General features: G+C 71.7%; 50 protein-coding genes (2 of these 50 running past the window's edge). 18 read left to right on the top strand and 32 right to left on the bottom strand.

Going from position 1 to position 57,156, the window contains the following annotated elements; genetic code table 11:
• Both B072_RS0117900 and B072_RS47760 read right to left on the bottom strand, forming a co-directional pair.
• Positions 1–89, bottom strand: partial view of an asparagine synthase-related protein gene (locus B072_RS0117900; RefSeq protein WP_106432887.1) — the 5' portion only. It extends 1,789 nt beyond the left edge of the window; 89 of the gene's 1,878 nt are visible here — the first part of the coding sequence; its start codon is at positions 87–89; the stop codon falls past the left edge of the window.
• A 90-nt stretch (positions 90–179) separates the two neighbouring features.
• Positions 180–314 (bottom strand): keywimysin-related RiPP, encoded by a 135-nt coding sequence (locus tag B072_RS47760; RefSeq protein WP_018531333.1) that lies wholly within the window; start codon positions 312–314, stop codon positions 180–182.
• Positions 315–641: 327 nt separating this feature from the next.
• On the opposite strand from B072_RS47760, the gene B072_RS0117890 reads away from it, so the two are divergent.
• Together B072_RS0117890 and B072_RS0117885 are read left to right on the top strand one after the other, a co-directional pair.
• On the top strand, positions 642–2,258 hold the full coding sequence (locus B072_RS0117890; RefSeq protein ID WP_018531332.1) for a cytochrome b: 1,617 nt from the start codon (positions 642–644) through the stop codon (positions 2,256–2,258).
• Between the two features lie 103 nt (positions 2,259–2,361).
• Entirely contained in the window at positions 2,362–2,553 is a 192-nt protein-coding gene (locus tag B072_RS0117885; protein ID WP_018531331.1) for a DUF4177 domain-containing protein, read from the top strand.
• Here B072_RS0117885 and B072_RS0117880 read toward each other — a convergent pair.
• Together B072_RS0117880 and sigJ are read right to left on the bottom strand one after the other, a co-directional pair.
• On the bottom strand, positions 2,534–3,085 hold the full coding sequence (locus B072_RS0117880; protein ID WP_018531330.1) for a GNAT family N-acetyltransferase: 552 nt from the start codon (positions 3,083–3,085) through the stop codon (positions 2,534–2,536). The genes B072_RS0117885 and B072_RS0117880 overlap by 20 nt on opposite strands.
• A 40-nt stretch (positions 3,086–3,125) precedes the next feature.
• Entirely contained in the window at positions 3,126–4,013 is an 888-nt protein-coding gene (sigJ, locus tag B072_RS0117875) for an RNA polymerase sigma factor SigJ (protein WP_026245976.1), read from the bottom strand.
• 106 nt (positions 4,014–4,119) lie between these two features.
• On the opposite strand from sigJ, the gene B072_RS49210 reads away from it, so the two are divergent.
• The 3 genes from B072_RS49210 to B072_RS0117865 all read left to right on the top strand — a co-directional run bounded on the left by B072_RS49210 (position 4,120) and on the right by B072_RS0117865 (position 6,369).
• A complete protein-coding gene (locus tag B072_RS49210) occupies positions 4,120–4,497 on the top strand; it encodes a hypothetical protein (RefSeq protein ID WP_078506473.1) in 378 nt (125 codons plus the stop codon).
• Between the two features lie 67 nt (positions 4,498–4,564).
• Entirely contained in the window at positions 4,565–4,960 is a 396-nt protein-coding gene (locus B072_RS49205) for a hypothetical protein (RefSeq protein ID WP_158689204.1), read from the top strand.
• Positions 4,961–5,727: 767 nt separating this feature from the next.
• Entirely contained in the window at positions 5,728–6,369 is a 642-nt protein-coding gene (locus B072_RS0117865; protein ID WP_018531327.1) for a DUF11 domain-containing protein, read from the top strand.
• A gap of 44 nt (positions 6,370–6,413) precedes the next feature.
• On the opposite strand, the gene B072_RS0117860 is transcribed toward B072_RS0117865, so the two are convergent.
• The gene (locus B072_RS0117860) at positions 6,414–7,757 is read right to left on the bottom strand and encodes a hypothetical protein (protein ID WP_018531326.1); all 1,344 of its coding nucleotides are present in this window, start codon (positions 7,755–7,757) and stop codon (positions 6,414–6,416) included.
• Positions 7,758–7,898: 141 nt separating this feature from the next.
• Between B072_RS0117860 and B072_RS0117855 the strand changes: the two genes are divergently transcribed.
• On the top strand, positions 7,899–9,815 hold the full coding sequence (locus B072_RS0117855; RefSeq protein WP_018531325.1) for a ricin-type beta-trefoil lectin domain protein: 1,917 nt from the start codon (positions 7,899–7,901) through the stop codon (positions 9,813–9,815).
• 68 nt (positions 9,816–9,883) lie between these two features.
• Here the strand turns inward: B072_RS0117855 and cimA are convergent, their stop codons facing one another.
• From cimA to B072_RS0117830, 5 genes are all read right to left on the bottom strand, one after another.
• Positions 9,884–11,524, bottom strand: coding sequence for a citramalate synthase (gene cimA / locus B072_RS0117850; protein ID WP_026245974.1), 1,641 nt, complete (start codon positions 11,522–11,524; stop codon positions 9,884–9,886).
• Positions 11,525–11,821: 297 nt separating this feature from the next.
• Positions 11,822–13,141 carry an MFS transporter gene (locus B072_RS0117845; RefSeq protein WP_018531323.1) on the bottom strand — a complete coding sequence of 440 codons (1,320 nt, stop codon included), beginning with the start codon at positions 13,139–13,141 and terminating at the stop codon, positions 11,822–11,824.
• Positions 13,142–13,331: 190 nt separating this feature from the next.
• Positions 13,332–13,979 carry a pyroglutamyl-peptidase I gene (pcp, locus tag B072_RS0117840; RefSeq protein WP_018531322.1) on the bottom strand — a complete coding sequence of 216 codons (648 nt, stop codon included), beginning with the start codon at positions 13,977–13,979 and terminating at the stop codon, positions 13,332–13,334.
• Between the two features lie 10 nt (positions 13,980–13,989).
• Positions 13,990–14,952 (bottom strand): DUF979 domain-containing protein, encoded by a 963-nt coding sequence (locus tag B072_RS0117835; RefSeq protein WP_018531321.1) that lies wholly within the window; start codon positions 14,950–14,952, stop codon positions 13,990–13,992.
• Positions 14,949–15,677, bottom strand: a complete 729-nt coding sequence (locus B072_RS0117830) for a DUF969 domain-containing protein (protein WP_018531320.1) — start codon at positions 15,675–15,677, stop codon at positions 14,949–14,951. The genes B072_RS0117835 and B072_RS0117830 overlap by 4 nt, the downstream gene beginning before the upstream one ends.
• A gap of 169 nt (positions 15,678–15,846) precedes the next feature.
• Between B072_RS0117830 and B072_RS0117825 the strand changes: the two genes are divergently transcribed.
• From B072_RS0117825 to B072_RS0117815, 3 genes are read left to right on the top strand one after another with little or no spacing between them, the layout of a single operon-like run.
• Complete coding sequence (locus tag B072_RS0117825) at positions 15,847–16,599, top strand: LamB/YcsF family protein (protein ID WP_026245973.1); 753 nt, start codon at positions 15,847–15,849, stop codon at positions 16,597–16,599.
• A gap of 8 nt (positions 16,600–16,607) precedes the next feature.
• Positions 16,608–17,294 carry a 5-oxoprolinase subunit B family protein gene (locus B072_RS0117820; RefSeq protein WP_051127218.1) on the top strand — a complete coding sequence of 229 codons (687 nt, stop codon included), beginning with the start codon at positions 16,608–16,610 and terminating at the stop codon, positions 17,292–17,294.
• The gene (locus B072_RS0117815; protein ID WP_018531317.1) at positions 17,291–18,151 is read left to right on the top strand and encodes a biotin-dependent carboxyltransferase family protein; all 861 of its coding nucleotides are present in this window, start codon (positions 17,291–17,293) and stop codon (positions 18,149–18,151) included. The genes B072_RS0117820 and B072_RS0117815 overlap by 4 nt, the downstream gene beginning before the upstream one ends.
• Here the strand turns inward: B072_RS0117815 and B072_RS0117810 are convergent.
• From B072_RS0117810 to ureA, 4 genes are read right to left on the bottom strand one after another with little or no spacing between them, the layout of a single operon-like run.
• A complete protein-coding gene (locus B072_RS0117810) occupies positions 18,135–18,695 on the bottom strand; it encodes a TetR/AcrR family transcriptional regulator (RefSeq protein ID WP_051127217.1) in 561 nt (186 codons plus the stop codon). The genes B072_RS0117815 and B072_RS0117810 overlap by 17 nt on opposite strands.
• Positions 18,696–18,750: 55 nt before the next feature.
• Positions 18,751–19,776 (bottom strand): agmatine deiminase family protein, encoded by a 1,026-nt coding sequence (locus tag B072_RS0117805; RefSeq protein ID WP_018531315.1) that lies wholly within the window; start codon positions 19,774–19,776, stop codon positions 18,751–18,753.
• A gap of 10 nt (positions 19,777–19,786) precedes the next feature.
• Positions 19,787–21,499 carry an urease subunit alpha gene (locus tag B072_RS0117800; RefSeq protein ID WP_018531314.1) on the bottom strand — a complete coding sequence of 571 codons (1,713 nt, stop codon included), beginning with the start codon at positions 21,497–21,499 and terminating at the stop codon, positions 19,787–19,789.
• On the bottom strand, positions 21,496–22,221 hold the full coding sequence (gene ureA / locus B072_RS43375) for an urease subunit gamma (protein WP_018531313.1): 726 nt from the start codon (positions 22,219–22,221) through the stop codon (positions 21,496–21,498). The genes B072_RS0117800 and ureA overlap by 4 nt, the downstream gene beginning before the upstream one ends.
• Positions 22,222–22,377: 156 nt before the next feature.
• Between ureA and B072_RS0117790 the strand changes: the two genes are divergently transcribed.
• Positions 22,378–23,085 (top strand): TetR/AcrR family transcriptional regulator, encoded by a 708-nt coding sequence (locus tag B072_RS0117790; RefSeq protein ID WP_018531312.1) that lies wholly within the window; start codon positions 22,378–22,380, stop codon positions 23,083–23,085.
• Positions 23,086–23,240: 155 nt separating this feature from the next.
• Positions 23,241–24,425 (top strand): FAD-dependent oxidoreductase, encoded by a 1,185-nt coding sequence (locus B072_RS0117785; protein WP_018531311.1) that lies wholly within the window; start codon positions 23,241–23,243, stop codon positions 24,423–24,425.
• 79 nt (positions 24,426–24,504) lie between these two features.
• Here B072_RS0117785 and B072_RS0117780 read toward each other — a convergent pair whose 3' ends face one another.
• Together B072_RS0117780 and B072_RS0117775 are read right to left on the bottom strand one after the other, a co-directional pair.
• Positions 24,505–25,593: a branched-chain amino acid aminotransferase gene (locus B072_RS0117780; protein ID WP_018531310.1), complete on the bottom strand. Its 1,089-nt coding sequence runs from the start codon at positions 25,591–25,593 to the stop codon at positions 24,505–24,507.
• 257 nt (positions 25,594–25,850) lie between these two features.
• Positions 25,851–26,894: a 3-isopropylmalate dehydrogenase gene (locus B072_RS0117775; RefSeq protein ID WP_018531309.1), complete on the bottom strand. Its 1,044-nt coding sequence runs from the start codon at positions 26,892–26,894 to the stop codon at positions 25,851–25,853.
• A 129-nt stretch (positions 26,895–27,023) separates the two neighbouring features.
• Here B072_RS0117775 and B072_RS0117770 point away from each other — a divergent pair, with 129 nt between their 5' ends.
• A complete protein-coding gene (locus B072_RS0117770; protein ID WP_018531308.1) occupies positions 27,024–28,592 on the top strand; it encodes a purple acid phosphatase family protein in 1,569 nt (522 codons plus the stop codon).
• Positions 28,593–28,598: 6 nt separating this feature from the next.
• On the opposite strand, the gene B072_RS48695 is transcribed toward B072_RS0117770, so the two are convergent.
• Positions 28,599–28,742 (bottom strand): hypothetical protein, encoded by a 144-nt coding sequence (locus tag B072_RS48695; RefSeq protein WP_018531307.1) that lies wholly within the window; start codon positions 28,740–28,742, stop codon positions 28,599–28,601.
• A gap of 462 nt (positions 28,743–29,204) precedes the next feature.
• Between B072_RS48695 and B072_RS0117760 the strand changes: the two genes are divergently transcribed.
• On the top strand, positions 29,205–30,140 hold the full coding sequence (locus tag B072_RS0117760; protein WP_018531306.1) for an NADP-dependent oxidoreductase: 936 nt from the start codon (positions 29,205–29,207) through the stop codon (positions 30,138–30,140).
• 75 nt (positions 30,141–30,215) lie between these two features.
• Here the strand turns inward: B072_RS0117760 and pruA are convergent, their stop codons facing one another.
• Positions 30,216–31,847: an L-glutamate gamma-semialdehyde dehydrogenase gene (gene pruA, locus B072_RS0117755; RefSeq protein ID WP_026245971.1), complete on the bottom strand. Its 1,632-nt coding sequence runs from the start codon at positions 31,845–31,847 to the stop codon at positions 30,216–30,218.
• Between the two features lie 91 nt (positions 31,848–31,938).
• On the bottom strand, positions 31,939–32,865 hold the full coding sequence (locus B072_RS0117750) for a proline dehydrogenase family protein (RefSeq protein WP_018531304.1): 927 nt from the start codon (positions 32,863–32,865) through the stop codon (positions 31,939–31,941).
• 168 nt (positions 32,866–33,033) lie between these two features.
• Here B072_RS0117750 and B072_RS0117745 point away from each other — a divergent pair, with 168 nt between their 5' ends.
• Positions 33,034–34,257, top strand: a complete 1,224-nt coding sequence (locus B072_RS0117745) for a helix-turn-helix domain-containing protein (RefSeq protein WP_051127212.1) — start codon at positions 33,034–33,036, stop codon at positions 34,255–34,257.
• 22 nt (positions 34,258–34,279) lie between these two features.
• Here the strand turns inward: B072_RS0117745 and B072_RS0117740 are convergent, their stop codons facing one another.
• Positions 34,280–34,849 (bottom strand): TetR/AcrR family transcriptional regulator, encoded by a 570-nt coding sequence (locus tag B072_RS0117740; RefSeq protein ID WP_018531302.1) that lies wholly within the window; start codon positions 34,847–34,849, stop codon positions 34,280–34,282.
• Between the two features lie 96 nt (positions 34,850–34,945).
• Here B072_RS0117740 and B072_RS0117735 point away from each other — a divergent pair, with 96 nt between their 5' ends.
• Both B072_RS0117735 and B072_RS0117730 read left to right on the top strand, forming a co-directional pair.
• The gene (locus B072_RS0117735; protein WP_018531301.1) at positions 34,946–36,520 is read left to right on the top strand and encodes an MFS transporter; all 1,575 of its coding nucleotides are present in this window, start codon (positions 34,946–34,948) and stop codon (positions 36,518–36,520) included.
• Positions 36,521–36,641: 121 nt separating this feature from the next.
• Positions 36,642–39,632, top strand: coding sequence for a helix-turn-helix transcriptional regulator (locus B072_RS0117730; RefSeq protein WP_018531300.1), 2,991 nt, complete (start codon positions 36,642–36,644; stop codon positions 39,630–39,632).
• Between the two features lie 114 nt (positions 39,633–39,746).
• On the opposite strand, the gene serA is transcribed toward B072_RS0117730, so the two are convergent.
• The 6 genes from serA to B072_RS0117700 form a co-directional block, all read right to left on the bottom strand.
• On the bottom strand, positions 39,747–41,348 hold the full coding sequence (gene serA, locus B072_RS0117725) for a phosphoglycerate dehydrogenase (protein WP_018531299.1): 1,602 nt from the start codon (positions 41,346–41,348) through the stop codon (positions 39,747–39,749).
• Positions 41,349–41,612: 264 nt separating this feature from the next.
• Positions 41,613–42,614: a ketol-acid reductoisomerase gene (gene ilvC / locus B072_RS0117720; RefSeq protein WP_018531298.1), complete on the bottom strand. Its 1,002-nt coding sequence runs from the start codon at positions 42,612–42,614 to the stop codon at positions 41,613–41,615.
• A gap of 105 nt (positions 42,615–42,719) precedes the next feature.
• Complete coding sequence (ilvN, locus tag B072_RS0117715; protein ID WP_018531297.1) at positions 42,720–43,247, bottom strand: acetolactate synthase small subunit; 528 nt, start codon at positions 43,245–43,247, stop codon at positions 42,720–42,722.
• Between the two features lie 25 nt (positions 43,248–43,272).
• Positions 43,273–45,138 (bottom strand): acetolactate synthase large subunit, encoded by a 1,866-nt coding sequence (locus B072_RS0117710; RefSeq protein WP_026245969.1) that lies wholly within the window; start codon positions 45,136–45,138, stop codon positions 43,273–43,275.
• A gap of 243 nt (positions 45,139–45,381) precedes the next feature.
• On the bottom strand, positions 45,382–48,438 hold the full coding sequence (locus tag B072_RS0117705) for a putative bifunctional diguanylate cyclase/phosphodiesterase (protein WP_026245968.1): 3,057 nt from the start codon (positions 48,436–48,438) through the stop codon (positions 45,382–45,384).
• Positions 48,439–48,693: 255 nt separating this feature from the next.
• Positions 48,694–49,632 (bottom strand): 2-hydroxyacid dehydrogenase, encoded by a 939-nt coding sequence (locus B072_RS0117700; RefSeq protein WP_018531294.1) that lies wholly within the window; start codon positions 49,630–49,632, stop codon positions 48,694–48,696.
• Between the two features lie 95 nt (positions 49,633–49,727).
• On the opposite strand from B072_RS0117700, the gene B072_RS0117695 reads away from it, so the two are divergent.
• Positions 49,728–50,729 carry an aldo/keto reductase gene (locus tag B072_RS0117695; protein WP_018531293.1) on the top strand — a complete coding sequence of 334 codons (1,002 nt, stop codon included), beginning with the start codon at positions 49,728–49,730 and terminating at the stop codon, positions 50,727–50,729.
• Between the two features lie 111 nt (positions 50,730–50,840).
• Positions 50,841–52,022: a PQQ-dependent sugar dehydrogenase gene (locus tag B072_RS0117690; protein ID WP_202538518.1), complete on the top strand. Its 1,182-nt coding sequence runs from the start codon at positions 50,841–50,843 to the stop codon at positions 52,020–52,022.
• Here B072_RS0117690 and B072_RS0117685 read toward each other — a convergent pair.
• The 6 genes from B072_RS0117685 to B072_RS0117660 all read right to left on the bottom strand — a co-directional run.
• Positions 52,015–52,227, bottom strand: a complete 213-nt coding sequence (locus B072_RS0117685) for a DUF6191 domain-containing protein (protein ID WP_020573023.1) — start codon at positions 52,225–52,227, stop codon at positions 52,015–52,017. The two genes, B072_RS0117690 and B072_RS0117685, sit on opposite strands and share 8 nt — an antisense overlap.
• Before the next feature lie 65 nt (positions 52,228–52,292).
• Positions 52,293–55,472 carry a helix-turn-helix transcriptional regulator gene (locus B072_RS0117680; protein ID WP_086020363.1) on the bottom strand — a complete coding sequence of 1,060 codons (3,180 nt, stop codon included), beginning with the start codon at positions 55,470–55,472 and terminating at the stop codon, positions 52,293–52,295.
• Positions 55,469–55,660, bottom strand: coding sequence for a hypothetical protein (locus B072_RS0117675; protein ID WP_026245966.1), 192 nt, complete (start codon positions 55,658–55,660; stop codon positions 55,469–55,471). The genes B072_RS0117680 and B072_RS0117675 overlap by 4 nt, the downstream gene beginning before the upstream one ends.
• Before the next feature lie 185 nt (positions 55,661–55,845).
• Positions 55,846–56,508, bottom strand: coding sequence for a hypothetical protein (locus B072_RS0117670; RefSeq protein ID WP_043244187.1), 663 nt, complete (start codon positions 56,506–56,508; stop codon positions 55,846–55,848).
• 35 nt (positions 56,509–56,543) lie between these two features.
• Positions 56,544–57,113: a GNAT family N-acetyltransferase gene (locus B072_RS0117665; protein WP_018531288.1), complete on the bottom strand. Its 570-nt coding sequence runs from the start codon at positions 57,111–57,113 to the stop codon at positions 56,544–56,546.
• Positions 57,091–57,156: the final stretch of an MMPL family transporter gene (locus B072_RS0117660; protein ID WP_018531287.1), read on the bottom strand. Its footprint extends 2,157 nt past the window's final position; the window shows 66 of its 2,223 coding nt (coding positions 2,158–2,223); its start codon lies off the right edge, out of view; its stop codon occupies positions 57,091–57,093. Before B072_RS0117660 ends, B072_RS0117665 begins: the two co-directional genes overlap by 23 nt.

Raw genomic sequence — 57,156 nt, 5'->3', positions numbered from 1 at the left:
CCGGCCGCCGTCCGGCCCGCCGGGGTGTCCGGCAGGACGACGAAGCAGTCGCGTGCGTGGGGCGGCTGTACGGGCGGGCGGCCGGGCATCTTCACCTTTTCTCGTTCGCATCTGCTGACGCACGCCCACAGGGTGCGGGCGACAGGGCGTCGGACGTCGGGGCGTCAGGCAGCGGGGCGTCAGACGATGCGGCGGACGATCCACTCCTTGTACGAGCCGACGAAGTAGCCGGCCGTCACCTTGGTGAAGTCGCCCTGCTTGACCATCGCGGGCTTCGCATAGCTCTTCTTCGCTTCCTGCGCCTGCTTCTTCATGACCGGCTCTCCGTCTCGGTTGTGTGCAACGGATGTGATTGATGTGCAGCGTGTGAACACCACGCGGATCATTGCCCGTTCGCAAACGTCCATGCGTGCGACGCGCCCCCTTTCGACACTTGACCTGATCCTTTCTCGCCCATGTCGGGCTTAGGGCGATCAAGGTCCATACGTCGGGCCCGGACGGCCGCGGTACGGACGGGTAGGGCGCCGGAAACCGCCAGCCGTTCAGCGCGCAACAACCCCGTTGAGCAGGCAACCAACCGCCGATGTCACATTCCTGCCGCCTGATCAGTCGTCTCTGTGAGCACCTACGGGAGGTTCACGATGACCAAGAGCACGGACGCGCCGGCGGGTGAGCGCGTCGCCGACTGGGCCGACGGACGGCTCGGCGTGTACGGCCTGGGCCGCAGGTACCTGCGCAAGGTCTTCCCCGACCACTGGTCGTTCCTGCTGGGGGAGGTCTGCCTCTACACGTTCCTCGTCCTGATCCTCACCGGCGTCTACCTCACCCTCTTCTTCCATCCGTCGATGAACGAGGTGGAGTACCACGGCAGTTACGTCCCGCTGAGCGGTGTACGGATGTCGGAGGCGTACGCGTCGACGCTCGACATCAGCTTCGAGGTACGCGGCGGACTGCTCATCCGGCAGATCCACCACTGGGCCGCGCTGATCTTCGTGGCGGCGATGTTCGTGCACATGATGCGGCACTTCTTCACGGGCTCGTTCCGCAAGCCCCGTGAGCTGAACTGGCTGTTCGGCTGGCTGTTGCTGTTCCTGGCGCTGTTCGAGGGCCTGTTGGGGTACTCCCTGCCGGACGACCTGCTGTCCGGCGCCGGCATGCGGCTGATCGAGGGGATGACCCTCGCCGTCCCGGTCGTCGGGACGTACCTGTCGTTCTTCCTCTTCGGCGGCGAGTTCCCGGGCGGCGACATCGTGGCCCGCTTCTACTCGATCCATGTGCTGCTGCTGCCGGGCATCATGGCGGCGCTCGTCGTCACACACCTGATCCTGGTCTTCTACCACAAGCACACCCAGTTCCCCGGCCCGGGAAAGACCGAGCGCAACGTGGTGGGCCAGCCGTTCTTCCCCGTCTACGTCGCCAAGGCGGGCGGCTTCTTCTTCCTCGTGTTCGGCGTGGTGACGCTGATCGCGGCGGTCGCGTCCGTCAACCCGGTCTGGGTGTACGGCCCGTACCGCCCCGACCAGGTGTCGACCGGCGCCCAGCCCGACTGGTACCTGGGGTTCGCGGAGGGGCTGGTCCGCGTGATGCCCGGCTGGGAGATCGTGGTCGGGGGGCACACGCTCGCGCTCGGGGTCCTCGTCCCGTTCCTGGCGTTCCCGCTGTGGCTGGTCCTCATCGGGGTGTATCCGTTCGTGGAGGCGTGGATCACGGGCGACCGGCGCGAGCACCATCTGCTCGACCGCCCGCGAAATCGCCCTGTCCGTACGGCACTTGGAGTGGCCTGGCTGACGGGCTTCCTCGTCGCGCTGGCGGCCGGCGGCAACGACCTGTGGGCCACGCACTTCCATCTCTCGGTGAACGCCATCACCTGGACCGCGCGGATCGCGCTGTTCGCCGGGCCGGTGCTCGCGTTCGTCGTGACCAGGCGGATCTGCCTGGGGCTGCAGCGACGGGACCGGGACAAGGTGCTGCACGGCCGCGAGACGGGGCGGATCAAGCGGCTGCCGCACGGCGAGTACGTCGAGGTCCACGAACCGTTGGAGCGGGCCGAGCTGTACCGGCTCACCCAGCACGAACAGCCCGCCGCGCTGGAGGCCCCGCCGGACACGGACGAGCACGGGGTGCGGCGGCGGGTCCGGGCGACGGAGCGGCTGCGGGCGGCGCTGTCCCGGTGGATGTTCGGGGAGGGGGCGCAGGTACCGAAGGCGCTGCCGCCCGCGACCGGGAGCGAGGAGGAGCGCACGTCGCTGCACCGGTGAACCTCGCGGGGGCGGCGGGCGCGCCACGGTCGCCGGGCGCGCCGGCCCGTCCTGGCCGAGTATCGAGGGAGAGCCGGGTGGAACGAGCGAGGGAGACCGGAGCATGGCCGCACCGTGGGAGCACAAGGTCCTGACGTACAAGCTCGGCATGAAGGGCTTCGACTACGGCCAGGTCGAGGAACAGCTGAACGAGCTGGGCCGCGACGGCTGGCAGGCGGTCGGCACCCTCGCCCCCAGCTTCGGCGCGGGCCAGGCCATCGAGATCGCCGTCATCCTCAAGCGGGCCGGCGACTGAGTTCCGGGGCGTCCGGCTTCCACTCGTGGGCGAGGAGGCCGAGTACCGCCTCGTCCAGGAACGCGCCCATCACCCAGGACGACGAACGCAGCACGCCCTCGCGGACGAAGCCGTTGCGCTCGGCGGCGCGCAGCATCGCGTGGTTGTCCGTCAGCGTCTCGATCTGCAGCCGCCACAGGCCACGTACGACGAAGCCGTAGTGGCACAGGACGGCGACGACGTCGGTGCCGTAGCCCTTGCCGCGGGCGGACGGCAGCAGGCCGAGGCCGATGTGCGCGGACCGGTGGTGGAGGTCGATGCCCCAGAGCGTCGCGGCGCCGACGAGCGCGCCGCCGTCCAGCTCCACCACGGAGAACGGGAGGTTCTGTTCGTCCGTGTCGTCCACCGAGAACTTCGATCCGGACGCCATCGGCCGCCACGGTCTGCCGTCGGCCCGCGAGGTGTTGACCACGTCGTCGTAGAGCCCGTCCTTCAGGACCGGGACGTCGTCCTCGTGCCGGGCCCGCAGCCCGATCCTGCCACCTGTCAGCATGCGGGGTTCCTACCCGAGGGGGCCCCACGGTGGCAATGCCCTACGCCCACGCCCCGAGCTTCTCCGGATTGCGCACCGCCCAGATGTGCGTGACCCGGCCGCCCGCGAAGCCGAACGCCGCCACGGTCGCGGTGGCCCCGGCGAACCGTGCGACGAGCCCCGGCGCCCCGTTCACCGTCCGCTCCAGGAGGGTGAGCCCCGGGGCCTTCTCCGCGAAGAACGCGAGGTAGCGGGCGATCTCCTCGCCGCCCTCGACGGGGCGCAGCGCCGTGCTGACGACACCGCCGCCGTCGGCGGTCATCGTGGCCGCCGGGTCGAGCAGGCCGACCAGCGCCTTGATGTCCTTGGCCTCCCACGCCTGCTTGAAGTCCCTTACCAGGACGGCCTGTCGCGCGTGCTCGGTCGCCGCGTCCGGCACCCCGCGGCGGATCCGGCCGCGGCCCGACGACGCCAGCTGGCGGCAGGCCGCGGGGGTCCGTCCGAGGATCTCCGCGACCTCCGCGAACGCGTACTTGAAGACGTCGTGCAGGACGAACGCCACTCGCTCGGCCGGTGTCATCGACTCCAGTACGACGAGGAACGCCATGCTCACCGACTCGTCCAGCGTGATCCGGTCCGCCGGGTCGGCCACGTCGCCGCCGGGCCACTCGGTGCGGTCGGGCAGCGGCTCGGGGATCCACGCGCCGACGTAGCGTTCGCGCCGCGCCCGTGCCGAGCCCAGCTGGTCGAGACAGACGCGGGACGCCACCGTCGTCAGCCAGGCGGCGGGGTTCTCGACGGCGGCCCGCTGCCGCGGTGACCTGGCGTACCAGCGGGCGTACGTCTCCTGCACGGCGTCCTCGGCCTCGGCGAGCGAGCCGAGCATGCGGTACGCGAGGTTGGTCAGATGCCGTCTCTCACCGGCCACCGCGCTCACTTCTGTCGTCATAGTGCCGTCCCCCCTGACGTTCCTGACGTTTTCCGACCCTGCGTCGTCGGAGTACCGGAACCGTACAGAAGATCCACTGCCGGCAGGCAGGAGAAGGGACCTCACCATGGCCACCCAGACGGCGACCGCTCCCCGCAGCACCACGTTCCTCCAGGTCACGGTCGCCCTGCAGACCGCGACGATCTTCCTCCAGGCCGTCAGCGCCGGGCTGCTGCTCACCGCGCACTACGGCGAGGTCATCCACGGCGTCGGCGCCCGCGTGATGTACGCCGCGTCGATGCTCTACGTCCTCGCGGCCGTCCTCGCCTGGAAGCCGGGCGGCGGTTCGCCCCGGCCCGTCCTGTACGCGACGGGGTTCCTCGTCCTCGCCTCGGCGCAGGTCGTGCTCGGCATCGCGCACGTGCCGTCGGTCCATGTCCCGCTCGGCATCCTGATGTTCGGCCTCAGCGTGCTGGCGCTGACCCGTCCCCGGGCGCGGTCGTGACGCGGCCGTGCCCCTGACGCGGCGCCCGGCGACCCACAGCAGCCCCACGGCGGCGACCGCGAGGACGATGTGGCCGATCAGGTTGGCGGTGCCGGCGGAGCCGACGTCGGGGGTCTGGCCGAAGCCGATCCAGGCGTACGTCAGCGTGGCGCCGGCGGCGAGCGCGTACTCCTGGCGCGGTCCCCAGCCGGACCTCCTCGACCAGGAGATCCCGAGGGCCAGGGCGGCGACCGCGACGGCGAGGGACGCCGCCACGCCCCACCGGCTGGGCTGGAGCACCAGCCAGAAACCGCTGGTCAGCACCAGTGCCGCCGCGCCGGCGAGGACGGGGCGAGGCGCACCGCGCGTGGACCGGCCCGGCGCAGGGGGCCGGATGCGGAACGCGGCGGCCACGAGCAGGACCACCACCGCGGCCGTGCCGGCCAGTCGCGGCCAGGGCGCCATGAAGTGGGAGTCGTCGTAGCTGCCCCAGCCGACGACCACCGCCCCGAGGACGAAGAGGACGGCGGTGACGGACAGCCCGGTGCGGCCCAGCCACGGCTGCCGCGCGCGGTCCGGGACCAGCGCCTCCATGAGCGCGATCGGCACGGTGATGCTCCACACGGCGTGCACGGCGAGGACCGAGAGCAGTCCGTAGCCGCCGATGCCCAGGAACGGCACGTGCGTCACCGAGACCATGTCGTAGTCGCCCGAGTAGGCGGCGTTGAACAGCATCTGATCCAGGAGCCCCTCCTCCACCAGCGCGTACGCGGCGCCGAGGAGCAGGATCGAGGACCATCCCCGGCCCGCGCGCCGGACGGCCTCGCGGATCAGCAGAGCACCGCCGCCGTACAGCAGCGCCATGATCGGCAGCTGTCCCACCATGTCGCCGGAGGTCGCGCCGAGCAGCAGCTCCCCGACCACCGGCGCCAGGAGGAACAGCCCCACGGCGGGTATCGCGCGTCTCATGTCGGCGACGCTACGAGCGGCGTGGCCGGCGGCGCGTCCGCCGACGGGCTGGAAGCGGTCAGCCGAAAGGACGGGGACGGGGTGACGAAAGTCGGCGCTGCTCCCCCCGGCGCCGGAGCCGCCCGCACCTGGAAGCGGGCCGAACGGCCCAGCGAAGTCCCCCGGAGGGCGCACCGCGGGTCGGTGAAATACGCGGGCGCGCCACGGGCGGGGCATACGGTCCGCATGCGCGTCCCCGCGGCGATGCCGTCGGCCCCGCCCAGCCCCTCCAGGAGAAACCCTGTGCACACCCACACCGTCCGGCTCGCCCGCGCCGTGGCCACGGCGGCCGTCGCCGCCCTGACGCTCGCCCCGGCCGCGTACGCCGGTGCCCGCGCCGACGAGGCGGACCTGTCCGTCACCCTGACCGCTCCCGACCGCCTCCGGCCGAGCGGGCTCGGCTCCTGGACGGTCTCGGTGCGCAACGCGGGTCCCGCCTCCTCCGGGGGGACGCTGACCCTGGACCTCCCTGACGGCATCGTCCTGGAGACGGGCCCGGCCACGATCTGCGAGCTCGGCGGCGCGCGGGCGACCTGCGCGGTGAGCGCGCTCGCCCCGGACGCCACCCGTGACTACGCCTTCACGGCCCGGCCCGAGGACTACGCCGAGGGCGCGTACCGGGTGACGGCCACGATCGCCGCGGAGGTGTGCGACCCCGCCCCGGCGAACGACACGGCGGCCCGCACCACCGTCGTCGACACCCCGTCGCACCTGTCGGCCCTGTCGGTCCGGGCACCTCTGCCCGGCCCGTCCGTGGCCCGGCTCGCCGCCACCGGGGCCGAGTCGCACGTCGCCCAACTCAGCACTGTGGCCGGGCTGTTGCTGGCCGCGGGCACGGCCTTGATGCTGCTCGCCCGGCGCATCGGACACGGCCGGACCCGGTAGCGCCCCGCATCGTCAGGGCGTCCTCAGGGCGTCTTCAGGGCGCCTCAGAAGCCGCCCCCGAAGTCCCCGCCTCCGCCACCGCCGCCCCCGAAGTCGCCGCCACCGCCGAAGTCCCCGAAGCCGGACGAGTCGAAGTCGGCCCCGGAGTAGTCCCCGCCCTCGTACCCGGCGCCGGGCCCGAAGTCCCCGTACCCGGAGCTGTAGTCCGCCGCGTACGCGGGGCTCGCCATCATCGACCCCAACACCGTGCCGACCAGCAGCCCGGGCAGCATCCCGCCGCCGAAGTAGCCGCCGGCCCACGGCCCGTACACCGGCCCCGCGTCGTAGTACGGCCGCCGTTCGCCCGACCCCGCGTCCACGGTCCGCACCATCGGCTCCTCCCCGTCGCGCAGCCGCGTCGCGTCCGCCGCGCACACCGGGACCTGCCGCGCCGCACCGCCCGGCGGCGTCCACTCGGCGTCCTCCACGGACGGCCCGTGCCGCGGGTCGAAGAAGCAGGGCGCCCGGCGCTCGGGCAGCGGGCGGCCCTCTCGGCGCGCGGCCAGCAGGGCGAGCGAGAAGCGGCCGTCCTCCACCGCCTGCGTCACCCCGCGCACGTCCTCCGGGCGCTCGGCGGCGCCCATGTACTGCTTGGCCTTCTCGTACGCGTCGAGCGCCCGCTCGTAGTCGGCCCGCATGGCGTCGTCGGCGCCCGCCTCGGCCGGGTGGAAGTCGAGCCGGTCGAGTTCCTCGCCGAACGCGGTGATGTCCTCGTCGACGACGACCCGCAGCTTTTCGAGGGCGGCCCGCTGCTCCTCCTCCCGCCTGCGGCGATTGCGGCGCACCAGCGCGTACGCGCCCGCGCCGCCGACGACCAGGACGCCACCGACGCCGACGAGGGCGCCCACGGGCACCCCGCCGTCACCGTCGTCCACGCCCCAGGAGGACGGCGCCGTGCCCCTGGCCGTGCGAAGGGCACTGTCGACGAAGTCGTCGAGCTGTCGCTTCACCGGCTCGCCCTGGACACTGGTCGTCACGTTGTGAACGGCGTCACGGGACATCACCGAGCTGTCGGCGCGCGCGTCGAAGGCGTCGCCGAGCCGGATCCCGTAGACACCGACGATGCCCGTCTTGGTCCGCAGGTTCGTGAACAGGTCCTGTTTCGGGACGTCGGCGGGCAGTACCGCCACCATCACCGGCTTGTTCGCGTCCTTGATCGTCTTTTCGAGCTCGTCGACATCGGCTGAGGTCAGCGTGGTGCCGGCGGCCGGATCTACGTAGACGGGGCTCTTCTGCAGGGCGTCAGCGACGGCGGATACGTCCGTGGCGGCAGAGGCGCCGGGCGCCATGGCCACCGGGACGCCGAGCGCGAGCAGGGTCGCGGCGAGGGCCGCTACGAGGGGCCTCATACCTCGACGCTAACCCAGTCCGGGTGTGAATGACGGGTCGGAGCATTCGTGACGTGAAGTCTTGACGCACACATGGAACACCCTTTAACTCACGTCTTGAACTAAGCCATGAGTGTTGCGAGTTGAGACTCAGGAGGCATCGTGCACACCCCCACGCGATCGACACGGACACGATCAGCAGCACGATCGGGCGGAACCCGGCGACCGACCAGGCTGCTCCTGGCCGGGATCCTCACCACCGCCGGCCTCTACGGAGCGTCCGCCGCCCCGGCGCAGGCCGCGAACGAGCAGGTCACCGTCTGGCTGACCACCACCGACGACAGCGGCGGGCGGCACGTCACGCGCGGTCTGCAACAGCAGGCCCCGGTGTCGTTCCAGTCGGGCACCGGCTCGTCCGGCACGGTGGTCACCGTGGACGAGAACACCCGCTACCAGACGTTCACCGGCGGCGGCGCGTCCTTCACCGACACCGCGGCCTGGCTGATGAACAGCAGCGGCGCCCTGTCGACGGCCACCCGGGACGCGACGATGAAGAAGCTGTTCTCGCCGACGGACGGCATCGGGCTCTCCTTCGTCCGCAACCCCATGGGCGGCTCGGACCTGGCCCGCTTCGGCTACACGTACGACGACGTCCCGGCCGGTCAGAGCGACGCCTCGCTCGCGAAGTTCTCCATCGCCCACGACCAGGCCGACGTGCTGCCGCTGACCAAGCAGGCCAAGCAGCTCAACCCGGCGGCCACCGTGATGGCCTCGCCGTGGACCGCCCCGGCCTGGATGAAGGACAGCGGCCAGCTCAACGGCGGCTGGCTGAAGGCCGAGAACTACGGCACGTACGCGAACTACTTCGTGAAGTACATCCAGGCCTACCAGGCGGCCGGTGTGCCCATCGACTACGTCACCGCGCAGAACGAGCCGACGTGCTGCTCCGGCTACCCGTCGATGAGCTGGAACGGCTCCGGGCTCGCGTACTTCACCAAGAGCGAGCTGCTGCCCAAGCTCGCGAGCGCGGGCGTGAAGACCAAGGTCCTGGCCCACGACTGGAACTGGGACACCTACGACGCGTACGCGGCGCCGACCGTGGACGACGCGGCCGTGCGCTCCCACCCGAACTTCGGCGGCATCGCCTGGCACGGCTACGGCGGCGACATCGCCAAGCAGACCGAAGTGCACAACAAATACCCGCAGTTGGACGCCTTCCAGACCGAGCACTCCGGCGGCACCTGGATCGCGAACCAGCAGCGCGAGGACATGATGAACATCATCGACTACACCCGTAACTGGGCGAAGTCGGTGACGAAGTGGTCGCTGGCCGTGGACCAGAACCGCGGTCCCCACAACGGCGGTTGCGGCACCTGCGACGGTCTGATCACCGTCCACGACGGCGACGGCCGCTCGGGCCAGGTCGACTACAACATCGAGTACTACACGATGGGCCACCTGACGAAGTTCGTCCGCCCTGGCGCCGCGCGCATCGCCTCCACCGGTTCGTCCGCCGTGCCGAACGTCGCCTGGCGCAACACCGACGGCTCCAAGGCCGTCATCGCCTACAACGACGCGGCGGGCGCCAAGGACGTCACCCTCAACTGGGGCGGCCAGCACGTGACTTACTCGCTGCCGGGCAAGACGTCGGCGACGTTCACCTGGAGCGGTACGCAGTCCGGCGGCACCGCCGACCGGACGGGCGCCCTGAAGGGCCTCGGCGGCAAGTGCCTCGACGTGAAGGACGGCTCGACGGCCAACGGCACGACAGCCCAGATCTGGACCTGCGTCGCCGGATCGCAGAACCAGACATGGACGGTGAAGGGGGACGGGACGGTCCAGGCGCGCGGCAAGTGCCTCGACGTGTCCGGCGCCTCCACCGCCGACGGGGCGAAGGTCCAGCTCTACGACTGCAACGGCACCGGCGCCCAGCAGTGGCGCCTCGAATCGTCCGGCGACCTGGTGAACGCCGCGGCGGACAAGTGCCTTGATGTGACCGGGAATTCGTCGGCGGACGGGGTCGCTACGCAGATCTGGACGTGCACGGGGGCCGGCAATCAGAAGTGGGCCTTGTCGTAGCTGAGGTCCGGGGCTCCGCCCCGGACCCCGCTCCTCGATCGCCGGAGGGGCTCCAGAGAAGGGCCGGCCTACTCGACCGGCTCGACCCCGGCCCGCAGCAACCCGTACGTGTACGCGTCCTCAAGGGCACCCCACGACGCCGCGATCACGTTCTCCGCGACACCGACCGTGGACCACTCGCCCGAGCCGTCGCCCGTGGAGATCAGGACGCGGGTCGTGGAGGACGTGCCGTGCTTGCCCTCCAGGATGCGGACCTTGTAGTCGAGCAGCTCCAGCTTGGCGAGCTGCGGGTAGATGCGCTCCAGGCCGACGCGCAGGGCGCGGTCCAGGGCGTTGACCGGGCCGTTGCCCTCCGCCGTGGCGACGATGCGCTCGCCCTTGGCCCACAGCTTGACCGTGGCCTCGTTGGCGTGGGTGCCGTCGGGGCGGTCCTCGACGATCGCCCGCCAGGACTCGACGCGGAAGTACTTGCGCTCCCGGCCCTCGGCCTCGGCACGCAGCAGCAGTTCGAAGGAGGCGTCGGCGGCCTCGTACGTGTAGCCCTTGAGCTCGCGCTCCTTGACGCGCGCGACGACCCGGCCGACCAGTTCGCGGTCGCCGCCGAGGTCGACGCCGAGCTCCTTGCCCTTGAGCTCGATGGAGGCGCGGCCCGCCATGTCGGAGACCAGCATGCGGATGCGGTTGCCGACCAGCTCGGGGTCGATGTGCTGGTACAGGTCCGGGTCGACCTTGATGGCGGAGGCGTGCAGGCCCGCCTTGTGCGCGAAGGCCGAGACGCCGACGTAGGGCTGGTGCGTGGACGGGGTGAGGTTCACGACCTCGGCGATGGCGTGCGAGATGCGGGTCATCTCGCTGAGCGCGCCGTCGGGCAGGACCTTCTTGCCGTACTTGAGCTCCAGGGCGGCGACGACGGGGAACAGGTTGGAGTTGCCGACCCGCTCGCCGTAGCCGTTGGCCGTGCACTGGACGTGGGTGGCGCCCGCGTCGACGGCTGCCAGGGTGTTGGCGACGGCGCAGCCCGTGTCGTCCTGGGCGTGGATGCCGAGCCGGGCGCCGGTGTCGTCGAGGACGGTGTGCACGATCGCCTGGACCTGGGCGGGCAGCATGCCGCCGTTGGTGTCGCACAGGACGACGACGGAGGCGCCGGCCTCGTGCGCGGTGCGGACGACCGACTTCGCGTACTCGGGGTTGGCGCGGTAGCCGTCGAAGAAGTGCTCGCAGTCGACGAAGACGCGGCGGCCCTGGGACACCAGGTACGAGACGGAGTCCCGGACCATCTCCAGGTTCTCCTCCAGCGTCGTGCGCAGCGCCAGTTCGACATGCCGGTCGTGCGACTTGGCGACCAGGCAGATCACCGGGGCGCCGGAGTCGAGGAGGGCCTTGACCTGCGGGTCCTCGCTCGCCTTGGCGTTCGCGCGGCGGGTCGCGCCGAAGGCGACCAGCTGCGCGTGCTTGAAGTCGATCTCCTCCTGCGCGCGGGCGAAGAACTCGGTGTCGCGGGGGTTGGCGCCGGGCCAGCCGCCCTCGATGAAGCCCACGCCGAAGTCGTCCAGGTGCCGTGCGATGGTCAGCTTGTCCGCGACGGTGAGGTTGATGCCCTCGCGCTGCGCGCCGTCGCGCAGCGTCGTGTCGAAGACATGGAAAGCGTCGTTGGGTTCGTCGAGTTCGCCGGTGGAAACGCCGGTGCGTTCGCTCGGGCTGCTGCTCATGCTGATCTGGCTCCTGATCGGGATCTCGGTCTTCGTACCGGAAGGACCGGCTCCACCGTCCATCTATGATCCCCCGCGCTCTTCTCCCGGCTGAGGGTGGGCCGAGAAACAGAAAAACCCCTCGCGGGTGCGAGAGGTCTGCGCGCGGGTCGAGGACGACGGTGTCCGCCCGTACCTGGTCGTACGAGGCGGTCACTGCGGACCGGCGCGCCTGCTGCCAATAATCATGGCGAACGAGAGCACGCCCGCAGTCTGCCACAGCCCGGGCGGGGCCCGGGCCGTGGTCTCACGATGCGGTCAGAGCGCCGGTTCCAGCGGGGAATCGGCCGAATCCGCGTCCTTGACCCGGTTCAGGTCGATGTCACGCGTCTCGCGCATGCTCAGGTAGACGATCAGCGACACGGCCGCGCATCCGGCGACGTACCAGTAGAAGCCCGACTCCATGCCGCCGTCCTTGAACCACAGGGCGACGTACTCGGCGGTGCCGCCGAACAGCGCGTTGGCGATGGCGTACGGCAGGGCGACGCCGAGGGCGCGGATGCCGGTCGGGAAGAGCTCGGCCTTCACGCAGGCGTTGATGGAGGTGTAGCCGGTGACGACGACCAGCGCGAGCAGGGACAGACCGAGGGCCGGCCAGAAGGAGCCCGCGTGCTGGAGCAGCGTCATGATCGGGACCGTCAGGAAGGTCGACCCGACGGCGAAGGTGATCAGGAGCGGGCGGCGCCCGATGCGGTCGGAGAGGGCGCCGGCCAGCGGCTGCAGGCAGGCGAAGACGATGAGCGCGCAGAAGGAGACGAGGGTGGCGGTCTCCTTGCTCAACCCCGCCGAATTGGACAGGTACTTGGTGAGGTACGTGGTGTACGTGTAGTACGCCACGGTGCCGCCCATGGTCAGCGCGATGACGAGGAACGCCTCGCGCTTGTGCGCCCACAGCGCCTTGAGGGTGCCCTTGTCGTCGGCGGAGGTGACGCCGTCGTCGGCGGACTCCGCGTAGACCTCGGTCTCCAGCATGGAGCGGCGCAGCCAGAAGATGATGGCGGCGCCGAGCGCGCCGATGATGAACGGGATGCGCCAGCCCCAGCTGTGCAGGGCGCCGTCGGTCATGGTGCGCTGGAGCAGGATCATCAGCCCGAGCCCGACGATCTGCCCGGCGGTCATGGACACGTACTGGAAGCTGGACGCGAAGCCGCGCCGCTTCGGGTCGGAGGCCTCGGTCAGGTACGTGGCGCTGGCCGCGTACTCGCCGCCGACCGAGAGTCCTTGCAGGAGGCGGGCGATGAGCAGGACGACGGCGCCGCCGTACCCGGCGACTGCGTAGGTCGGCGCGACGGCGATGAGTACGGCGGACGCGGACATGAGCGTGACCGTGAGGGTCAGCGCGGCCTTGCGGCCCTTGCGGTCACCGACCCGTCCGAGCAGCCAGCCGCCGACCGGCCGCATGAAGAACCCGACGGCGAAGATGCCGGCGGTGTTCATCAGCTGGGCGGTCGGATTGCCGTCGGGGAAGAAGGCCCCCGCGAAGTAGGTCGCGAAGCTCGCGTACACGAACCAGTCGAACCACTCGACCATGTTCCCGGCCGACCCGACCAGGATCTTCTTCCATTGCTCTCGTCCCATGACGGGCCACCCTCCGTGATCGTTCCCGCCGGTGACAAGGGTGTACGGAGCAACGGTCCTGTGTACTTGTGTTCTTTGTGGTCACGGTGGCGCCCCTGGGCGAGCGGAGCTCGCTCCCAGGGGCGCGGGGACCTGCGCGAGAAGCCCCACCGGGCCCGCACCCGACCACGCACAGCCGGAGCTACGGCACCTAGTGCGTAGCCCCCTCCGAGACCCGCAGATCCTCCCCGGTGACCGCGGCAGCGGTGAGCAGCGCCGCGACGCCCCGCGCGACGAGGTCCACCGACAGGCTCGGCGCCGAGCCGTCCACCACCTGCTCCGGCGCCCACGGCACATGCGCGAACCCGCCCCGTGCGTCGGGCAGTTCGGTGGCCAGGAGATGGGCGAGGCCGTACGCGACGTGGTTGCACACGAACGTCCCGGCGGTGTTCGACACGGCGGCCGGCACCCCCGCGGAGCGCACCGCCGCGACGCACGCCTTCACCGGCAGCGTGGAGAAGTACGCGGCAGGACCGCCCGGCACCACGGGCTCGTCGATGGGCCGGGCTCCGGCGTTGTCGGGGATGCGGGCGTCGTCGACGTTGACCGCGACGCGCTCCACGGTGACCGCGGTCCGCCCGCCCGCCTGGCCGAGGCAGAGCACGAGCTCGGGCTCGGTCTCGTCGATCGCGGCACGCAGGGCACGGACCGACTCCCCGAAGACGCAAGGGAGTCGGACCGCGGTGACGGTCAGCCCTTCCGGGGGCGCGGCGGCGACCAGCTCGGCCACCTGCCAGGACGGGTTCACGGACGCGCCGCCGAAGGGTTCGAATCCGGTGAGCAGAACTCGGGTTGCCACTGTTTCTCCCTCAGACCGCGAAGAGTGCCATGAACACGATGTTGCAGCCGAGCAGCGCGAGCGCCGTCGGCAGCTGCGCCTTGATCGGCCCGTACTGGTCCTTCAGTTCGAGCAGCGACGCGGGGACGATGTTGAAGTTGGCCGCCATCGGCGTGCAGAGGGTGCCGCTGAACCCGGCGAGCATGCCGATGGCGAGGACCGCCACCTCGTTGCCGTGCATCTGCTGGATGAGCACGGGCCAGCCGATCGCCGCGGTCATCACCGGGAACGCCGCGAACGCGTTGCCCATGATCAGCGTGAACAGGAACATGCCGACGCAGTACGCGAGCACGGCGGCGTACTTGGAGCCTTCGGGGAGGACGTCGTCGACGAGTTTGCCGACCTGGGTGCCGACCCCGGCGACGGCGAAGATCGAGCCGAGGACGGACAGGAGCTGCGGAAGGAGCAGCGCCGAGCCCATCGACTCCAGCATCGAGCGGCCGGAGTGCAGCGGCACGGACAGCTTGCGCTCGCCCGTCACCAGCATGCCGACGATCAGCGCGACGACGCAGCCGACGCCGAGCCCGATGAGCGTGGCCTTTCCGGTCTCGAACAGGCCGGACTCGTCGAGGAAGGAGGCGCAGACGATGGCCACGAGGGGGATCGTCAGCGCGGGGACGAAGAGCTTGTTGCCGAGCCTCGCCGCCGATGCCTCGCGCTCCTCGCCCGTGGTCGTCACGGGCACGCCCTTGCCGATGAAGTTGAACCCGGCGAGCACGATGAGCGCGAGGACGGCGACGCCGAGCGGTTCGGCGGGCAGGGTGAACCCTTCGGTGCCGGTGACTCCGGTGCCGTAGGGGAAGGTGAGCCCGAGCAGTCCCCAGAAGGCGGCGGACGTCCAGCGCTTGGGGTTGGTGCGGTCCTTCGCCATCTGCACCGCCATGACGACGAAGACGAGACCGACGAGCCAGTACAGCCATTCGACCCTGATCACTTGCCGGCCTCCTCGGTCGTCGCGGGCAGGGGGAAGTCGTTCTCGGCGGCCGCGAGGGCCATTTCGCGCTCCAGCTTCTTGTCGAGCAGGAGCAGCCGGGCGCCGTGGATGACGAAGGCGCAGACCGCCGACGGGATGGCCCACAGGGCGAGTTGGGTGGGTTCGAGGTCCTGGTGGTACGTGGAGTTCACGAAACCGGTGATCAGCAGGATCGAGCCGATCGCGATGAAGCAGTCCTCGCCGAAGAAGAGGCCGACGTTGTCGGCGGACGCGGAGTAGGAGCGGACCTTCTCGCGCAGCCGGTCGGGCAGCTTGGCGCCCACGGTGCGCTCGGCGGCGGCCTCGGCCATGGGTGCGACGAGCGGGCGCACGGTCTGGGCCGGGCCGCCGAGGTTGTTGAGCCCGAAGGCCGCGGTGACCTGGCGGACCAGCAGGTACACGGTGAGGAAGCGGCCGGCGCTGAGGCTGCCCAGCTTGCCGATCAGGGTGCGGGCCTGTTCCCGCAGGCCGTACCGCTCCAGGAGTCCGATCACCGGAAGCACGATGGCGAACACGGTGACGGACCGGCTGTCGGCGAACGCCTTGCCGAAGGCGGCGAGGATCTCCTGCGGATCCATCCTGCCGAGCAGCCCGGTGACTATGCCGGCGACGCCGACGACGAGGACGGGATTGCGGCGCGTGACGAATCCGAGGATCACCACGAGCACGCCGAGTAGAACGATCATGCGGCGGCCTTCACGGGGGGCGGTGGGGGGACGCCCGGACCCTAGGTGATTGTTGAACGATCGAACAAGGGGTGTCCGATAAGCGGACGCCAGGAAGCCGACAGCGCCGCAAAACGGGCTCTTGTCGAATCGTTCAACAATCGCCTACGTTGAGACCGTGCCTCAGAACGTGATCGACCTCAACGCGGATCTCGGCGAGGGCTTCGGCCGCTGGACCCTCACCGACGACGAGGCCCTGCTCTCCGTCGTCACCAGTGCCAACGTCGCCTGCGGCTTCCACGCGGGTGATCCGAGCGTGATGCGCCGGGTCTGCGAGCGCGCGGCCGAGCGCGGTGTGCGGATCGGCGCGCAGGTCTCGTACCGCGACCTCGCCGGATTCGGGCGGCGCGCCATGGACGTACCGGCGGACGAGCTGGCGGCCGAAGTGGCGTACCAGATCGGCGCGTTGAGGGTGTTCGCGGAGGCGGCCGGGGCCACGGTCGCGTACGTGAAGCCGCACGGCGCGCTCTACAACCGCACGGTGCGCGACGACGAACAGGCCCGCGCCGTGATCGCGGGCGTCCAGCTGGCGGGCGGCGCACTCCCCGTGCTCGGCCTGCCCGGATCGCGTCTGCTGGCCGTCGCCGGGGAGGCGGGCCTCACCCCGGTCCGCGAGGCCTTCGCCGACCGCGCGTACACCCCCGAGGGCACCCTCGTCCCGCGCCGCGAGCCGCACGCCGTGGTCGAGGACGCCGACGCGGTGGTGCGCCGCTCCGTCGGCTTCGCCGTGGACGGCGGGGTCGAGGCGGTCGACGGTACGCGCGTCGCGGTCGCCGCCCGTTCGCTGTGCGTGCACGGCGACACCCCGGGCGCGGCCCGGATCGCGGCGCGGGTGCGCGCGGCCCTGGAGGACGCCGGGGTCACCGTGGGTGCGTTCGCGTGAGCGGCGACATGGTGGTGCGCCCCGCCGGGCGGCACGCCCTGCTCGTGGAGCTGCCGGACGGCGAGCGCGCCGGCGCTTTGCACGCGGAACTGCTGCGCCGCCGCGCGGCCGGCACCCTGCCGCCGGTCGCGGAGATCGTGCCCGGCGCGCGCACGGTCCTGCTCGACGGCGTACCGGACCCCGAGCCACTGGCACGCCAACTCGCGGACTGGGACGTGCCGTTGACGCCCCCCGCGGACGGCGACGTCGTCACGATCCCCGTCGTCTACGACGGCCCGGACCTGGCCGACGTGGCCGCGCTCTGGGGTGTCGCCGAGGACGAGGTGGCCGCGCTGCACTCCTCGTACACGTACCGCGTCGCCTTCTGCGGCTTCGCCCCCGGCTTCGGTTACCTGACCGGCCTGCCGGAGCACCTCCACGTCCCGCGCCGCGCCACCCCGCGCACCAGGGTCCCGGCGGGCGCGGTGGCCCTCGCGGGCCCGTACTCGGCGGTGTACCCGAGGTCGACGCCGGGCGGCTGGCAGATCATCGGCACGATGCCGGATCCGACTCCGCTGTGGGACCCGGCCAAGGAGCGGGCGGCGCTGCTGACGCCCGGAACGCTGGTCCGGTATCTGCCCCTGTCACGGGGCTCCGCCCCGGACCCAGCTCCTCAATCGCCGGAGGGGCTTGAGGGGAACGGCGGGACCCCATGACCACCAAACTGACCGTCACCCGCCCAGGGGCGCTGACCACGATCCAGGACGCCGGCCGCCAAGGCCATGCCCACCTGGGAGTCCCCCGCAGCGGCGCCCTGGACGCGCCCGCGATGCGCCTGGCCAACAGGCTGGCCGGCAACCCGGAGGGCGCCGCCGTCCTGGAGACCACCCTGACCGGCTGCGCGCTGCGCCCCGACCACCCGGTCACGGTCGTCGTCGGCGGCGCCCCCTGCCCGGTCACCGTGAACGGCCGCCCCGCACCGTGGGGCACCCCGGTGCGCGTCCCGGCCGGGGCCGTCCTCGACGCGGGTACGGCGACGGCGGGCCTGCGCTCGTACCTCGCCGTGGCCGGCGGCATCGCCGTGGAGGCGACCCTCGGCAGCCGCGCCACCGACCTCCTGTCGGGCCTCGGCCCGGCCCCGCTCGCGACGGGCACCGTGCTCCCCGTGGGCCCGGCGCCGCACTCCCCCGCGCTCCCGGCGGCCGCGCCCTGGCCGGCCCCGCCGGCCGAGCTCGTCCTGCCGGTGCGGCTCGGCCCGCGCACGGACTGGTTCACCGGGGCGGGCCTGCGGACGTTCCTGTCGGCGACGTTCACCGTCTCGCCGCACAGCAACCGCATCGGCCTGCGCACCGAAGGCCCGTCCCTGAAATGGAAGGTGGAGACCGAACTGCCGAGCGAGGGCATGGTGCTCGGCGCGGTGCAGGTGCCGCCGGACGGCCGCCCGGTGGTCTTCCTGCACGATCACCCGACGACCGGCGGCTACCCGGTGATCGCGGTCGTCGCGGAGGAGGCCCTCGCGGCGGCGGCGCAGGCGGTGCCGGGCACCCCGGTGCGCTTCACGACGGGCCGCTGACCGGGGCGGCGAGCCCGTCGTCCAGGAACTCCCGTACGTGGTCGAGGACTTGAGCCCGGTCGGCCCCGCGGAGCCCGATCACCACATGGATCGAGAACCCGTCGAGCATCGCCCGCAGCCGGGCCGCGAACCGGTCCGGGTCGACGCCGGTGCGGAACTCGCCGCGCGAGATCCCCTCGGCGAGCAGCGCCACCAGATCGCGGTGCCAGGCCCCCTCGATGGCGGCCTGGCGGGCACGGGCGTCGCCGTCGGCCTTCTGCGAGCGGTTGAACACCTCCAGCCACAGCGACCAGTGCGGGTCCCGGTGTCCGTCGGGCACGTACAGATCGGCGTACGCGTCGACGCGCTCGCGCGCGCTGCCGTCGCCCACCAGCAACTCCCGCCGTTTCGCGCCGAGTTGGCCCTCGCTCCACTCAAGGGTGCGCAGCAGCAGCTCGTCCTTGGAGCCGAAGTGGTACGCGAGGTGCCCGCTGCTCATGCCGACCTCGCGCCCGAGCGCGGCCAGGGTGAGCTTCTCCAGGCCGCTCTCGGCGATCATCGCCATGGTCGCGGCGAGCACGTTCTCGCGCGGCGGGGCGGGGGTGTGGCGGCGGGTCACCTCAGTTCCCCGGGACGGGCTGCTGCTGCGTGATGCAGTGGATGCCGCCGCCTGCCGCGAAGATCGTGCGCGCGTCGACGAGCGTGACCGTCCGCCGCGGGAAGAGGCGGCGGAAGATCGCGGCGGCCTTCTCGTCGTTCGGGTCGTCGAAGCCGCACAGGACCACGCCGTCGTTGCAGAGGTAGTGGTTGATGTACGAGTAGTCGACCCAGCCCTCGTCGTCGGTGAGGACGGTCGGGGCCGGGACCTCGACGATCTCCAGGGGGCGGCCCTGCGCGTCGGTCTGCCCGGACAGGACGCCGATGATCTCCCTGCTGACCTCGAAGTCGGGGTGGGCGGGGTCCTGCTGCGAGTGGACCAGGACGACGCCGGGCGCGGCGAACGCGGCGACGATGTCGACGTGCCCGCGGGTGCCGAACTGGCCGTAGTCGCCGGTGAGTCCGCGCGGCAGCCAGATGGCCTTCGTCGTGCCGATGCGGGCGTGGATCTCGGCCTCGACGTCCTCCTTCGACCGGTCCCCGTTGCGGTCCGGGTCGAGCTGCACGGTCTCGGTGAGGAGTACGGTGCCCTCGCCGTCGACGTGGATGCCGCCGCCCTCGTTCACCAGGGGCGAGGAGTGCACGGGGATCCCGGTCAGGTCGGCGACATGGCGGGCGATCTTCGCGTCGTGCTCCCAGCGGGCCCAGTCCTGCGCGCCCCAGCCGTTGAACGTCCAGTCGACGGCGGCCAGTTCGCCCGACTCCGCGTGCTTCACGAACGTGGGACCGATGTCCCGCATCCACGCGTCGTCCAGGTCACGCTCGGCCAACTCGACCGCGGGGTCGAGGAGTTCGCGGGCCGATGCCTCCTGGCCCGGTCCGACGACCATCGTCACCGGCTCGTACGCGCGCACGGCGTCGGCCACCGCGGCCCACGCGGCGCGGGCCTCGGCGAGCTCCTGGTCGTCGGCGAAGGTCGGGTTGGGGCTCGGCCACGCCATCCAGGTGCGCTCGTGCGGGGCCCACTCGGGCGGCATCACGTAGGTCATGACAGAAACCTCAGAGGAAGTAGAGACGGTTGAGGGAGACGGAGTCGGCCGGCTCGGACCGCAGCGGCTCGCCGTCGAGAGTGACCAGGCCGGTGCGCTGGTCCACGTCGACGGCACCCGTACGGGAGTTGAACCTGAGGTCCGCCGGGCCGATGCCGCGGGTGCCGCGCACGGCGACCCGGCGGCGTCGGGTGGGCATCGAGTCGTGGCCGTCGTCGACGGCGGCCTGGGCGACGAAGGCGACGGACAGTTCGGCGGCAGCGGCGCCGTGCGCGCCGAACTGCGGTCCCAGGACGAGGGGTTCGCAGGTGTCGGTGGCCGCGTTCGGGTCGCCGACGACGCCGTACGCGGGGAACCCGGACTTGAGCACGAGCTGCGGCTTCGCGCCGAAGTACTCGGGGCGCCACAGCACGATGTCGGCCATCTTGCCGGGCTCGATGGAGCCGATCTCGTGCGAGAGGCCGTGCGCGATGGCGGGGTTGATGGTCAGCTTCGCCATGTAGCGCAGGACGCGGTCGTTGTCGTGGCCGACTCCGGGGTCGCCGAGCTCGCCCTTCATCTTGCCGGCCATCGCGAAGGTACGGCGGACGGTCTCGCCCGCCCGGCCCATGCCCTGCGCGTCGGACGAGGTGATGCCGATGGCGCCCAGGTCGTGCAGCACGTCCTCGGCGCCCATCGTCCCGGCGCGGATCCGGTCGCGGGCCATGGCGGCGTCTCCCGGCAGGTCGGGCTTGAGGTCGTGGACGGAGACGATCATGCCGTAGTGCTCGGCGACGGCGTCCCGGCCGAAGGGCAGGGTCGGGTTGGTGGACGAGCCGATGACGTTCGCGACGCCCGCCATCTTCAGGACGTTGGGCACGTGGCCGCCGCCGCAGCCCTCGATGTGGAAGGCGTGGATGGTCCGCCCGTCCAGCACCTTCAGGGTGTCCTCGACCGACAGGCACTCGTTCAACCCGTCGCTGTGCAGGGCGACTTGGACGTCGTGCTCCTCGGCGACGCGCAGCGCGGTGTCGAGCGCGCGGGTGTGCGCGCCCATGTCCTCGTGCACCTTGAACCCGCAGGCACCGCCCTCGGCGAGCGCCTCCACGAGCGGGGCGTCGTGCGAGGACGAACCCCGGCCCAGGAAGCCGATGTTGACCGGCCAGGCGTCGAAGGCGGAGAAGGCGTGCTTGAGCGCCCAGGGCGAGTTGACGCCGACGCCCCAGACCGGGCCGAACTCCTGCCCGATGATCGTGGTCACGCCGGAGGCGAGCGAGGCCTCCATGATGCGCGGGGAGAGCAGGTGCACGTGCGTGTCGACGGCTCCGGCGGTGGCGATCAGGCCCTCGCCGGACACGATGGACGTGCCCGTGCCGACCACGACGTCCACGCCGTCGAGGGTGTCCGGGTTCCCGGCCCGGCCGATGGCGTGGATGCGGCCCTCGCGGATGCCGATCGACACCTTGCGGATGCCGAGCGCCGCGTCGATCACGACGACGTTCGAGATGACCACGTCGCAGGTCTCGCGGACGGCGGCGGCCTTCAGGTGCAGTCCGTCGCGGGCGGTCTTGCCGAACCCGGCCAGGAACTCGTCGCCGTACGCCTGTGAGTCGGACTCGACCTTGATCGTGAGCCCGGAGTCACCCAGGCGGACGCGGTCACCGGCGCGCGGGCCGTGCGTGGCCGCGTACTCGTACGGGGTCAGGCGGCGGGCTGCGGCGGGGTGTCCTCCGGGGCGGCTCATCGCGCGGCCTCCTCTTCGTCGGTGCCGGGCTCGTCGATGCCGGGCTGGTCTGTGCCCAGATATCCGCAGGCGGCCGCGCGGCGCAGCGCCTCCTCGCGGGCGCCGGGGGCGTCGAGCGGGCCGTCGACGAGTCCGGCGAACCCGATGGCGATCCGCTCGCCGCCGATCGGCAGGAGACCGACCTCGGCGCTCTCCCCGGGACCGAACCGCACGGAGGAGCCCGCGGGCACCGCGAGCCGCATGCCGTAGGCCTTCGCGCGTACGAAGTCCAGGCGCGGGTTCGCCTCGAAGAAGTGGAAGTGGGAGGTGACCGAGACGGGGACGGACGCGGTGTTGGTCACGGTGAGCGTCGACTCCGGCTCCGGGTCGGCGTGTTCGGGTCCGGGCAGCAGCGCGCCCGGCGCGTTCTCCCCGAGTCCGCCGCCGATCGGGTCGCCCACGATCGCGAGCCGCGACCCGTCGTCGAAGACGGCCTCGACGTGCACCTCGGTGACGACGTCGGCGATGCCGGGCAGCACGTCGTCGGGGCCGAGCACGGAGCGCGCCGCCTCGATCGCCTCCGCGAGCCGCTTCCCGTCGCGGGCCGCCTCGCAGACGGTGTCCGCGATCAGGGCGGTGGCCTCGGGCACGTTGAGCCGCAGGCCGCGGGCCTTGCGTGCCCGGGCCAGCTCCGCGGCGCCGAACAGCAGCAGCCGGTCGCGCTCGGTGGGGGTGAGTCGCACGCCGTCCTACCTCCTCATAGTTTGAACGCCACTCTAAATGCCGGTCGGACAGAAGGAAACCCGGGGCCTTCAGCCTTGTCTCACATCTGCTTGAGCACTGCTCTAAGTGCCGCCCTCAAGGGCGAGGGAGGGAGCGGGGGCGACTACCGTGGGGCCGTGACCAGCAGCGACCGGACCGGCACCGACCGGACGAGCACCCCGCGCAGCCGCCGCGAGCGGCCCGCCAAGCCCGCCCTGAGCCGGAGCGGCATCGTCACCGCCGCCGTGCGCGTCCTGCGCGCGGAAGGGCTCGGCAAGGTGACGATGCGCCGCCTCGCCGGCGAGCTCGACACCGGCCCCGCCTCGCTGTACGTCTACGTCCGCAACACCGACGAGCTGCACGCCGCGGTCCTGGACGCACTCCTCGCCGAGGTGGACCTCTCCCCCGCCCGGGACGGTTCGGGCGACTGGCGCGAGCGGCTGACCCGGCTGCTCACCTCGTACCTGGAGATGCTGTTCCGCTACCCGTCGCTGGCCCGCTCCGCGCTGACCGTCCATCCCTCCGGCGAGCACTACCTGGACCTGGTGGAGGCCGTGCTCGTGCTGCTGCGCGAGGGCGGCGTCTCGGACGCGCGCGCCGCGTGGGGCGTGGACCTGCTGCTGCAACACGCGACCGCGACGGCGGCCGAGCACGCCGGGGACGACAACGGCACGATGGACGCCACGTTCACGGCGATCGCCGAGGCGTCGCCCGCCCGCCACCCGGAGCTCGCCCGGCTCTCCGACCTGCTCGTCGCGGGCGCTCCCGGGCGCAGGAGCTGGGGCTTCGCCACCCTGATCGCGGGCATCGAAGCGGCGCCCGAGCCGCCGCTCGACGCTTCCTGACCCCCGTCTCCGCCCTCCCCTGATCCACCCGGCACCGGCCGCCCTGACCTCCGCTCACTCTCCGACGAACTTGTTCGTTACGAACATGTTCGTTACTGTGGAAGAGAAGAAACGGACACCTCGGACATCACGGGGCGGCGCCCAAGGAGGCCACCATGAACACCACGACCACCACCGTCCCGACCACCCCGGACATCCCCCACCACCCCGTCGCCGTCATCGGCGCCGGACTGGGCGGCCTCGTGCTCGCCCGCGTCCTGCACGTGAACGGCATCGCCTGCACCGTCCTCGACCTGGACGCCTCGGCCGACGCCCGCGCTCAGGGCGGCATGCTCGACCTGCACGAGGAGACGGCCCAGGAGGCGCTGCGCGCGGCCGGCCTCCACGACGACTTCCGCGCCCTCGTCCTCGGCGGCGGCGAGGAGACCCGGGTCATCGCCCCCGACGGCACCCTCGTGAAGCACGAGCCGGACACCGGCGACGGCGGCCGCCCCGAGGTCAACCGCGCCGACCTGCGCCGCCTGCTGCTGAACTCGCTGCCCGACGGCACCATCCGCTGGGGCTCGAAGGTCACCGGCGCCGAGCCCACCGCCGTCCCGGGCCGCCACCTGGTCACCCTCGCCGACGGCGGCCGCTTCACCACGGACCTGCTGATCGGCGCCGACGGGGCCTGGTCCCGGATCCGCCCGCTGCTCACCGACGCCCGTCCCGCGTACACCGGCATCTCGTTCGTGGAGGCCGACGTACTGCCGGGCAACGCGCGGCACGCGGAGGTCGCCGCGTTCACCGGCGGCGGCAGCGCCTTCGTCCTCGGCGACGAGCGCGCCCTGCTCACGCACCGCGAGGGCGACGGCCGCGTCCACACGTACGTCGCGGTGAAGGCGCCCGAGGACTGGCTGGACTCCCTCGACTTCACGGACACGGAGGCGGCGCGCGCCGCGGTCCTCGCCCACTTCGAGGGCTGGGACGACCGGCTGCGCGCCCTGGTCGCGGCCGCCGACGCGCCCCTGGTGCCGCGCCCGATCCACGCCCTGCCGGTCGGCACCTCCTGGGAGCGGGTGCCGGGCGTCACGCTGCTCGGCGACGCGGCGCACCTGATGTCGCCGTTCGCGGGCGAGGGCGCCAACCTCGCCATGTTCGACGGCGCCGAACTGGCCCGCGCGATCATCGAGCACCCCGGCGACGCGGAGGCCGCGCTCACGGCGTACGAGAAGGAGCTGTTCCCGCGCAGCGAGGCGACGGCCGCCGACTCCGCGGGCAACCTCACGATGATGTTCGGCCCGGACGCGCAGCGGAAGCTGCTCGACATGTTCGCGGGGTACGGAGCGGAGCAGGCCTGAGCGGGTCTGAGCAGGCCCGAGCACGCGAAGGCCCCCGCGCCTCGACCGAGGGGTGCGGGGGCCTTGAGCCGGGAGGGTGTCAGCCGATCTTGTGCATCCAGCCGTGCGTGTCGTCGGCCGTGCCGCGCTGCAGGTTGAGCAGGGCGTCGCGCAGCTTCAGGGTGACCGGGCCGGGGGTGCCGTCGCCGTGGGCCCATTCGCCGGACTTGGTCTTGGCCTTGCCGATCGGCGTGACCACGGCGGCCGTGCCGCACGCGAAGACCTCGGTGAGCGCACCGGAGGCCGCGTCCGCTCGCCACTGCTCCAGCGTGATCACGCCCTCCTCGGCGGTGTAGCCGAGGTCAGTGGCGACCTGGAGGAGCGAGTCGCGCGTGATGCCCTCCAGGATCGAGCCGGTCAGGGCCGGGGTGACGATGCGGTCGCCGTAGACGAACGCGACGTTCATCGAGCCGGACTCCTCGACCTTGGTGCGGGTCACCGCGTCGAGGTAGACGACCTGGTCACAGCCGTTGGCCGCGGCCTCGGCCTGCGGCAGCAGCGACGCCGCGTAGTTGCCGCCGGTCTTGGCGTCGCCGGTGCCGCCCGGGACGGCGCGGACGTGGTCCTCGGAGACCCAGATGGTGACCGGCTTCACGCCGCCCGCGAAGTACGCGCCGGACGGGGAGGCGATCAGCATGAACAGGTACTCATTGGCCGGGTGGACGCCGAGTCCGGTCTCCGAGGCGAACATGAACGGCCGCAGGTACAGGGCCTCCTCGCCGCCGTGCGGCGGCACCCAGCCGGAGTCCTGCGCGAGCAGCGCGTCGAGCGCGCCGAGGAACAGCTCGTCGGGCAGCTCGGCCATGGCCATCCGGCGGGCGGAGGCACGGAAGCGGCGGGCGTTGGCCTCCGGGCGGAAGACGGCGACGGAGCCGTCCGGCTGCCGGTACGCCTTGAGACCCTCGAAGATCTCCTGCCCGTAGTGGAGCACGTGCGAGGAGGGGTCGAGCGAGATCGGGCCGTACGGGACGAGCTGCGCGTCGTGCCAGCCGCGCCCCTCCGTCCACTTGATCGTCACCATGTGATCGGTGAAGTGGCGGCCGAACCCGGGGCTGGCCAGGATCGCCTCACGCTCGGCAGCGGAGAGCGGGCTGGCGGAGGGCTTGAGTTCGATCGTGGGCGTCGTCATGGTTGCGTGTCCTTCACCGTTGGTTGTGACGGACCGCGCTCACGTCTGCACTCCTTGTACTAGGACGTCCGAGCTTCCACGTACATCGCGGCCTCGCGTTCGATTATCGCGCGCGCAGAGGTGTGCTCGTAACGGGCCTGGTGAGTGCGGGATGTGGTGCGGCCCAGGGGTCGATGGTTCCACCCGGGGCCGCATACGAGAAGCCGCCGGGTGCGGTGTGCGTCCCGGCGGCTTCGCTACGAAGGTCGAGCGCCGGGTCAGCCGGCTACTACTCGGGCGACGAGCGCGTCGCCGATCTCGTCGGTGGAGCGGACGGCAGCACCGCGCTCGCCGAGGTCGGCGGAGACGGCGGTCTCGATGCGCGTGGCCTGCTCCTCGTAGCCGAGGTGACGCAGGAGGAGGGCGACCGAGAGGACCGTGGCGGTCGGGTCGGCCTTGCCCTGACCCGCGATGTCCGGGGCCGAGCCGTGGACGGGCTCGAACATCGACGGGAACTCGCGGCCCGGGTTGATGTTCCCGGAGGCCGCGACGCCGATGCCGCCGGAGACGGCAGCGGCGAGGTCGGTGATGATGTCGCCGAAGAGGTTGTCGGTGACGATCACGTCGAAGCGGGCCGGGTCGGTGACGAGGTAGATCGTCGCGGCGTCGACGTGGATGTAATCGGTGGTGACCTCGGGGAACTCCTCGGCCACCTTGTTGAAGACGTTCGTCCAGAGGTGCCCGGCGAAGGTCAGCACGTTGTTCTTGTGGACCAGCGTGAGCTTCTTGCGGGGGCGGGCCTGGGCGCGGGCGAACGCGTCACGGACCACGCGCTCCACACCGAACGCGGTGTTGACGGAGACCTCGGTGGCGACCTCGTGCTCGGTGCCCTTGCGGATCGTGCCGCCGTTGCCGGTGTAGGGGCCCTCGGTGCCCTCGCGGACCACGACGAAGTCGATCTCGGGCTGGCCGGCGAGCGGGGTCGAGACACCCGGAAGGAGCTTCGACGGACGCAGGTTGACGTGGTGGTCGAAGGCGAAGCGGAGCTTGAGCAGGAAGCCGCGCTCCAGGACACCGGACGGCACCGACGGGTCACCGATGGCGCCGAGCAGGATGGCGTCGTGCTTCTTGAGGGAGTCGAGGTCGGCGTCGGTGAGGGTCTCACCGGTCGCGTGGTAACGCTTGGCGCCGAAGTCGTAGTCCTCGGTCTCCAGCTTCACATCCTGCGGAAGGACGGCGGAGAGGACCTTCAGACCCTGGGCCACGACCTCCTGGCCGATGCCGTCACCGGGAATCACTGCGAGATTGATGCTGCGAGACATGCCAGCACCGTACTCCCTGTCCCATGGGATGACATGCGTTGTCCATCATCCGGACAGGTCGCCGTGCGGTCGCCCGCTGTTCACCCCCCGGTGCGGCCGTAGTTGGGGTCTGCTGGGAAGTTGACCCCCATGGAGACCCCGGACGTCGGCATCCCGCCGGACCTCGCGCGGCGGATGAGCATGCCCGAGCAGTACGAGTACCTGCGGACGCGGTTCGGCAGGCGGCGGGCCCTGCTGACGGCGGGCGCCGTGGCCGCGGGCGGACTGCTCACGGGCTGCTCGGACGGCTCCGCGCCCCGGACGAGGGAATCGGCGTCGGCGTCCGCCACGCAGGGCGCGGCGCTGCCGCCCTTCGGCCGCCATCTCGCGTTCGGCGCCGACCCGAGGACGCAGATGCGGATCGCCTGGCAGGTCCCGCGCGCGGTGCGGAAGCCGTACGTCCGGATCGGCCTGCGCCCCGACGACCTGAGCCGGCGGATCGCGGCCGAGGTACGCGATCTGCACACGCCCGGCGTGGAGGGGGTACGGCTCGCGCTCGATCAGTTCTACGTGCACGCGGCCCTGGACCGGCTGACACCCGGCACGACGTACTACTACGGCGTCGGCCACGACGGCTTCGATCCGGCCTCGCCCGCGCACCGCTCGACCCTGGCGCGGTTCCGCACGGCCCCGGCCGCGCCCGCGGCCTTCACCTTCACGGCCTTCGGCGACCAGGGCGTGGGAGAAGCGGCCGCGGCAAACGACCACCTGATGCTGCGCCAGGCCCCGGCCTTCCACCTGCACGCCGGCGACCTCTGCTACGCGGACGGCACCGGGCACGGCAAGAAGACGGACGGCTACGACCCCGGTTTCTGGGACCTGTTCATGAAGCAGAACGAGCAGGTCGCCCGCACCGTCCCGTGGATGGTGACGACCGGCAACCACGACATGGAGGCCTGGTACTCCCCCGAGGGCTACGGCGGCCAGCTGGCGCGCTGGTCCCTGCCGGACAGCGGCTTCGACGCGACGTCGACACCGGGCGCGTACACGTTCACGTACGGCAACGTGGGCGTGGTGGCACTGGACGCCAACGACGTCAGCTACGAGATCACGGCGAACCTGGGCCACAGCGACGGCCGGCAGACCGCGTGGCTGGAGCGGACCCTGAAGGAACTGCGGGCCGCGCCGCACATCGACTTCGTCGTCGTGTTCTTCCACCACTGCGCGTACTCGACGTCGGCGCACGCCTCCGACGGCGGGGTCCGCAAGGCATGGGTCCCGCTGTTCGACCGGCACCGGGTGGACCTGGTGATCAACGGGCACAACCACGTCTACGAGCGCACCGACGCCGTGCGCGGCGGCGCGGTGGGCCGGGCCGTGCCGATCGGCGGCACGACGGACCCGGCGCGCGACGGCATCGTGTACGTCACCGCGGGCGGCGGCGGTCGGGACCTGTACGGCTTACGGCCCGGCAGCAAGGAGAGCTTCGAAGGGCACGAGGAGCGACACGCAGACAACGCGGCCGTCGACAGCTTCGTCTGGGCGACACCGTCGCGGCGGACGAAGAACGAGACCGTTCCGTGGTCACGGGTGCGCTATCGCGGGTTCTCCCTGCTCAAGGTCGAGGTGGAGACCGGCGCGCGCCCGCGCCTCAAGGTGTCCGCGCTGGCCGGGGACGGCACGCGCATCGACCACTTCGAGGTGGAGCGGGGTGCTTGAGCGGTCTCAGTGACCGGTCTCGCCGCCGTTGTCCCTGCGGTCCAGGGCGCGCTGGAGAGCGGCGGCGGCGATCTTCGCCGTCCTGCGGTCGGCTTCGGTGGACGGGGAGACGTGACGGACTCGGCGGCGAGCGGGCGTCGCAGTGGCCATGGTGATCGACTCCTTGAGATCACATGAGGTCACGCGCGGAAGTGCGCGGGATCCACGGGGATTTCGAGGCGCCGGAAGGGGCGGGGAGCGGGAGCTGCAGGGGTTGCCTGCCTGGTGCTCGGCTCACGACCGCCATTCGCCGGATCGGGCGAGACGTTCGGCTCCTACAAAGCTAGGACAGGTCTCTGATTCTGTCTCCACAATTACTCGGACTTCCTACTATCTGAGACGGACCTCACGCCACTGGCCCCATCAGCCCCCGCAGCCCCATCAGTCACAGAAGGGCCCCGCTCACCCGTACGCGGCCGACAGCGACTCCATCCCGGGCCCCGACTCCCCTTTCCTGTACGGGAGTTGTGATCGTGGAGGCGTTATGGCGCGGGGGGCGGCCGCACTCCACGATGGACCCAGCACCGGCCGGGCCACGGTGGTCCGGCCGGACCCCTGGGGAGGAGTCCCACCATGCGCGTGATGACTCAGCGGCGGCTCGGCGGACCCGAGGTGCTCGAAATGGTGGAGGCGCGACTGCCCGAGCCGCAGGAGGGCGAAGTGCTGGTCCGGGTGCACGCGGTCGGCGTGAATCCGGTGGACCGGCTGGCCCGCACCGGTGAGTCACCCCTCTTGGGCGACCCGCCGTTCACCGTCGGCCGGGACCTGTCCGGGGTGGTCGAGACGTGCGGCGGGGACGTGACCGGGCTCCGGCCCGGCGACGAGGTGTTCGGGATGATCCGCGGCGGCGCCTACGCCGAGTACGTGACCGTCCGCGTCGAGCACCTCGCGCCGAAGCCGGCGACGGTCGACCACGTGCACGCGGCCGCGGTCCCGACCGCCGCGCTCACCGCCTGGCAGGCCCTGATCGACACCGGCGCGGTGGGCCCGGGACGCCGGGTGCTCGTGCACGCCGCGGCGGGCGGCGTCGGCCACATCGCGGTGCAGATCGCCAAGGCCGAGGGCGCGTACGTCATCGGCACCGCCCGCGCCGACAAGCACAGGTTCCTGCGCGACCTCGGCGTGGACGAGCCCCTCGACTACACGACCACGGACTTCGCCCTCACGGTCCGCGACATCGACGTGGCCCTCGACCTGATCGGCGGCGCCTACGGGCCCCGCACCCTGGCCACTTTGCGCCCGGGCGGTCTCCTCGCCTCGGCGGTCCTCTCCGACCCGGGCGTCATCGCGGAGGACGGGGAGGCCCGCGGGGTGCGCTGCGCACGGGTCGCGGTCCAGCCCTCGGGGGCGACGCTGCGCAAGGTGGCGGCCCTGATGGCGGCGGGCCGGATCCGCCCGCACGTGTCGGCCGTGCTCCCTCTGGCGGAGGCGGGCAAGGCCCATGAGATGAGCGGAACGGGCCGCACCCAGGGCAAGATCGTGCTGACGGTCACGGACCACGAGGGCTGATTCCAGCGGCGCAGAACACGCCGCCCCCGGCCGGGGTGGGGCCCTGGACCGGGGGCGGGGTTGTGGGGGCGGGCGTCAGCCCATGTGCGGGTACGTGTACTCGGTCGGCGGGACCAGCGTCTCCTTGATGGCGCGGGTCAGCGTCCAGCGCGTCAGGTTCTGCGGGGCACCGGCCTTGTCGCAGGTACCGGAGGCGCGGCCGCCACCGAACGGCTGCTGGCCGACGACGGCGCCGGTCGACTTGTCGTTGATGTAGAAGTTGCCCGCGGCGTAGCGGAGCTTCTCCATCGTGTGCGCGGCGGCGGCGCGGTCGTTGGCGATGACCGAGCCGGTGAGCGCGTAGTCGGAGGCCGACTCCATCTGCTCCAGCATGGCGTCGTACTGGTCGTCCTCGTAGACGTGGATCGCGAGGATCGGGCCGAAGTACTCGGTCGTGAAGACCTCGTTGGCCGGGTCGGTGCACTCGACGACGGTCGGGCGCACGAAGTAGCCGGTCGAGTCGTCGTACGTGCCGCCCGCGACGATCGTGCAGGACGCGTCGTCCTTGGCACGGTCGATGGCCGCCTTGTTCTTGGCGAAGGAGCGGTCGTCGATGACGGCGCCGATGAAGTTCGACAGGTCGGTGACGTCACCCATGGTGATGCCGTCGACCTCGGCCGCGAACTCCTCCTTGAACCCGTCGTTCCAGATGGACGCCGGGATGTAGGCGCGCGACGAGGCGGAGCACTTCTGGCCCTGGTACTCGAAGGAGCCGCGGGTCAGCGCCGTCTTGAGGACGGCACGGTCGGCGCTCGGGTGGGCGACGACGAAGTCCTTGCCGCCGGTCTCGCCGACGAGACGCGGGTAGGTGCGGTACTTCTCGATGTTGTTGCCGACCGTCTTCCACAGGTGCTGGAAGGTCTTGGTCGAGCCGGTGAAGTGGATGCCGGCCAGGTCGCGGTGGTTCAGGGCCACCTCGGAGACGGCGAGGCCGTCACCGGTCACCAGGTTGATGACGCCCTTGGGCAGACCGGCCTCCTCCAGGAGCTGCAGGAGCAGCACGGCGGCGTGGGTCTGCGTCGGGGACGGCTTCCAGACCACCACGTTGCCCATGAGGGCCGGGGCGGTGGGCAGGTTGCCCGCGATGGCCGTGAAGTTGAACGGCGTGATCGCGTAGACGAAGCCCTCCAGCGGGCGGTGGTCCATGCGGTTCCACACGCCGGTGGAGTTGGCCGGCGGCTGCTCGGCGAGCAGGTTGCGGGCGTAGTGGACGTTGAAGCGCCAGAAGTCGACGAGCTCGCACGGGGTGTCGATCTCGGCCTGCTGGGCGGTCTTCGACTGGCCGAGCATCGTGGAGGCGGCCATCGTCTCGCGCCACGTGGTGGAGAGCAGCTCGGCGGCGCGCAGGATGATCGCGGCGCGGTCGTCGAAGGCCATCGCGCGCCAGGCGGGGGCGGCGGCCAGGGCGGCGTCGACCGCGTCCTGGGCGTCCTGCTCCGTGGCGTTCGCGTACGTACCGATGACGGCCTTGTGGTTGTGCGGCTGCACGACGTCGAAGCGCTCGCCGCCACCCATCCGACGGACGCCGCCGATGGTGCAGGGCAGCTCGATCGGGTTCTCGGCCAGCTCCTTGAGCTTGGCCTCCAGGCGGGCACGCTCCGGGGAACCGGGGGCGTAGCCGTGCACCGGCTCGTTGACCGGGGCGGGGACCTGGGTCACGGCGTCCAGGGTCATGGTCCGTAATCTCCTTCGGGGGTCGGGGAGTCGGGAACGTTTTACGTATGACGCACGCGCGTCATACGTATGACGACGGTGGGGCTCAGCCCTTGGTGAGGACCGAGCGGGCGAAGAACAGCAGGTTGGCCGGCTTCTCCGCGAGGCGGCGCATGAAGTATCCGTACCAGTCGGTGCCGTACGCGGTGTAGACACGCATCCGGTGGCCCTCGGCGGCGAGCCGCAGGTGCTCGTCGCTGCGGATCCCGTAGAGCATCTGGAACTCGTACTCGTCCAGCTTGCGCCCGGCCTGGCGGCCGAGCTCCTGCGCGATGGAGATCAGGCGCGGGTCGTGGGAACCGATCATCGGGTACCCGGAGCCCTCCATGAGGATGCGCATGATCCGGACGTACGCCTTGTCGATCTCGGCCTTGTCCTGGTAAGCGACCTCGGCGGGCTCCTTGTAGGCGCCCTTCACGATGCGCACGCGCGAGCCGGCGGCGGCCAGGCGGCGGGCGTCGTCCTCGGTGCGGAAGAGGTAGGACTGGATGACGCAGCCGGTCTGCGGGAAGTCCTTCCGCAGCTCCTCGTGGATGGCGAACATCGAGTCGAGGGTGGTGTGGTCCTCGGCGTCGAGCGTGACCGTGGTGCCGATGGCGGCGGCGGCCTCGACGACCGGGCGGACGTTGGCGAGGGCCAGCTCGTGGCCGCCCTCCAGCGCCTGGCCGAACATCGACAGCTTCACGGACATCTCGGCCTTGGTACCCAGGCCGAGGTCCTTCAGGTGCTGGACGAGCTCAAGGTAGGCGTCGCGCGCCGCGTGGGACTGCTCGACGGTGGTGATGTCCTCACCGACGACGTCGAGGGTGACTTCCAGGCCCTTGGCGGCGGCGTCCTGAACGATCGGGATCACCTGGTCGACGGTCTCGCCGGCGATGAACCGGTCGACGACCTGCTTGGTGCCCGGCGCCGCCGACACGAAGGAGCGCATCTTGTCGCTGCGCGACGCGGCGAGGATCAGGGGAGCCAGCACGGGGCACCTCCATGGAGCATGTGGAGAGGACAGGAGGACGGACGCATAACGCCGGGCCGAATCACCGCAAAGCGGGTACGGCACGTGGAACCACCGTGAAATCTAAGGATCCCTCCGATCCTGTGCCATCGACAGCTGTCACGCATCTGTGGCCGCCACCTCAGACAGATGTATGAAGCGACGCCCGGGGTGAGTGAGAATGGTGGGGTGAAGGGCGATTACCAGGAACTGGTCGACGAGATCTCGGCACTGCTCGGCGCCCCCGCGACGCTCGAGAACCGCGACTTCCGGCTGATCGCGTTCGGCGCGCAGCTCAGCGACGGTGACGGAGGCGGGGCCGGGGGCAATGACTTCGACGCGTCGGCCCTGGACCCGGTCCGCACCCGCTCGATCCTGACGCGCAGCTCCACGCCCGAGGTCCGTGCCTGGTTCGAGGGCTTCGGCATCGCCCGTGCCAAGGAGCCGGTCCGCATTCCGGCGACCCCGGAGGCCGGCGTCTATCGCGGCCGGATCTGCCTCCCCGTACGCCATCGGGGCATCGTCCTCGGCTACGTATGGCTCCTGGACGACGAGCCGGGACCCACGCAGGAGCAGCTGGACGCGGCGATGGAGGTGGCGGGCCGGATCGGCGCGCAGCTGGCGGACGAGGCGCAGGCCGGCGCCGATCTGACCCGCGAGTTCCACTCGGTGCTCACCGCCGAGCGCGGCTGGCAGCGCGACATGGCGGTGGCGGCGCTCCGGACGGCCCTGGGGGCGCGGGCGGACGGACTGCACACGGTGGTCTGCGTGGCCCCCTGGCCGTCGGCCGACCCCGACGACGCGCCCTCCGTCCGCACGCTCCCGGCCGCGGACGCCCTGTGCACCGTCCCCTGGGGCACGACGGGCCAGTGCCTGGCGCTCCTTGTGCGCCTGCGCTCCTCGGAGGTACTGACCCCGGCGCTCGCGGCGGCGGCGAAACTGCGGGCCCGCGCGGGCGGCACCCCGGTCGCGGCCGGCATCGGCGCCCCCCGCACCGACCTTGCCGAACTCGCCGCGGCCTGGCACGAGGCGCAGGCCGCGGCCCGCACCGCCCTGGCCAACCCGCGCCTGGGCCCCGACACGCAGTGGTCGGCGATCGGCCCGTACCGCCTGCTGACCTCGCTCCCCGCCGAGACCGCCCACGACCCGACGCTGACCGCGCTGCTCTCCCCCGCCCACCACCAACTGGCCCACACCGCCGAGGTGTTCCTCGACTGCGCGGGCCAGGCGGGCCGCACGGCGGCCGCGCTCGGCATCCACCGCCAGACCCTCTACTACCGCCTGTCCCGGGTGGAACAGCTCACCGGCCTCGACCTGGACGAGGGCGAGGACCGACTGCTGCTGCACATGGGGTTGAAGGCGGCGCGGCTCTAGGGCCCCTGGGCCGGGTTGCCGTCTAGCCGGCCGTCTCCATCAACTGCCGCAATCCCTCGGTGAGTTCATCGGCGCTCGGCGAGAACTCCGGGTCGAAGGTGTGCTGGGCGATGAGTCCGAGGACCAGCACCGAGAAGAACTTGCCGAGGGTGTCCACGCTCGGGTCGTCGGCCGGCGGCTCCTCCCCCATGATCATGCCGATGAAGCCGCGCCCGGCCTCGCGCTGGGCCGCCGACATGTGCGCGCGCAGGGCCGGGAGCTTGTCGCCCAGCGTGATGAGCTCCACGCTCAGGTGCCAGATGGAGCCGGGCTTGCCGAGGCTGTCGGTGATCCCGCCGACCACGGCCCTGAACCTCTCCAACGAGCCCGGCGCGCCCGCCGGTTCGTGCGGCCCGCCCCACTCGTCGCCCGCCTTCTCGGCCAGCGCCACATAGGCCTGCGCGAGCAGCGCGTCCTTCGACCCGTAGTGGTAGCCGATCGACGCCAGGTTCGTCCCCGACTCCTTGACGATGTCGCGCGCGGTCGTGCGCGCGAACCCCTTCTCCAGAAGTACGCGCTTGGCGCCTTCGAGCAGATCCTCGCGATGTCCCATGCCTTCAGCCTACCCAGAATCCAGACGAACGTCTTAAACGAAAGTCCCATACGCTCGTACTAGACAAGCGTTTAAGACGTCCGTATGGTTCCTGTCATGACGAACTCGACGGGCACCACCACGACCCCCGACTCCCGTGCGGGGCGCAAGGAATGGACCGCACTCGGCGTCCTGATGCTGCCGCTGCTCCTCGTCTCCATGGACGTCTCGGTCCTCTACTTCGCGATCCCCGCGATCAGCGCGGACCTGGAGCCGAGCGGCACCCAGCAGCTGTGGATCTTCGACATCTACGCGTTCGTGCTCGCCGGCCTGCTGATGACGATGGGCTCGCTCGGTGACCGCATCGGGCGCCGCAAGCTGCTCCTGATCGGCGCCGCCGCCTTCGGCACCGCCTCCGTCCTCGCCGCGTACGCGAACAGCGCCGAGACCCTCATCGCCGCCCGCGCGCTCCTCGGGATCGGCGGCGCGACGCTCATGCCGTCCACCATGGCGATCATCCGCACGATGTTCACCGACGCCGGCCAGCGCGCGAAGGCGATCGGCCTGTGGTCGGCCGTCATGACCGGCGGCGTCGCGCTCGGTTCGGTGATGAGCGGTGTCCTCGTCGAGTACTTCTGGTGGGGCTCGGTCTTCCTCGTCAACCTGCCCGCGATGGTGCTGCTCCTGGTCCTCGGCCCGTTCCTGCTGCCCGAGTCGAAGAACCCCGAGCCCGGCCGCTTCGACCTGCTCAGCGTGCCGCTGTCGATGGCCGCCGTGCTGCCCGTCATCTACGGCATCAAGGAGATCCCGTCCGAGGGCTGGAACGTGCGGTACGTCGTGTCGATCACCGTGGGCCTGCTGTTCGCCGCCCTGTTCGTGCACCGCCAGCGCACCGCGAAGTCCCCGCTGATCTCCCCCGTACTGTTCCGCGGCCGGGGCTTCGCCCCCGCCGTCGTCCTGAACCTCGTCTCCTCCTTCGGCATGATGGGCTCGGCGTACTTCACCACCCAGTACCTGCAGTCCGTGCTCGGCAAGAGCTCGATGTCGGCCGCCCTGTGGGCGCTGCTCCCCACCGTCCTGGTCGGTGTGGCGGCGCCCGTCGCCGCGCAGCTCGTCGACAAGGGCGTGCACCGCGCCCACGTCGTCGCCGGCGGCTTCACCGTCGCCGCCGCCGGGTACGGCTTGCTCGCCCTCGCCGGCACCGACTCGCTGTGGCTGGTCCTGGCCGGCGCCGGTGTCCTCGCCGCCGGGATCGTCACCGTGATGTCCCAGATGATGGACCTGGCGCTCGGCACCGTGCCGGTCGCCAACTCGGGCTCCGCAGCGTCCCTGTTGGAGACGGGCGCCGAGTTCGGCGGCGCCCTCGGCATGGCCGTCCTGGGCTCCATCGGCACCGCGGTCTACCGCCACGGCATCCCGTCCGACGCCCCGGCCGCGGCCCACGAGACGCTGGGCGGCGCCCTCGCGGTCGCCGGGCAGCTGCCGGGCGACGCGGGGTCGGCCCTGACCACCGTCGCACGGGAGGCGTTCACCGACGGCATGCGGGCGGCGGCCGTCGCGGGCGCGGTCCTGCTGCTCGCCGCCGCGGTCCTCGCCATCGCCTCCCTGCGCAAGGTGCGGGTGCGCGACACGGAGACGGCGTCCGAGGAGACCGCACCCGTCGAGCCGACCTGCGGGAGGGCGACCGTCTGACATCCCACCGGCCGGGCGCCGGGCGGGCCGGACCCTCCGGCCGGCCCGGCGCCGTCGCGCTCCCGCCCACCGGGGACGGCTGGCCGAGAGCGATGCCGGCGGAGCGTGCCAGGATGGGCACGTGGCACAGACATTCGGTACGCCGTTCATCGGCCGGGAGGACGAACTCGCCCGGCTCACCGGCGTGCTGGAGCGCGCCAGGGCCGGCGAACCGCGCGCCGTCCTGCTGGCCGGGGACGCGGGCGTCGGCAAGACCCGCATGCTCACGGAGGCCGCGGCCCACGCCGCGGGCACCGGCACCATCGTCCTGACCGGCCACTGCGTGGACCTCGGCGACGTGGGTCTGCCGTACCTCCCGTTCACGGAGATCCTCGGCGCGGCGGCCGCCGACGAGCGGCTCGCCCCTGCCTTCGCCGCGCACCCCGCGGTGAACCGCCTGCTCGGCTCGGCCCCGGGGACCGGCTCCGCGCCCGACCCCGGCAGCCGCCTGCAGCTCTTCGAGGGCGTCGCGGGACTCCTCGCGGACCTGGCCGGCCTGGCCCCGCTCCTTCTGGTCGTCGAAGACCTGCACTGGGCGGACCAGTCGTCACGCGACCTGCTCCGCTTCCTGCTCAGCCGGGGCGTCCTGCAGCGGCCCGGCCCCGGCGACCCGCCCCGGCGCCTCGCCCTCTTCGCCTCGTACCGCACGGACGACCTGCACCGCCGCCACCCGTTGCGACCCCTGCTCGCCGAGCTGATCCGGCTGTCCACCGTGGACCGCCTGGAGCTGCGCCCCATGGCCGACGCGGACGTGGCCCGGCTCGTGCGCGCGCTGGGCAGCGGTCCCGTCCCCGACAGCACGGTCCGCCACATCGTCGACCGGGCCGAGGGAAACGCCTTCTACGCCGAGGAGTTGCTCGCCGCGCTGCCCGGTGACCACGGCCCCGGCATGCCCGGCGATCTGGGCGGGCTGGGCAGCCTGGTCGACGTACTGCTCATCCGGATCGAGCAACTCTCCGAGACCGCACAGCAGGTGCTGCGCACGGCGGCCGTCGCGGGACGCCGGGTCGGCCACGACCTGCTGCGCGATGCCGTCCAACTGCCCTACGAGGAGCTGGAGTCGGCGCTGCGCGAGGCGGTCGGGCACCAGCTGCTGCTGCCGGGGGACGACGCGACGTACTCGTTCCGCCACGCCCTCACCCGCGAAGCCGTCTACGCGGATCTGCTGCCCGGCGAGCGGGTCCGGCTGCACGGCCTTTTCGCCGAACTCCTGCGCCGCGAGGGCCACTCGGCGGAGAGCGCGGCGGAGCGCGTCCACCACTCGCGCGAGAGCCACGACCTGGCCGACGCCCTGACGGCTTCCCTGGAAGCCGCCGACCACGCCCGGCGCGTCGGCGCGCCCGCCGAGGAGCTGCGCCACCTGGAGACCGCGCTCGAACTGTGGGCCGTGACGGACCCGTCCGCCCACCCCGAGCATGGCGACACGGTCACCCTCGGCCTGCGCGCCTCGGCCGCCGCCGCCCACGCCGGCGATCCGCACCGCGCCGTCCAGCTCACCCGCTCCGCGCTCGCACAGGCCGGCTCGGACGCCGACTCGGAACTCGCCGCGCGGGTGCGCTACACCCTCGCGGGCAACCTGATGCGGATCGACAACCTCCAGGCCGCGTTCCGGTACAGCAGCGAGGCGCTCGCGCTGATCCCGGCCGAGCCGCCCTCGCCCACCTGGGTGTGGGCGGCCGCGACCCACGTCATGGCGGCGCGGTACGTGGGCCGTGACGAGGACGCCGAGCGCGTCGCCCGGCAGGCGCTGGACATCGCCGAACAGCTCGAACTGGCCGACGCCCGGGCCGACCTGACGATCTCCCTCGTCGGCCTGGACGCGCACAACCGGCGCACCCCGCAGGGCCGGGAGCGGCTGCTGCAGGCCCGCGACCTGGCCCGCACCGCGGGGAACCTCCCGGTGGAGATGCGGGCGCTCTACAACCTGGCCATCGGCCACTACGAGTCCGGGGCCCTGGACGCGGCGCTGACCTGGATCGGCGACGGCCTCGACCGCGCCCGCCACGCCGGCCTGCTCTCGTCTCCGTACGCCCTGGAGCTGCGCTATCTGCAGTCCCTGCTGCTCTACACGCTGGGCCGCTGGGACGAGTGCGCGCGGGCGGCCGCCGCCGACAGCGCACTGCTCACGGCCGCGTCCGCGTTCGCCACCGCGCCGGCGCTGTACGTCGCCCTGGCCCGCGGCGAGCTGGACGCGGCCGCCGCCGGGGCCCGCGCGCTGCTCGTCGACGACGCCGACTGGATGGCGCTGCTCGTCGCGAGCATCGTGCTGACCGACGCGGCGGCGCTGCGCGCGGATGCCGAGGACTGCGTACGGCAGCTGCACACCTCGACCGAGGCGCTCACGGAGACCTCGGGCTCCGAGGGCCGGCCCGACGCCGTGGTGCGGCTCGCCGCGCTGGCCCTGTCGGCGGTCGCGGACGCCGCGGAGGAGGCTCGCCTGTCCGGCGACGCGGCAGGCGCCGGACGCTGGGCGAAGACCGCCGCCGAGCTGGTGGAGCTGGCCCGGGACACGGCCGCTCGGGGCGAGGACGGCACCGAGCAGGGGCCCGAGGGCCTGGCCTGGCTGGCGCGCGCCGAGGCCGAGGGGGTGCGCGCCGCCACCGGCCCGGACGTCGCCGCCTGGGAGCGGGCGGTGACCGCCTGCGACTACGGCGAGCCGTACGAACTGGCCCGCTGCCGACGGAGGTTGGCCGAGGCCCTGCTGACCGCCGACCGCCGCGAGGAGGCCGCCGAGCAGGTCCGCGCGGCCCGGGAGACCGCGGTGCGGCTCGGCGCCGAGCCGCTGCGCGAGGCCCTGGACGCCCTGATCCGCCGGGGCCGCCTCGGGGACACGCAGGCCACCGGGGACCGCATCGCCGCGCTGACCGCCCGGGAGAGCGACGTGCTGCGGCTGCTCGGCCGCGGCCGCACCAACCGCCAGATCGGCGAGGAGCTGTTCATCAGCGGCAAGACGGCGAGCGTCCACGTCTCGAACATCCTCGCCAAGCTGGGCGCCACGAGCCGCACCGAGGCCGTCGGCATCGCCTACCGCGAGGGCCTGATCGAGCCGGAGTCCACCGCGCCGTCCACCTGACGCCCGTACGCGCGCAACGGCCGAGGGCCGGGTCACCCGTGGGTGACCCGGCCCTCAACTGTGCTTGTCGCAGATGTACGTGTCTCAGATGTACGTGTCTCAGACGTACGTGTCTCAGACGAGGTTGACCGAGCGGGCCGAGGCGGCGCCGATCTCGGCGGCCAGCTCGTTCAGCACGCTCTGCGGGACGGTGTCGTCGACGGTCAGCACGGCGAGCGCCTCGCCGCCGACGTCGGCACGGGCGACCTGCATGCCGCCGATGTTGATACCCGCCTCACCGAGGACCCGGCCGACGGTGCCGACGACGCCGGGACGGTCCTCGTACCGCAGCACCACCATGTGGTCGGCGAGGGCGAGGTCCACGTCGTACTCACCGACGGCGACGATCTTCTGCAGGTGCTTCGGGCCGGCGAGCGTGCCGGAGACCGAGACCTCCTGACCGTTGCCGAGGGTGCCGCGCACGGTGACGACGTTGCGGTGGTCGGGCGACTCGGACGAGGTCGTCAGGCGCACCTCCACGCCGCGCTCCTGCGCGAACAGCGGCGCGTTCACGTAACTCACGGTCTCGGCGACGACGTCCTCGAACACGCCCTTGAGCGCGGAGAGTTCGAGCACCTTCACGTCGTGCTGGGTGATCTCGCCGTACACCTCGACGTCGAGGCGGGCCGCGACCTCACCGGCGAGCGCGGTGAAGATCCGGCCGAGGCGCTCGGCGAGCGGCAGGCCCGGCTTGACGTCCTCGGCGATGACGCCGCCCTGCACGTTCACCGCGTCCGGCACGAGCTCACCGGCGAGGGCGAGGCGCACCGACTTGGCGACGGCGATACCGGCCTTCTCCTGCGCCTCGTCCGTGGAGGCGCCGAGGTGCGGGGTGCAGACGACCTGGTCGAACTGGAACAGCGGGGAGTCCGTGCAGGGCTCCTTCGCGTACACGTCCAGACCGGCGCCCGCGACGCGGCCCTCCTTGAGCGCCGAGTACAGCGCCTCCTCGTCGACGATCCCGCCGCGCGCGGCGTTCACGATGCGCACGCTCGGCTTGACCTTGTGCAGCGCCTCGTCGCCGATGAGACCGAGGGTCTCGGGGGTCTTCGGCAGGTGCACGGTGATGAAGTCCGAGACCTCGAGCAGCTCGTCGAGGGAGAGGACCTTCACGCCCATCTGCGCGGCGCGCGCGGGCTGCACGTACGGGTCGTACGCGACGACCTTCATGCCGAAGGCGGACATGCGCTGGGCGACCAGGGCACCGATGCGGCCGAGGCCGACGACGCCGAGGGTCTTCTCGGCGAGCTCGACGCCCGTGTACTTGCTGCGCTTCCACTCGCCGCCCTTGAGGGCCTGCGAGCCCTGCGGGATGTTGCGCGCGGTGGCGATGAGGAGACCGCAGGCGAGCTCGGCGGCGGTCACGATGTTCGAGGTCGGGGCGTTGACGACCATCACGCCGGCCTTGGTGGCGGCGGACACGTCCACGTTGTCCAGGCCGACGCCGGCTCGTGCGACGACCTTCAGCTTGTTCGCGGCGGCGATGGCCTCGGCGTCGACCTTGGTGGCCGAGCGGATCAGGATCGCGTCGACCTCGGCGATGGCGGGCAGCAGCTCGGCGCGGTCCGCGCCGTTGCACTGGCGGATCTCGAAGTCCGGGCCCAGCGCGTCGACAGTCGCGGGAGAAAGCTCTTCAGCGATGAGTACGACGGGTTTGCCGGTGGCAGCAGTGCTCACGTGAGTCCTCACAAGTCCAATGCGGACGGCCGTCCCGACGGCCGCATGCGGTGGAGGGTGCTAGCCGCGATTAAGACGCACGACGCTGTGGGCCCAACGCGAATGTAGTTCAGCAGTGTAGTGGCGCTCGGGAGGCTGTCTTACGCCTCCCTGGAAGGATCACTCGTCCGTGGCTGGACGCCGTGGACAAGCCGTGGCCGGCCATGTGGACGACCGATGGAGAACGGGGCCGCGGCGTGTGCCGCGGCCCCGTCCCCCGAAGGCTTACGCCTCCTCGTTGTCCACCCAGCTCATGAGCTTGCGGAGCTCCTTGCCGGTGGTCTCGAGCAGGTGCTCGCTGTCGGCGGTCTTGTACTCGTTGTACTTCTTCAGGCCGCCGTGGTACTCGGCCATCCACTCGCGGGCGAAGGTGCCGTCCTGGATCTCGGCGAGGACCTTCTTCATCTCGGCCTTGGTGGCGTCCGTGATGATCCGCGGGCCGGTGACGTAGTCGCCCCACTCGGCGGTCTCGGAGATCGACCAGCGCATCTTCTCCAGGCCGCCCTCGTACATGAGGTCGACGATGAGCTTCAGCTCGTGGAGGCACTCGAAGTACGCGATCTCCGGCTGGTAGCCGGCCTCGGTCAGCGTCTCGAAGCCCGCCTTGACCAGCGCGGCGGTACCACCGCAGAGGACGGCCTGCTCACCGAACAGGTCGGTCTCGGTCTCCTCGGTGAAGGTCGTCTTGATGACGCCGGCGCGGGTGCCGCCGATGCCCTTGGCGTACGACAGCGCCAGCTCGAAGGCCTTACCGGTGGCGTCCTGCTCGACGGCCGCGATGCAGGGAACGCCGCGACCCTCCTCGTACTGACGGCGGACCAGGTGGCCCGGGCCCTTCGGGGCGACCATGCAGACGTCGACGTCGGCCGCCGGCTTGATGAAGTCGTAGCGGATGTTGAGGCCGTGACCGAAGAACAGGGCGTCGCCCGCCTTCAGGTTGTCCTTGATGGACTCCTCGTAGACCTGGGCCTGGATCGGGTCCGGGACCAGGATCATGATGACGTCGGCCTCGGCGGCGGCCTCCGACGGGGTGACCACGCGCAGGCCCTGCTCCTCGGCCTTCGCCTTGGACTTGGAGCCCTCGTGCAGACCGACGCGCACGTCGACGCCCGAGTCACGCAGGGACAGCGCGTGGGCGTGGCCCTGGGAGCCGTATCCGATCACCGCGACCTTGCGGTTCTGGATGATGGACAGGTCGGCGTCGTCGTCGTAGAACAGCTCGGCCACTGGGGTTCTCCTCGTATGCGGTATTGCTGGTTCTGCGTCCCACCGTACGGCGGGGTGCGGAAAGGAAGTTTTCGGGTCTCGCTATGCGAGAGGTGGTACGACGCGTTATGCGCTGCGGTCGAGTGCGCGCAGGCTCCGGTCGGTGATGGAGCGCGAGCCGCGGCCGATGGCGATCGTCCCGGACTGGACGAGCTCCTTGATGCCGAAGGGCTCCAGCATCTTGAGCATCGCCTCCAGCTTGTCGCTGGAGCCGGTGGCCTCGATGGTGACGGCCTCCGGGGAGACGTCCACGGTCTTGGCGCGGAAGAGCTGGACGATCTCGACGATCTGCGAGCGCGTCTCGTTGTCGGCGCGGACCTTGGCGAGCACCAGCTCGCGCTGGACGGCCGCGCCGGGCTCCAGCTCGACGATCTTCAGGACGTTGACCAGCTTGTTGAGCTGCTTCGTGACCTGTTCGAGCGGCAGGTCCTCGACATTCACCACGATGGTGATGCGGGAGATGTCGGGGTGCTCGGTGACGCCGACGGCGAGCGAGTCGATGTTGAAGCCGCGGCGCGAGAAGAGGGCGGTGATCCGGGCGAGGACACCGGGCTTGTTCTCGACGAGGACGGAGAGCGTGTGCTTGGTGGACATGGTGAGGTTCCTTCTCCTGCGGCTCTCAGTCTTCTTCGCTGTCGCCGAAGTCGGGGCGGACGTCCCGGGCGGCCATGATCTCGTCGTTGGAGGTGCCGGCGGCGACCATCGGCCACACCATGGCGTCCTCGTGGACGATGAAGTCGACCACGACCGGGCGGTCGTTGATCGAGTTCGCCTCCTCGATGCACTTGTCGAGGTCCTCGGGGCGCTCACAGCGGATGGCGTAGCAGCCCATCGCCTCGGACAGCTTCACGAAGTCCGGGATGCGGGTGCCCTTGTTGGGCGGGGTCTCGCCGTCCGGGCCGGCGTGCAGCACGGTGTTGGAGTAGCGCTGGTTGTAGAACAGCGTCTGCCACTGGCGGACCATACCGAGGGCGCCGTTGTTGATGATGGCGACCTTGATCGGGATGTTGTTCAGGGCGCAGGTGGTCAGTTCCTGATTGGTCATCTGGAAGCAGCCGTCGCCGTCGATCGCCCAGACGGCCCGGTCCGGGGCGCCGGCCTTGGCGCCCATCGCGGCGGGGACCGAGTAGCCCATGGTGCCGGCGCCGCCCGAGTTCAGCCAGGTGGCCGGCTTCTCGTACTGGATGTAGTGCGCGGCCCACATCTGGTGCTGTCCGACACCCGCGGCGAAGATCGTGCCCTCGGGGGCGAGTTGACCGATCCGCTCGATGACCTGCTGCGGGGACAGCGAGCCGTCCGCGGGCTGGTCGTAGCCGAGCGGGTAGGTGTCGCGCCAGCGGTTGAGGTCCTTCCACCAGGCCGCGTACCGCGACTTGGCGGCCTCGCCCTGGTGGCCGTCGCTGTGCTCCTTCTGCACGGCCTGGATCAGGTCGGCGATGACCTCGCGGGCGTCGCCCACGATCGGCACGTCGGCGGCGCGGTTCTTGCCGATCTCCGCCGGATCGATGTCGGCGTGGACGATCTTCGCGAACGGCGCGAAGCTGTCCAGGTTGCCGGTGACGCGGTCGTCGAAGCGGGCGCCGAGGGCGACGATCAGGTCGGCCTTCTGCAGCGCGGTGACGGCGGTGACCGCACCGTGCATGCCCGGCATTCCCACGTGCTGCGGGTGGCTGTCGGGGAACGAACCGAGCGCCATCAGGGTGGTGGTGACGGGCGCTCCGGTGAGCTCGGCGAGGACCTTCAGCTCGGCGGTGGCACGGGCCTTCATGACGCCGCCACCCACGTACAGGACGGGGCGCTTCGCGCTGGTGATCAGCTTCGCGGCCTCGCGGATCTGCTTGGCGTGCGGCTTCGTCACCGGGCGGTAGCCGGGCAGGTCCTGCTGCGGCGGCCAGGTGAACGTGGTCTGCTTCTGCAGGATGTCCTTGGGGATGTCGACCAGGACCGGTCCAGGGCGGCCCGTCGCGGCGATGTGGAACGCCTCGGCGATCGCCTTCGGGATGTCCTCGGCCTTGGTGACGAGGAAGCTGTGCTTGGTGATCGGCATCGTGATGCCGACGATGTCCGCCTCCTGGAAGGCGTCCGTGCCGATCGACTTGGAGACGACCTGGCCGGTGATCGCGACCAGCGGGACGGAGTCCATCATCGCGTCCGCGATCGGCGTCACCAGGTTCGTCGCACCCGGGCCCGAGGTGGCCATGCACACCCCGACCTTGCCGGTGGCCTGCGCGTAGCCGGTGGCGGCGTGCCCCGCACCCTGCTCGTGACGGACGAGCACGTGCCGGACGCGCGTCGAGTCCATCATCGGGTCGTACGCGGGAAGGATCGTGCCGCCGGGGATGCCGAATACGGTGTCGACCCCGACCTCCTCAAGCGAGCGAATGAGGGACTTCGCACCCGTGACGTGCTCGACGGGGGCGGACTGCTGTCCTCCGGAACGGGGCCGCGGCTGCGGATGGTGGGCCCCGGTGGCCTGCTCGGTCATCGGCATTCTCTTCTCGATGCTGAGGGTTTTTGCGAGGGTTGTGCAGGGTCTTGCGAGGGTGCGTCCTGTGCCGGTGCAACAAAAAACCCCTCGTGCCGTGAGGCAAGCGAGGGGAGCGCGCCGGGTGCGGTCGCTGGGTTTCCGGTGTCCTTACCGGTCGTCCCAGCTTCAGCCGACGCGCTTTCCAAGTACGAGAATTCGGGTGCGCATGGCACTGACCCTCCCCCCGGCGCACAGTCACTGTCAAGTGGGTGGGACGGGAGTCTCATTATGTGAGCGCAGGCCCGGTGCACCCGCGAACACCGGTTCGGCGGGACCCATGGGCACGGGGTACTCCCCCGAGGCCAGGGCACGCCTGAGCCGGTACTCGTCGAGCGGTCCGGAGAACGCCATGCCCTGCCCGTGCGTGCACCCCATCGCCCGCAGCGCGACGACCTGCTCGGGCAGGTCCACGCCGTCGGCCACCGAGGTGAGCCCGAGATCGCCGGCGATTCTGAGCAGCCCGCTGGTGATCTTGTGCAGGCGCGCCGACTCGACGACTCCCTCGACGAGCGACCTGTCCAGTTTCAGTACGTCGACGGGGAGGCGGCGCAGCGCCGTGATGGCCGCATAGCCGCTGCCGAATCCGTCCAGCGCGATCCGGACACCCAGCCTCCGCAGTGCTGTCAGGCGCCGCTCCAGCTCGTCCAGCGGCACTCTCGGGTCGCTGTCGGCGAGTTCGATGACGAGCGCGCCGGACGGCAGCCCGTGCCGGGTGAGCAGCGCCTCGATGGAGCCGAGCGGCATCGCGCGGTCGAGCAGTCTGCGGGCCGTGATCCGCACCGCGACCGGCGTCGCGTGTCCGCTGTGCCCGCGCTCGGCGGCCTGCTCGACGGCCTCCTCCAGCATCCAGCGCCCCAGCTCGGCGGTGCGCTCGCTGTCGTCGGCCACCCGCAGGAACTCGGCGGGCGTGAACAGGATGCCCTGCGCCGAGCGCCATCTCGCCTGAGCGGCGACCGCCGTGATCCGGCCGTCGTCGAGCGAGACGACGGGCTGGTGCAGCAGCGCGAACTCGCCGTCGTGCAGCGCCGTGCGCAGCCGTGTCGCCAGCTCCGCCTTCCGTACGACGTCGGCCTGCATCTGTGGCGCGTACAGCTCTACGCGCCCTTTGCCGGCCGCCTTGGCGCGGTACATCGCCAGGTCGGCGTTGCGCAGCAGCTCGCCGGCCGTGACGTCGGGCTCGGCGAAGGCGACGCCGATGGAGGCCGCCACCCGCACGTTGTCGTTCCCGTCGATCGAGTACGGCTGCGACAGCGCGATCCTCAGACGGTCGGCCAGCTCGTAGATGTGCTGCTCCCGGGCGGTGTGGTCGCGGCCTCCGTCGCCGACGATCAGTGCCGCGAACTCGTCACCGCCGAGACGAGCCGCGGTGTCTCCGGAACGTACGGAGTCGGCCAGCCTTCTTGCCGCCTGCACGAGCAGTTCGTCGCCCGCCTGGTGGCCGATCGTGTCGTTGACCTGTTTGAAGCCGTCGAGGTCGATGAAGAGCACGGCGGTGCCCCGGTCGGTGGCCCGCCGTCCGGTCAGGGCCTGGCTGACCCGCTTGGTGAACAGCGCCCGGTTGGGCAGGTCGGTGAGCGGGTCGTGCTCGGCGTTGTGCTGCAACTGCGCCTGGAGGCGTACCCGTTCGGTGACGTCTCTGCTGTTGAGGATCAGGCCGCCGTGGTGGCGGTTGATCGTGGACTCCACGTTCAACCAGGCTCCGGTGCCGGACCGGAAGCGGCATTCGATACGGGTGGTGGGCTCCTCCACCTGGCTCGCGGCGAGGAACCTGCGCACTTCGTGCACCACGCGCCCGAGGTCCTCGGGGTGGATGATCGAGGCGAGTTCGGACCCGACGAGCTCTTCCGCGTCGCGTCCGTAGACCCCGGCGGCGGCCGGGCTGACGTACCTCAGGATCCCGTTCGGCGCGGCGATCATGATGACGTCGCTCGATCCCTGCACCAGGGAGCGGAAGTGGTTCTCCTTCTGGGCCAGTTCCTGGGTCAGCGTGATGTTGTCGAGGAGCATGATGCCCTGGCGCACGACGAGGGCCAGGACGACCGTGCAGGCCGTGAAGAGGACGATCCGGTCGACGCTGTGGCCGTTCAGGACGTTGTAGAGGATCCCCAACGTGCAGACGGCGGCGGCCAGATACGGCGTGAGCGCGGCCAGCGAACCCGAGATGGGCCGGGTGTAGCTGACCTGGTAGCGCAGGCCGGTGCCCGCGGGATGCTCCTCCTGGGCCGCCGCGGCGCGGCCCCCCACCCACGGCGCGTACGCCATGAGCAGCGAACCGGCGAACCAGCCCGCGTCGAGGATCTCCCCCGAGCGGTACGTGGCGTGCAGCAGCGGCGACGTGAACAGGGCGTCGCACAGCACGGTGAGGGCGAGCGCGCCGATCGCGGTGTTCACCGCCGTGCGGTTGCCGGGCGAGCGCCGGAAGTGCAGGGCGAGGACCATGCTGACGAGCGCGATGTCCAGCAGCGGGTAGGCGAGCGAGAGCGCGGTTCTGCTGACGCTCTGCCCCTCGAACTCGGCGGTGTGCGCGAGGGCGAGGCTCCAGGACAGCGTGATCAGGGAGCCGGCGATCAGCCAGGCGTCGAGCGCGAGGCAGATCCAGCCGGCCTTCGTCATGGGCCTCTTGGCGAGGACGAGCAGGCCGATGATGGCGGGCGGCGCGAAGCAGAGGAAGAACAGGTCGGCGAGGCTCGGGCTCGGCACGGGCTCGTGCAGGATGACCTCGTACCACCCCCACACGCCGTTGCCCAGCGACGCCATGAGGGAGGAGAACGCGAAGAGCAGCCAGGCGGGTCGAAAACGGCTGCGCCGTCTGCGCGCGTACAGGAAGTTGGAGACAGCGGCGGTGGCGGCGGCCACGCTGAGACCGAAGTCGCCCATGAACAGGGCGATCCGGTCGGAGCCCCAGCCGAGCACGGAGCCGATGGCGTATCCCGCGCACAGCACGACGAGGACCAGCTGCGGCCCCGCACCGCTCCCGCGCTCAGGGGCGCGGGCGGGCACCGGTCCCCCGGCGCTCAATGGAGTGCCCAGAGCGGCGGTCGCCGCCGCCTTGACAGTCACCGGGCCGCCTCGGTCCGTCGGGCTGCCCCCGTGTCCCGCTTGCCCTGCCCGGTGTGCGGATGCCTCCGGCGGCCGCTGCGCGGCCCGCTCCGGTAGGCATGACTTCTGCGGCAGCCGGGACTTCGCCCGTGCATGGGTGTGTGTGAGGACCGACAGACCAGCCGTCGGCGGCCCCGCCGCGTCGGATCGTTCGCCCATAGGCCATGCATCGCCCGTCGCCCCCCTCGCAGTCCGTCACTCTTCCCCGGCGCCGCGTGTTGCCGAGCGGCGCTGCCCCAGTCGGGACGATACACCAGTCTCGTCACTCAGGGACATAGTTCCTCTACTCTCAGTGACGACCAGCGACGATGGCGGCACAGGGTGCAGCCGGACGGGCGCGGAGCGTCAGCGCCCAACGGCGGGCGGCCGCACGGAAGTTGACCGTGGGACCACCGGGACACCGGTCAACTGGTGTCAGCTGACGGTGAGTACGACGTTGTCGAGCCCCTCCCCCGCCGCGAACCGGTTCAGCTGGGCGGCGAGCAGCCGCTTGGCGCGGGGCAGGAAGGCGGAGGTGGGTCCGCCGACGTGCGGAGAGATGAGCACTCCCGGAGCCTGCCACAACGGGTGCTCCCGGGGCAGCGGTTCGGGATCCGTGACGTCCAGGGCCGCAAGGATCCGGCCGCTCTCCAGCTCCGCGAGGAGGGCCTTCGTGTCGACGACGGGTCCGCGCCCGACGTTCACGAGGAGCGCGCCGTCCTTGAGCCGCGCGAGGAAGTCGGCTCCGACCAGGCCGCGGGTGTCCTCGGTGAGCGGGGTGACGACGATGACGACGTCGGCCTCCGACAGCAGACCGGGAAGATCGGCGAGGGCGTGCACGGGGCCGCGCTCCGTCGTGCGGGCCGAGCGCGCGACGCGTGCCACCCGCGCGACCTCGAAGGGGACGAGCCGGTCCTCGATGGCGGCGCCGATGGCTCCGTACCCCACGATGAGCACGTTCTTGTCGGCGAGCGCCTGGCGGAACCCGGAGCGCCACTCGCCGCGGTCCTGGCCGCGCACGAAGTCGGGGACGCCGCGCAGGGAGGCGAGGATCAGGGTGAGCGCGAGCTCGGCGGTGCTGGCGTCGTGCACCCCGCGCGCGTTGCACAACTGCACGCCGGGGCGCAGGTACTTGAGACCGCCCTGTACGTGGTCCACGCCCGCCGAAAGTGTCTGGACCGCGCGCACGGACGTCATCCGCGGCAGGGGACGCACGGCGACCTCGGCGCCCTTCATGTAGGGGACGACGTAGTAAGCGCAGTCCTCCGGGTCGGCGGGGTAGTCGGGTTCCCCGTTCCAGAAGCGGTAGTTGAGCCCTTCAGGAAGCCCGGGGACCTCGTCGGCGGGGAACGGGAGCCATACATCACCAGTCATGGTCAGGAGGCTATGTCAGAGCCCCGGACGTGCAGAGGTTAGGTTGGGGGCCTCAGTACGTAGGGCCGGGGAGGGCCAGGGAGGGTCACGGGCACGTGAAGCGCAAGGCGATCGGCGCGGCGGCACTCGAGGTGGGCGCGGTCGGACTCGGCTGCATGCCGATGAGCTGGGCGTACACCGGCTCGCGGCAGCGCGGCGAGGAGTCGTTGCGCACCGTGCACGCCGCGTTGGACCGGGGAAGCACGCTGCTCGACACGGCGGACATGTACGGCCCGTTCACCAATGAGCTGCTGCTGGGCCGGGTCCTGAAGGAGCGGCGCGCGGACGCGTTCGTGTCGACGAAGGTGGGGCTGCTCGTCGGCGAGCAGCACATCGTGGCCAACGGCCGTCCCGGTTACGTGAAGCGGGCGTGCGACGCGTCGCTACGACGCCTGCAGACGGACGTCATCGACCTGTACCAGCTGCACCGCGCCGACCCCGAGGTGCCCGTCGAGGAGACCTGGGGCGCGATGGCGGAGCTGGTGGGCGCGGGCAAGGTGCGCTCGCTCGGCCTGTGCGCGGTGGGTGCCCGGGCCGCGCGCCGCGACGGCCGGGGCGGGCTGCACGCCGGAACGATTCGGCAGCTGGAGCGGATCCAGCAGGTGTTCCCGGTGAGCTCGGTGATGGCCGAGCTGTCGGTGTGGTCCCCCGAGGCGCTGGAGGCGCTGCTGCCGTGGTGCACGTCGCGCGGGGTCGGGTTCCTGGCGGCGATGCCGCTGGGGAACGGCTTCCTGACGGGGACGCTCACCCCAGGGCAGGGCTTCGAGCCGGACGACGTACGGGCCCGGCACCCGCGGTTCACCGCGGAGATGATGGCGGCGAACCAGCCGGTCGTGGCGGGTCTGCGGCGGGTCGCGGCGCGACACGGCGCGGACGTGACACCGGCGCAGGTGGCGCTCGCCTGGGTCCTGGCGCGCGGGACGAGCGTGGTTCCGGTGCCGGGTGCGAAGCACGAGCGGTGGGCGGCCGAGAACGCGGCGGCGGCCGAACTGCTGCTGACGGACGCCGACCTGGCGGAGATAGCGGGGCTTCCGGCGGCGCAGGGGTCCTGGGACTGACGGCGGGAAGTCTTCGCGCACCGCGCGGAATCCGTGCGCGGAGATCGGGAACCTGGGCGGGGCGGGCGGTGTATGAACAGGAGAACCTCGCGAACCTCGCGTCGAAGGGACCTGATCGTGCATCGTCCAGCTGTGCGGCCCGCGTGGGCCGTGGCCGCCTGTGCCGCGCTCCTGCTCACGACCGGGTGCTCCTCGGGCGGCGACGGGCAGCCGAGCGAAGCCACCAAGACGCCCGCGTCGCGCACGCCCGGCGCGACCGCCTCCGGGCCGGCGGGGAAGTCGGGCGCCGTGCCACCGGCGAAGGGCTCGGTGAGCGTCGTGCGCACGGTGACGGAGGGGCTCAAGTCACCGTGGGGTCTGGCCCCGCTGTCCGAGGGCGGCCTGCTGGTCTCGTCCCGCGACGAGGGGACGATCACCCGGGTCGACACCGAGACGGGGAAGAAGACGGAGCTCGGCTCGGTGCCCGGGGTGGCCCCGGCCGGCGAGGGCGGCCTCCTCGGCATCGCGCTCTCCCCCGACTACGCCTCCGACCACCTGGTCTACGCGTACTTCACGACGGAGTCGGACAACCGCATCGCGCGGATGCTCTACGACGAGAAGAAGCCGGCCGGTGAACAACTGGGCGCGCCGGACACGGTGTTCAAGGGCATCCCCAAGGGCACGAACCACAACGGCGGCAGGATCGCGTTCGGCCCGGACGACCTGCTGTACGTGGGCACGGGCGAGACGTACCACACCGAGCTGGCGCAGGACAGGAAGTCCCCCGGCGGCAAGATCCTGCGCCTGACCCCGGACGGGCAGCCGGCACCGGGCAATCCGTTCGGCGACTCCCCGGTCTACTCCTACGGCCACCGCAATGTGCAGGGCCTGGCCTGGGACGAGGACAAGCGGCTGTGGGCCTCGGAGTTCGGCCAGGACACCTGGGACGAGCTGAACAACATCGTGGCGGGCGACAACTACGGCTGGCCCGACGCGGAAGGCAGGAGCGGCGGCTCCGAGTACCACGACCCGATCGCCCAGTGGCGCACCGGGGACGCCTCGCCCAGCGGGATCGCCTACGCGAAGGGCTCGATCTGGATGGCGGGCCTCAGGGGCGAGCGGCTGTGGCGCGTCCCGCTGGACGGCACCGAGGCGGCGCACGATCCGCAGGCGTTCCTGGAGGGGAAGTACGGCCGGCTGCGCACCGTGGTCGCGGCGGGTGGCGACAAGCTGTGGCTGGTGACGAGCGAGACGGACACGCGGGGGACGCCGGAGAAGGGGGACGACCGGATCCTGGAGCTGAAGGTCAGCTGAGCTCGCCGGCGTCCGGGCCGGAGCCGTCCTCGTCCGGCCCCGGCTGTGCGGGGAGGCGGACGACGACCGTGCCCGAGGTGAGATCTATCGGGCCGTGGCCGGGATCGCCGTCGTTCAGGTCGACGCGGGTCAGCTCCAGGCGCTTGCGCTCGTCGTCGGTGTGCTTGCGGCCGGGCGCGAAGATCTCCTCGAACATGTTGAACACGATGTCTCCCTCGCGTGGCCGGGCCGAGCCTTCCGTCCAGCGTACGGGAGGGCCCGACCGAGGCCTCAGGCGCTGACCGACGGGACGAGGCGGAGGCGGTGGGCCAGGGCCGCCGCCTCGCCGCGGCCGGCGACGCCCAGCTTGGCCAGGATGTTGGAGACGTGGACGCTGGCGGTCTTCGGGGAGATGAAGAGCTCCTCGGCGATCTGGCGGTTGCTGCGGCCCGCGGTGACCAGGCGCAGGACGTCGCGCTCGCGGCTGGTCAGGCCGAACTCCTCGGCGGGGTCGGCCGGGGCGCCCGGCCGGGGTACGTCGCGGGTGAGGCCGATCCGGGCGCGCTGGGCGAGCAGGGCGACGGACTCGGCGAGCGGGCGGGCGCCGAGGTGGTCGGCGACGGCCGCGGCGAGGCGGAGCAGTTCGGTGGCGCGGTCGCGGTCGTCCGCCTCCGCGCGGGCGAGGAGGGACTCGGCGAGGCGGTGCCGGGCGCGGGACAGGTCGTAGGGGCGGTCGAGAGGTTCGAGGAGGGTGACCGTGGTCTCCCAGTCGCCGGGGGTGTCGCGGCCCTCGGCGCGCAGGAGTTCGGTGCGCACCCACTGCTCGTAGGCGTGCCAGACCGGGACCGGGGTGGCCTGGAGCTTGGCGGTGTCCCGGATGCGGGCGACGGCCTCGGCGCGTTCGGCGTCGGCGGCGGGCAGGCCGCGGGCGTCGGCCTCGGCCTGCGCGGCGGCGCGCAGCAGCGGCCAGGTGTAGCGCTGCTGCATGGCGGGCGGCAGCCCGGCGGTGACGAGGCGGTCGAGTTCGGCGCGGGCGTCGAGCGGCCGGCCCTGGGCGGCGGCGAGCTCGACGGTGAGGTGGGCCATGGGCAGGTCGTGCTGCGGTTGCGGGTCGTGCGTGCCGAAGGACGTGCGTGCGTCGGCGAGCCGGTCGGCGGCCTCCTGGAAGGCGCCCCGGCCGATGGCGACCGCGGCGAGCTGAGTGCACGAGGTGCCGCGCGGCTTGTCGCTCAGGGCGGAGCGGCGGGTCCATTCGGCCGCCTTCACCGCCTCGTCCCAGCGGCCGAGCGAGACGAGCGACTCCGCCTTGTTGCCGCGGATCCAGGCCTTGGTGTCGGTCAGTCCGTGGCGGCGGCACACCTTGATGCCCTCGTCGCAGATGCGGACGGCTTCGGCGGAGCGGCCCGAGCTCTCCAGGTGGGAGGGGAGGTTCACGTGGACGTTGCTGATCCGGGACATCAGGCCGAGGACGACGGAGCGCTCGCGGACGGCGTACATCTCGGCGAAGCCCTCGTCGACGGAGCCGGAGTCGACGAGGAGGCCGCCGAGGATGAGCCGGGCGTGCAGTTCGGTCTCCTCGTCGCCGACCATGCGGGCGTACTCGACGGCGCGCTCGGCGTCGGCGAGGGCATCGGGGCCCGGGGTGTGCAGCATGCCCCAGGCCGCCGCGTTGGCGAGGACCTCGGCGTGCACGGCCGACGGCGGCAGGCCGCGGACGAGTTCCTGGGCCCGGGCGATCTCCTCCCAGCCGTCGCCGCGGCCGATGTGGGAGATGCTCCGGGAGCGCTGGAGCCAGAACCAGGCGGCGAGCAGGGGGTCGCCCTCGCCCTTCGCGGCGGCCTCGTCCAGGATCCTGAGGGCGCGCTTGCTGATCTTCAGTGCGCGTTCCCGCTCGCCGCACAGCCGGCCCGCGACGGTGGCCTCGGCCATGATGTCGAGGTAGTCGAGGCGGGTCTCGGCGGGCTCGCAGCCGCAGGCGCGGTACGACTGCACGTAGGTGCCCATGCGCAGGTCGGCGCGGACGTCCTCCGGCGCTCCGTCCCACAGTTCCATCGCCCGCTCCAGGAGCCTCAGTTGCTCGGAGTAGGCGTGCCGGTGGCGGGCTTCCACGGACGCGTCGAGCACGGCCGGCAGGGCCTTGGCGGGGTCATGGGCGTGGTACCAGTACGTGGCCAGGCGCATGACGCGGGCTTCGGCGGGGATCAGCGCCGGATCGGCCTCCAGGGCCTGCGCGTAGCGGCGGTTGATGCGGGAGCGCTCGCCGGGCAGCAGGTCGTCGCTGACCGCCTCGCGGACCAGGGAGTGCCGGAAGCGGTAGCCGTCTCCGTCCGGGGATGCGAGCAGGAGGTTGGCGCCGACGGCGGCGCGCAGTGCCTCGATGAGGGCGTCCTCGCCGAGCCCGGCGACGGCCGCGAGCAGCGGGTACTCGACGGTGGAGCCGCCCTCGGCGCAGAGCCGGGCGACGCGCTGGGCGGCCTCGGGCAGTGATTCGACGCGCACGAGCAGGATGTCGCGCAGGGAGTCGGTCAGCCCGGTGGCGCAGCCCTCGGCGGCGGAGACGGCGAGCTCCTCCACGAAGAACGCGTTGCCGTCGGAGCGGTGGTAGATGTCGTCGACCAGGGACCGCTCGGGTTCGGCGGCGATGATGCCGGCGATCTGGCGGGCGACCTCGTCGCGGGTCAGGCGGCCGAGTTCGATGCGGGTGACGGTGCGCAGCCGGTCGAGCTCGGCCAGCAGGGGGCGCAGCGGGTGGCGGCGGTGCACGTCGTCGGCGCGGTAGGTGGCGACGACGGTGAGGCGGCCGGTGCGCAGGGTGCGGAAGAGGTACGAGAGCAGGTGGCGGGTGGAGGCGTCCGCCCAGTGCAGGTCTTCGAGGACGACCACCACCGGGTGCTCGGCGGCGACCTGTTCGAGCAGGCGTGCGGTGAGTTCGAAGAGCCGGGCCGTGGCGCCCTCGTCCCCGCGCTCGCCGGGCCGGATGCCGGGCGCCGACAGATCGCGCAACTCCGGCAGCACGCGGGCGAGTTCGTCCTCGCGGCCGGCCGCCGCCGCGTCGAACGCGTCGGTCAGCCTGCGGCGCAGCGCGTGCAGGGCGCTGGAGAACGGCGCGAACGGCAGCCCGTCGGCGCCGATCTCGACGCAGCCGCCGGTGACGACGACGGCACCCCGCTCGCAGGCGGCCGCGGCGAACTCCTCGACGAGTCGCGTCTTGCCGACCCCGGCCTCCCCGCCGAGCAGCAGAGCCTGGGGCTCGCCGTCGGCGGCGCGGGCGAGGGCGGTGTGCAATATGCCCAGTTCGTCGGCGCGGCCGACGAACACCGGGCTGACAGACCTGGTCTCCACAGCGCCGAGCATCGCACACGGGTCCGACAGCACGGCACGGTTTTCCGCTCCGAGCAGCGGGAAGGGGAGGCCGGCCGACACGCCGTCCTCCCCTCTCCCCACTCCCCCGGACCGGGGCGCGGCGCTCATGCCGTGCGGGCGAACCGCGACCGGCGCGGGCTGTGGGTACTCACCCGCCCCTCGGTGTCCTGGCCTTCGGAACCACCGCGTGCCTTGCGGGCCTTGCGGGCCTCACGGGCGGCGCGGACGAGCCGGTACTCGTCGGCCTCGCGGACGAGTTCGGCGGCGCGGACCTGGTGCATCTCGTACTCGAACATCTCGTCTCCCTGGTGACGATCGGTGCGCTTCTCGCGGCCGTTCACCGCGATGACTCAACTTTCGTTTCCCAGGGGGGTGCGGCACATCGGGAGAGTGCCTCATCTGTGACGACGAGGGGGCCTTAGGCGGCGTACTCGGGGGAGGTGTACGCGCCTAAGGCCCCCTGGGGGTGCTTAGTGAGGGGTCAGCTCAGACCGGGCGTGCCGAAGATCATGTCGGTGTACTTGGCGACGGCGAGGAGCAGTCCGATGACACCGAGGGAGACACCGGCCCAGGCCACGGACTTGATCCAGGTGGCCTGCGGCCTGCCGGGCGTGCCGAAGGCGGGGCGGGCCAGTACGACGACGCCGACGATCAGGGCGACGAGCGCGAAGACTCCGCCGACGGCCGCCATGGCGTGCCAGCCGTCGGTGTAGCCCTCCTTCACCTGGGCGGCGACGCCCGCGCTCGAGTTGGTGGAGAGGGTGAGCTGGCCGGTGAGGGTCTCGCGGGCGCTCACGACCGTGCCGAGCCAGCTGCCGGACATGGAGAGGAAGCCGAGCGCCGTGGAGACGATGGCGGCCGCGCCCTGGCCGACGCCGGTCGGGCCCGACGGGGCGTTCTGCCCGGCCCGCGCCGCGAGTTCGGCCTCGATCTCGTCGTCGGTGAGGTCCTCGACGGCGACCTCGGACTTCTCGGCGCCGGCGTCGGACTTCTTGACGTCGGCCTCGGACTTCTTGACGTCGGCCTTGGCGGCGCCGGTCGTCCCGGCGGGCTCGGTGGCCCCGGTGACCTCGGCGGCCTCGTCGGAGGCCTTGGCCTTGGTGGCCTCGTTGGCCTCGTTCTGCGCGTCAGTCTTGGTAGTCATGCTGCGCACCGTACGGACGCTGTCTGAGAGGTCTCTTAACGTTCCTTGTGCGCGTCGCGTGCGCTGCGCCACTCCGGGCCGAGCACGGACCAGACCTCCAGGTCATGGCGGGTGCCGCGCCACTCGTGCGCCTCGCGGCGCACTCCGTCCTTAACGAAACCGAGACGTCGGGCGACGTTGAGGCTCGCGACGTTTCCGGACGCTGCCACCCATTCCACCCGGTGGATGCCGCGCTCCAGGACGACCCAGTCGAGCAGGATCCGCATCGCGCGCGTGATCAGGCCGCGCCCGGTCGCCGCCGGCTCCAGCCAGCAGCCCACCTCCGCGTTGCCCGTCGCGGCGTCGAAGTTGAGCGTGAGCACCCCGCCGACGAGCTTCCCGTCGAGCCAGATGCCGTGGTACGAGCCGGTGTCCGCGGCCCGCATGTCGGCGTACCGCTGGAGGGTGCCGCGCGCCGAGTCGACGTCGGTGGCCTGGGAGCCGAACGGGATGTACTGCCCGATGAACTCCCGCCCGCGCTCCAGGTTCGCGAGGAACTCCTCGGCGTGCCAGGGCTCCAGGGGCCGCAGCTCGGCTCCCTCGTCACCGAGCGGTATCGCGTACATCGGAGGACTCCTTCAGCTGCAGCTCATCGGGGACCTCCAGCCT

Source organism: Streptomyces sp. HmicA12, assembly GCF_000373565.1.
GTDB lineage: Bacteria > Actinomycetota > Actinomycetes > Streptomycetales > Streptomycetaceae > Streptomyces.
This window is presented reverse-complemented; position numbering and strand designations above follow the sequence as displayed.

What these genes read in the sequence shown, in the direction of transcription:
- B072_RS47760 (WP_018531333.1), bottom strand. Translation starts at nt 314, where the DNA reads ATGAAGAAGCAGGCGCAGGAAGCGAAGAAGAGCTATGCGAAGCCCGCG.
- B072_RS0117890 (WP_018531332.1), top strand. Translation starts at nt 642, where the DNA reads ATGACCAAGAGCACGGACGCGCCGGCGGGTGAGCGCGTCGCCGACTGG.
- B072_RS0117885 (WP_018531331.1), top strand. Translation starts at nt 2,362, where the DNA reads ATGGCCGCACCGTGGGAGCACAAGGTCCTGACGTACAAGCTCGGCATG.
- B072_RS0117880 (WP_018531330.1), bottom strand. Translation starts at nt 3,085, where the DNA reads ATGCTGACAGGTGGCAGGATCGGGCTGCGGGCCCGGCACGAGGACGAC.
- sigJ (WP_026245976.1), bottom strand. Translation starts at nt 4,013, where the DNA reads ATGACGACAGAAGTGAGCGCGGTGGCCGGTGAGAGACGGCATCTGACC.
- B072_RS49210 (WP_078506473.1), top strand. Translation starts at nt 4,120, where the DNA reads ATGGCCACCCAGACGGCGACCGCTCCCCGCAGCACCACGTTCCTCCAG.
- B072_RS49205 (WP_158689204.1), top strand. Translation starts at nt 4,565, where the DNA reads ATGTGGCCGATCAGGTTGGCGGTGCCGGCGGAGCCGACGTCGGGGGTC.
- B072_RS0117860 (WP_018531326.1), bottom strand. Translation starts at nt 7,757, where the DNA reads ATGAGGCCCCTCGTAGCGGCCCTCGCCGCGACCCTGCTCGCGCTCGGC.
- cimA (WP_026245974.1), bottom strand. Translation starts at nt 11,524, where the DNA reads ATGAGCAGCAGCCCGAGCGAACGCACCGGCGTTTCCACCGGCGAACTC.
- B072_RS0117845 (WP_018531323.1), bottom strand. Translation starts at nt 13,141, where the DNA reads ATGGGACGAGAGCAATGGAAGAAGATCCTGGTCGGGTCGGCCGGGAAC.
- B072_RS0117830 (WP_018531320.1), bottom strand. Translation starts at nt 15,677, where the DNA reads ATGATCGTTCTACTCGGCGTGCTCGTGGTGATCCTCGGATTCGTCACG.
- B072_RS0117820 (WP_051127218.1), top strand. Translation starts at nt 16,608, where the DNA reads ATGGTGGTGCGCCCCGCCGGGCGGCACGCCCTGCTCGTGGAGCTGCCG.
- B072_RS0117815 (WP_018531317.1), top strand. Translation starts at nt 17,291, where the DNA reads ATGACCACCAAACTGACCGTCACCCGCCCAGGGGCGCTGACCACGATC.
- B072_RS0117810 (WP_051127217.1), bottom strand. Translation starts at nt 18,695, where the DNA reads ATGGCGATGATCGCCGAGAGCGGCCTGGAGAAGCTCACCCTGGCCGCG.
- B072_RS0117805 (WP_018531315.1), bottom strand. Translation starts at nt 19,776, where the DNA reads ATGACCTACGTGATGCCGCCCGAGTGGGCCCCGCACGAGCGCACCTGG.
- B072_RS0117800 (WP_018531314.1), bottom strand. Translation starts at nt 21,499, where the DNA reads ATGAGCCGCCCCGGAGGACACCCCGCCGCAGCCCGCCGCCTGACCCCG.
- B072_RS0117785 (WP_018531311.1), top strand. Translation starts at nt 23,241, where the DNA reads ATGAACACCACGACCACCACCGTCCCGACCACCCCGGACATCCCCCAC.
- B072_RS0117780 (WP_018531310.1), bottom strand. Translation starts at nt 25,593, where the DNA reads ATGACGACGCCCACGATCGAACTCAAGCCCTCCGCCAGCCCGCTCTCC.
- B072_RS0117775 (WP_018531309.1), bottom strand. Translation starts at nt 26,894, where the DNA reads ATGTCTCGCAGCATCAATCTCGCAGTGATTCCCGGTGACGGCATCGGC.
- B072_RS0117770 (WP_018531308.1), top strand. Translation starts at nt 27,024, where the DNA reads ATGGAGACCCCGGACGTCGGCATCCCGCCGGACCTCGCGCGGCGGATG.
- B072_RS48695 (WP_018531307.1), bottom strand. Translation starts at nt 28,742, where the DNA reads ATGGCCACTGCGACGCCCGCTCGCCGCCGAGTCCGTCACGTCTCCCCG.
- B072_RS0117760 (WP_018531306.1), top strand. Translation starts at nt 29,205, where the DNA reads ATGCGCGTGATGACTCAGCGGCGGCTCGGCGGACCCGAGGTGCTCGAA.
- B072_RS0117745 (WP_051127212.1), top strand. Translation starts at nt 33,034, where the DNA reads ATGTATGAAGCGACGCCCGGGGTGAGTGAGAATGGTGGGGTGAAGGGC.
- B072_RS0117740 (WP_018531302.1), bottom strand. Translation starts at nt 34,849, where the DNA reads ATGGGACATCGCGAGGATCTGCTCGAAGGCGCCAAGCGCGTACTTCTG.
- B072_RS0117735 (WP_018531301.1), top strand. Translation starts at nt 34,946, where the DNA reads ATGACGAACTCGACGGGCACCACCACGACCCCCGACTCCCGTGCGGGG.
- ilvN (WP_018531297.1), bottom strand. Translation starts at nt 43,247, where the DNA reads ATGTCCACCAAGCACACGCTCTCCGTCCTCGTCGAGAACAAGCCCGGT.
- B072_RS0117710 (WP_026245969.1), bottom strand. Translation starts at nt 45,138, where the DNA reads ATGACCGAGCAGGCCACCGGGGCCCACCATCCGCAGCCGCGGCCCCGT.
- B072_RS0117705 (WP_026245968.1), bottom strand. Translation starts at nt 48,438, where the DNA reads ATGGGCGAACGATCCGACGCGGCGGGGCCGCCGACGGCTGGTCTGTCG.
- B072_RS0117700 (WP_018531294.1), bottom strand. Translation starts at nt 49,632, where the DNA reads ATGACTGGTGATGTATGGCTCCCGTTCCCCGCCGACGAGGTCCCCGGG.
- B072_RS0117680 (WP_086020363.1), bottom strand. Translation starts at nt 55,472, where the DNA reads ATGAGCGCCGCGCCCCGGTCCGGGGGAGTGGGGAGAGGGGAGGACGGC.
- B072_RS0117675 (WP_026245966.1), bottom strand. Translation starts at nt 55,660, where the DNA reads ATGTTCGAGTACGAGATGCACCAGGTCCGCGCCGCCGAACTCGTCCGC.
- B072_RS0117670 (WP_043244187.1), bottom strand. Translation starts at nt 56,508, where the DNA reads ATGACTACCAAGACTGACGCGCAGAACGAGGCCAACGAGGCCACCAAG.
- B072_RS0117665 (WP_018531288.1), bottom strand. Translation starts at nt 57,113, where the DNA reads ATGTACGCGATACCGCTCGGTGACGAGGGAGCCGAGCTGCGGCCCCTG.